Annotated in this window: 51 protein-coding genes and 1 pseudogene (1 of these 52 running past the window's edge); 19 read left to right on the forward strand and 33 right to left on the reverse strand. The window is 67.8% G+C overall.

Annotation, left to right across the window (positions count from 1 at the left end):
* Positions 1-213 precede the first annotated feature (213 nt).
* Genes NV1_RS20020 through NV1_RS20030 form a run of 3 tightly spaced genes read right to left on the reverse strand, consistent with a single transcriptional unit; the run spans position 214 to position 2011 of the window.
* The gene (locus NV1_RS20020) at positions 214-609 is read right to left on the reverse strand and encodes a cold-shock protein (RefSeq protein ID WP_067893501.1); all 396 of its coding nucleotides are present in this window, start codon (positions 607-609) and stop codon (positions 214-216) included.
* A 32-nt stretch (positions 610-641) separates the two neighbouring features.
* A complete protein-coding gene (locus tag NV1_RS20025) occupies positions 642-1757 on the reverse strand; it encodes an SPFH domain-containing protein (protein WP_067893503.1) in 1116 nt (371 codons plus the stop codon).
* 14 nt (positions 1758-1771) lie between these two features.
* The gene (locus NV1_RS20030) at positions 1772-2011 is read right to left on the reverse strand and encodes an NfeD C-terminal domain-containing protein (protein ID WP_067893505.1); all 240 of its coding nucleotides are present in this window, start codon (positions 2009-2011) and stop codon (positions 1772-1774) included.
* 159 nt (positions 2012-2170) lie between these two features.
* Between NV1_RS20030 and NV1_RS20035 the strand changes: the two genes are divergently transcribed.
* Positions 2171-3727, forward strand: a complete 1557-nt coding sequence (locus tag NV1_RS20035; RefSeq protein ID WP_084525549.1) for a DHA2 family efflux MFS transporter permease subunit — start codon at positions 2171-2173, stop codon at positions 3725-3727.
* A gap of 79 nt (positions 3728-3806) precedes the next feature.
* Positions 3807-4670: an SDR family NAD(P)-dependent oxidoreductase gene (locus NV1_RS20040; protein WP_084525550.1), complete on the forward strand. Its 864-nt coding sequence runs from the start codon at positions 3807-3809 to the stop codon at positions 4668-4670.
* Between the two features lie 203 nt (positions 4671-4873).
* Here NV1_RS20040 and NV1_RS20045 read toward each other — a convergent pair whose 3' ends face one another.
* Positions 4874-6283, reverse strand: coding sequence for an MFS transporter (locus NV1_RS20045; protein ID WP_245713810.1), 1410 nt, complete (start codon positions 6281-6283; stop codon positions 4874-4876).
* 186 nt (positions 6284-6469) lie between these two features.
* Between NV1_RS20045 and NV1_RS20050 the strand changes: the two genes are divergently transcribed.
* Positions 6470-7225: a TetR/AcrR family transcriptional regulator gene (locus NV1_RS20050; protein WP_067893839.1), complete on the forward strand. Its 756-nt coding sequence runs from the start codon at positions 6470-6472 to the stop codon at positions 7223-7225.
* 52 nt (positions 7226-7277) lie between these two features.
* Here NV1_RS20050 and NV1_RS20055 read toward each other — a convergent pair whose 3' ends face one another.
* Together NV1_RS20055 and NV1_RS20060 are read right to left on the reverse strand one after the other, a co-directional pair.
* A complete protein-coding gene (locus NV1_RS20055; RefSeq protein WP_067893508.1) occupies positions 7278-7904 on the reverse strand; it encodes a TetR/AcrR family transcriptional regulator in 627 nt (208 codons plus the stop codon).
* A gap of 23 nt (positions 7905-7927) precedes the next feature.
* On the reverse strand, positions 7928-9799 hold the full coding sequence (locus NV1_RS20060) for a Na+/H+ antiporter (protein ID WP_067893841.1): 1872 nt from the start codon (positions 9797-9799) through the stop codon (positions 7928-7930).
* Between the two features lie 234 nt (positions 9800-10033).
* Between NV1_RS20060 and NV1_RS43660 the strand changes: the two genes are divergently transcribed.
* On the forward strand, positions 10034-10183 hold the full coding sequence (locus NV1_RS43660) for a hypothetical protein (protein WP_157117167.1): 150 nt from the start codon (positions 10034-10036) through the stop codon (positions 10181-10183).
* 133 nt (positions 10184-10316) lie between these two features.
* Positions 10317-11765, forward strand: a complete 1449-nt coding sequence (locus tag NV1_RS20065) for an FtsW/RodA/SpoVE family cell cycle protein (RefSeq protein WP_373864635.1) — start codon at positions 10317-10319, stop codon at positions 11763-11765.
* A gap of 13 nt (positions 11766-11778) precedes the next feature.
* Here NV1_RS20065 and NV1_RS20070 read toward each other — a convergent pair whose 3' ends face one another.
* The 5 genes from NV1_RS20070 to NV1_RS20090 all read right to left on the reverse strand — a co-directional run bounded on the left by NV1_RS20070 (position 11779) and on the right by NV1_RS20090 (position 17986).
* Entirely contained in the window at positions 11779-13119 is a 1341-nt protein-coding gene (locus NV1_RS20070) for a pyridoxal-phosphate dependent enzyme (RefSeq protein ID WP_067893510.1), read from the reverse strand.
* Positions 13119-14675 (reverse strand): alanine racemase, encoded by a 1557-nt coding sequence (locus NV1_RS20075; protein ID WP_067893512.1) that lies wholly within the window; start codon positions 14673-14675, stop codon positions 13119-13121. The genes NV1_RS20070 and NV1_RS20075 overlap by 1 nt, the downstream gene beginning before the upstream one ends.
* Entirely contained in the window at positions 14672-15958 is a 1287-nt protein-coding gene (locus tag NV1_RS42245; RefSeq protein WP_245713812.1) for a heavy-metal-associated domain-containing protein, read from the reverse strand. Before NV1_RS42245 ends, NV1_RS20075 begins: the two co-directional genes overlap by 4 nt.
* A complete protein-coding gene (locus NV1_RS20085) occupies positions 15955-17166 on the reverse strand; it encodes an aminotransferase class V-fold PLP-dependent enzyme (RefSeq protein WP_245713813.1) in 1212 nt (403 codons plus the stop codon). Before NV1_RS20085 ends, NV1_RS42245 begins: the two co-directional genes overlap by 4 nt.
* Positions 17167-17443: 277 nt before the next feature.
* Positions 17444-17986, reverse strand: coding sequence for a DUF2599 domain-containing protein (locus tag NV1_RS20090; RefSeq protein WP_067893514.1), 543 nt, complete (start codon positions 17984-17986; stop codon positions 17444-17446).
* Between the two features lie 143 nt (positions 17987-18129).
* On the opposite strand from NV1_RS20090, the gene NV1_RS20095 reads away from it, so the two are divergent.
* Positions 18130-19215, forward strand: coding sequence for a TerD family protein (locus NV1_RS20095; RefSeq protein WP_169813360.1), 1086 nt, complete (start codon positions 18130-18132; stop codon positions 19213-19215).
* A 43-nt stretch (positions 19216-19258) separates the two neighbouring features.
* Here NV1_RS20095 and NV1_RS20100 read toward each other — a convergent pair whose 3' ends face one another.
* On the reverse strand, positions 19259-20980 hold the full coding sequence (locus NV1_RS20100; protein WP_067893515.1) for a GMC oxidoreductase: 1722 nt from the start codon (positions 20978-20980) through the stop codon (positions 19259-19261).
* 105 nt (positions 20981-21085) lie between these two features.
* Here NV1_RS20100 and lexA point away from each other — a divergent pair, with 105 nt between their 5' ends.
* The gene (gene lexA / locus NV1_RS20105; RefSeq protein WP_067893517.1) at positions 21086-21742 is read left to right on the forward strand and encodes a transcriptional repressor LexA; all 657 of its coding nucleotides are present in this window, start codon (positions 21086-21088) and stop codon (positions 21740-21742) included.
* Positions 21743-21851: 109 nt separating this feature from the next.
* Positions 21852-22913 (forward strand): alpha/beta hydrolase, encoded by a 1062-nt coding sequence (locus NV1_RS20110; protein WP_067893519.1) that lies wholly within the window; start codon positions 21852-21854, stop codon positions 22911-22913.
* 57 nt (positions 22914-22970) lie between these two features.
* On the opposite strand, the gene NV1_RS20115 is transcribed toward NV1_RS20110, so the two are convergent.
* Positions 22971-24281: a family 1 glycosylhydrolase gene (locus NV1_RS20115; RefSeq protein ID WP_067893521.1), complete on the reverse strand. Its 1311-nt coding sequence runs from the start codon at positions 24279-24281 to the stop codon at positions 22971-22973.
* Between the two features lie 263 nt (positions 24282-24544).
* Between NV1_RS20115 and NV1_RS20120 the strand changes: the two genes are divergently transcribed.
* A complete protein-coding gene (locus tag NV1_RS20120) occupies positions 24545-26059 on the forward strand; it encodes a carboxylesterase family protein (protein WP_084525552.1) in 1515 nt (504 codons plus the stop codon).
* Positions 26060-26099: 40 nt separating this feature from the next.
* Here NV1_RS20120 and NV1_RS20125 read toward each other — a convergent pair whose 3' ends face one another.
* Positions 26100-28127: an ArnT family glycosyltransferase gene (locus tag NV1_RS20125; RefSeq protein ID WP_067893524.1), complete on the reverse strand. Its 2028-nt coding sequence runs from the start codon at positions 28125-28127 to the stop codon at positions 26100-26102.
* Positions 28128-28266: 139 nt separating this feature from the next.
* Between NV1_RS20125 and NV1_RS20130 the strand changes: the two genes are divergently transcribed.
* Positions 28267-28623: a hypothetical protein gene (locus NV1_RS20130; RefSeq protein WP_067893526.1), complete on the forward strand. Its 357-nt coding sequence runs from the start codon at positions 28267-28269 to the stop codon at positions 28621-28623.
* 23 nt (positions 28624-28646) lie between these two features.
* Here the strand turns inward: NV1_RS20130 and ald are convergent, their stop codons facing one another.
* The 6 genes from ald to NV1_RS20160 all read right to left on the reverse strand — a co-directional run bounded on the left by ald (position 28647) and on the right by NV1_RS20160 (position 35790).
* Positions 28647-29756 carry an alanine dehydrogenase gene (gene ald, locus NV1_RS20135; protein ID WP_067893853.1) on the reverse strand — a complete coding sequence of 370 codons (1110 nt, stop codon included), beginning with the start codon at positions 29754-29756 and terminating at the stop codon, positions 28647-28649.
* A 224-nt stretch (positions 29757-29980) separates the two neighbouring features.
* Positions 29981-31537: an MFS transporter gene (locus NV1_RS20140; RefSeq protein WP_245713814.1), complete on the reverse strand. Its 1557-nt coding sequence runs from the start codon at positions 31535-31537 to the stop codon at positions 29981-29983.
* Positions 31538-31845: 308 nt separating this feature from the next.
* Positions 31846-33039, reverse strand: coding sequence for an NAD(P)/FAD-dependent oxidoreductase (locus tag NV1_RS20145; RefSeq protein WP_067893528.1), 1194 nt, complete (start codon positions 33037-33039; stop codon positions 31846-31848).
* A 78-nt stretch (positions 33040-33117) separates the two neighbouring features.
* Positions 33118-34062, reverse strand: a complete 945-nt coding sequence (gene sigJ, locus NV1_RS20150) for an RNA polymerase sigma factor SigJ (protein WP_067893530.1) — start codon at positions 34060-34062, stop codon at positions 33118-33120.
* A 78-nt stretch (positions 34063-34140) separates the two neighbouring features.
* Positions 34141-34953 (reverse strand): thioesterase family protein, encoded by an 813-nt coding sequence (locus NV1_RS20155; protein WP_067893532.1) that lies wholly within the window; start codon positions 34951-34953, stop codon positions 34141-34143.
* A 60-nt stretch (positions 34954-35013) separates the two neighbouring features.
* Positions 35014-35790 (reverse strand): winged helix-turn-helix domain-containing protein, encoded by a 777-nt coding sequence (locus NV1_RS20160; protein WP_067893534.1) that lies wholly within the window; start codon positions 35788-35790, stop codon positions 35014-35016.
* Between the two features lie 258 nt (positions 35791-36048).
* Here NV1_RS20160 and NV1_RS20165 point away from each other — a divergent pair, with 258 nt between their 5' ends.
* Positions 36049-36783, forward strand: coding sequence for a cutinase family protein (locus tag NV1_RS20165; protein ID WP_067893536.1), 735 nt, complete (start codon positions 36049-36051; stop codon positions 36781-36783).
* 10 nt (positions 36784-36793) lie between these two features.
* Here NV1_RS20165 and NV1_RS20170 read toward each other — a convergent pair whose 3' ends face one another.
* Positions 36794-37303, reverse strand: coding sequence for an Lrp/AsnC family transcriptional regulator (locus NV1_RS20170; protein ID WP_067893857.1), 510 nt, complete (start codon positions 37301-37303; stop codon positions 36794-36796).
* 136 nt (positions 37304-37439) lie between these two features.
* Between NV1_RS20170 and NV1_RS20175 the strand changes: the two genes are divergently transcribed.
* Entirely contained in the window at positions 37440-37895 is a 456-nt protein-coding gene (locus tag NV1_RS20175; protein ID WP_067893538.1) for a MarR family winged helix-turn-helix transcriptional regulator, read from the forward strand.
* Between the two features lie 662 nt (positions 37896-38557).
* Complete coding sequence (locus NV1_RS20180; protein ID WP_067893540.1) at positions 38558-39739, forward strand: damage-control phosphatase ARMT1 family protein; 1182 nt, start codon at positions 38558-38560, stop codon at positions 39737-39739.
* A gap of 217 nt (positions 39740-39956) precedes the next feature.
* On the opposite strand, the gene NV1_RS20185 is transcribed toward NV1_RS20180, so the two are convergent.
* From NV1_RS20185 to NV1_RS20205, 5 genes are all read right to left on the reverse strand, one after another.
* Positions 39957-40994 (reverse strand): LLM class flavin-dependent oxidoreductase, encoded by a 1038-nt coding sequence (locus NV1_RS20185; protein ID WP_067893543.1) that lies wholly within the window; start codon positions 40992-40994, stop codon positions 39957-39959.
* Entirely contained in the window at positions 40994-41503 is a 510-nt protein-coding gene (locus NV1_RS20190; protein ID WP_067893545.1) for an SRPBCC family protein, read from the reverse strand. The genes NV1_RS20185 and NV1_RS20190 overlap by 1 nt, the downstream gene beginning before the upstream one ends.
* 203 nt (positions 41504-41706) lie before the next feature.
* Positions 41707-44316: an MFS transporter gene (locus NV1_RS46855; RefSeq protein WP_157117169.1), complete on the reverse strand. Its 2610-nt coding sequence runs from the start codon at positions 44314-44316 to the stop codon at positions 41707-41709.
* Between the two features lie 57 nt (positions 44317-44373).
* Complete coding sequence (locus NV1_RS20200) at positions 44374-44835, reverse strand: MarR family winged helix-turn-helix transcriptional regulator (RefSeq protein WP_084525554.1); 462 nt, start codon at positions 44833-44835, stop codon at positions 44374-44376.
* A gap of 83 nt (positions 44836-44918) precedes the next feature.
* The gene (locus NV1_RS20205) at positions 44919-46697 is read right to left on the reverse strand and encodes a GAF domain-containing sensor histidine kinase (RefSeq protein WP_245713815.1); all 1779 of its coding nucleotides are present in this window, start codon (positions 46695-46697) and stop codon (positions 44919-44921) included.
* Positions 46698-46874: 177 nt separating this feature from the next.
* Here NV1_RS20205 and NV1_RS20210 point away from each other — a divergent pair, with 177 nt between their 5' ends.
* The gene (locus NV1_RS20210; RefSeq protein ID WP_084525555.1) at positions 46875-47390 is read left to right on the forward strand and encodes a pyridoxamine 5'-phosphate oxidase family protein; all 516 of its coding nucleotides are present in this window, start codon (positions 46875-46877) and stop codon (positions 47388-47390) included.
* 15 nt (positions 47391-47405) lie between these two features.
* Here the strand turns inward: NV1_RS20210 and NV1_RS20215 are convergent, their stop codons facing one another.
* The 5 genes from NV1_RS20215 to NV1_RS20225 all read right to left on the reverse strand — a co-directional run bounded on the left by NV1_RS20215 (position 47406) and on the right by NV1_RS20225 (position 50450).
* On the reverse strand, positions 47406-48047 hold the full coding sequence (locus NV1_RS20215) for a response regulator (RefSeq protein ID WP_067893547.1): 642 nt from the start codon (positions 48045-48047) through the stop codon (positions 47406-47408).
* Positions 48022-48330 carry a hypothetical protein gene (locus tag NV1_RS44590; RefSeq protein WP_169813361.1) on the reverse strand — a complete coding sequence of 103 codons (309 nt, stop codon included), beginning with the start codon at positions 48328-48330 and terminating at the stop codon, positions 48022-48024. The genes NV1_RS20215 and NV1_RS44590 overlap by 26 nt, the downstream gene beginning before the upstream one ends.
* A gap of 133 nt (positions 48331-48463) precedes the next feature.
* Positions 48464-48799 carry a hypothetical protein gene (locus NV1_RS20220; RefSeq protein ID WP_157117171.1) on the reverse strand — a complete coding sequence of 112 codons (336 nt, stop codon included), beginning with the start codon at positions 48797-48799 and terminating at the stop codon, positions 48464-48466.
* 647 nt (positions 48800-49446) lie between these two features.
* Positions 49447-49680 carry a zinc finger domain-containing protein gene (locus NV1_RS42250; protein WP_174557460.1) on the reverse strand — a complete coding sequence of 78 codons (234 nt, stop codon included), beginning with the start codon at positions 49678-49680 and terminating at the stop codon, positions 49447-49449.
* Positions 49681-49820: 140 nt separating this feature from the next.
* A complete protein-coding gene (locus NV1_RS20225) occupies positions 49821-50450 on the reverse strand; it encodes a TetR/AcrR family transcriptional regulator (protein WP_067893552.1) in 630 nt (209 codons plus the stop codon).
* 100 nt (positions 50451-50550) lie between these two features.
* On the opposite strand from NV1_RS20225, the gene NV1_RS20230 reads away from it, so the two are divergent.
* From NV1_RS20230 to NV1_RS20240, 3 genes are read left to right on the forward strand one after another with little or no spacing between them, the layout of a single operon-like run.
* Entirely contained in the window at positions 50551-50973 is a 423-nt protein-coding gene (locus NV1_RS20230; RefSeq protein WP_067893865.1) for a nuclear transport factor 2 family protein, read from the forward strand.
* Positions 50973-51812: an NmrA family NAD(P)-binding protein gene (locus NV1_RS20235; RefSeq protein ID WP_067893553.1), complete on the forward strand. Its 840-nt coding sequence runs from the start codon at positions 50973-50975 to the stop codon at positions 51810-51812. The genes NV1_RS20230 and NV1_RS20235 overlap by 1 nt, the downstream gene beginning before the upstream one ends.
* A complete protein-coding gene (locus tag NV1_RS20240) occupies positions 51809-53011 on the forward strand; it encodes an alpha/beta hydrolase family protein (RefSeq protein WP_067893555.1) in 1203 nt (400 codons plus the stop codon). The genes NV1_RS20235 and NV1_RS20240 overlap by 4 nt, the downstream gene beginning before the upstream one ends.
* Positions 53012-53020: 9 nt before the next feature.
* Here the strand turns inward: NV1_RS20240 and NV1_RS42255 are convergent.
* Positions 53021-53260 (reverse strand): annotated as a pseudogene (locus NV1_RS42255) (DUF4158 domain-containing protein); the annotation flags it as partial.
* Between the two features lie 345 nt (positions 53261-53605).
* Here NV1_RS42255 and NV1_RS20245 point away from each other — a divergent pair.
* On the forward strand, positions 53606-55105 hold the full coding sequence (locus NV1_RS20245; RefSeq protein ID WP_067893867.1) for a flavin-containing monooxygenase: 1500 nt from the start codon (positions 53606-53608) through the stop codon (positions 55103-55105).
* Between the two features lie 60 nt (positions 55106-55165).
* Here the strand turns inward: NV1_RS20245 and NV1_RS20250 are convergent, their stop codons facing one another.
* Positions 55166-56497: a family 1 glycosylhydrolase gene (locus NV1_RS20250; protein ID WP_067893557.1), complete on the reverse strand. Its 1332-nt coding sequence runs from the start codon at positions 56495-56497 to the stop codon at positions 55166-55168.
* A gap of 157 nt (positions 56498-56654) precedes the next feature.
* Here NV1_RS20250 and NV1_RS20255 point away from each other — a divergent pair, with 157 nt between their 5' ends.
* Positions 56655-57671: the beginning of a molybdopterin guanine dinucleotide-containing S/N-oxide reductase gene (locus NV1_RS20255; RefSeq protein WP_067893559.1), read on the forward strand. Its footprint extends 1260 nt past the window's final position; the window shows 1017 of its 2277 coding nt (coding positions 1-1017); it begins with the start codon at positions 56655-56657; its stop codon lies off the right edge, out of view.

Here is a 57671-nt window from a genome sequence, read left to right on the forward strand (position 1 = left end):
CGCTGTTCGGGCGTGTGTCGGGCACTCGTTCATCGCACCCGCCGCGCGTCCGAACAGCGAGACGGGCCACGAACCTGGTGTCGGCGTCGGTGCCTTGCCAGGGTCGCGAACCGGTGTCTCAACCTGGTAGACGATGCGGACGGGGAAAATTCATCGCCCGCATCGTTGTGAAGATCGTATGCCGTGGTACCGACAGAATCCGCCGGGCGCCGGTCAGCCTTCGAGCCACCCGTGCTGTTCGGCGAATGCCGCCAGTCGCTCGCGGATGGTGACGATCTCCCCGGCGGTCAGCGCCGGGCTCGAATCCAGCAGTAGTTCGGTGATCAGTCGTTTGTGTTCGGCGGCGGTGAGCACGCCTGCGCCACGTTCGCGGTTGCGATGGCGCGGAATGGGCGGCTGACCTGCGACAAGAGTCAGGTTGACCGCCTTCGGGCCCCGATCACCCTCGGTCACCTCGAATTCGAACACCCGGCCCTGGCGCAGTTCGTCTTCGTCGAGTCCGATGTCGTTCACGTGGACGAACACATCGGGACCGCCGTCTTCCGGCCGAATGAATCCGAACCCCCGTGAACTGTCGAAGGACACCAATTTCCCGATCGACACCTGCACCCGCTCCTCATTGCCGTCACTGTGCCGTCACTCTAACCGTCCCGGTGTTCGTTGTCGGTGGATTCACCGGTGGAGGAGAGGGCTTTCTGCAGGGAATTGAACACGGTCAGACCCTGCCCGACCATGCCGTTGACCAGTTCGCCGACTCCGTCGGGTCCGTTCAGCACGGTCAGGTTGGCGTTGGACAGGCCGAGCGAGGCCTGTTTGACGATCTCGGGCAGCTGTTCGATGAGCAGCTGGTCCAGGGCGATGCGGTTGTTCGAGGCCGCGGCCTCGGCCTGGATGCGGGTGCGGTCGGCCTCGGCCTGCGCCAGGACGCGCACTCGTTCGGCCTCGGCTTGGGCGGGTTTGACCACCTCGGTCTGCAACTGCTGCTCGCGCAGCTGGGCTTCCTTGCGGGCGCGTTCGGCCTGCGCGGTGAGCACCTCCTGCAGCGCGATGGCCTCGGCCAGCGGCCCGGCCTGGGACGCTTCGGCCTTGGCCTTGTCGATGTCGCGCTGGTACTCGGCCTGCAGGATCGCGGTCTGACGCTGGTATTCGGCCTGCTTGCGGCGCGAGGCCTGTTCGGCCTCGGCGGCGGCCTGGGATGCGGCGGCCTGCGCGATCTGCGCGTCGCGCTGGACCGCGGCGTTGTGCGGGGCGGCGAGGGCGCCGATATAGCCGAGGTTGCCGTCGTCGATGGACTGGATCTGGAACGAGTCGACCCACAGGCCGATATTGCTCATCTCCACCTTCGAAGCCACCAGCACCTCGTCGGCGAGCTTCTGCCGTTCGCGGATGATCTCCTCGACGGTCATCGAGCCGACGATCGACCGCAGATGTCCGGAGAAGATGCGGCCGGTCAGCACGGACATCTCGCGCTCCTGCTCGGACAGGAAACGCTGTGCGGCGTTGACGACCGATTGGGTGTCATTGGCGACCTTGAACGCGATCACGGCCCGCACATCGAGCTGAATGGCCTGTTTCGTGACGCAGCGTTCCTGGATTTCGGCCTCGTACATGGCCAGCGAGAGGTATCTGACCTTGCGGAAGAAGGGCATCACCCAGGCGCCGTGCCCGGTGATCACCCGGAACGGCGCGTTGTCTCTGGCCTTGCCGCCGCTGACCAGCATGGCTTCGTCCGGATCGGGCACATGGTAGCCCAGCACTGTTGTCTCCCTTGTTATCTCGATAATTCCCCGCCCGGCCCGACGTCGAGCGGGAACCAGGGAACGACATCGACGACGCGGCCGGGATGCACCTCGACGATCAGGACGGTCGCGAACTGATCGATGGGCTCGGTCGATCGTGCGATGTAACTCTCTGTCCCCCCTCGGATCGCTACCAGGACCTCCCCGAGCATGCCTTCGCCGCGGATCGGCGATGTGAGCGTACCGGTCAAACCCCGCACCGGGTCGGTCATCGCATCGAACTCCTTGCCGGGCAACGGTGAACCGGGTGATTTCCCAGCGTACCGCTGGAGTATCGCGGAGCAGAACCGAATATTCGAGCGGCGTGCGGGCGTCCCACTCGCGGAAAATTGCCGCTGGTAATCGGGGCGCGTCCGTGCAAGGCTGAAGCGGTGACCACTCCTCCGGATAGTCAGGCCGTGCAGCCGGATCCGACCTCCGACAAGCTCGACGCGAGCGTGTTGAAGGTGGCCGGCGTCGTGGTGCTCGGCGCGATCATGTCGATCCTCGACATCACCGTCGTCACCATCGCTCTGCCCACATTCCAGAACACCTTCCACACCAGCTACGCGATCGCCGCCTGGTCGATGACCGGCTACACGCTCGCACTGGCCACCGTTATTCCGCTGACCGGCTGGGCGGCGGACCGATTCGGTACCAAGCGCCTGTACATGATGGCGCTGACCTTCTTCGTCCTCGGTTCGCTGTTGTGCTCCACGGCGTGGAACATCGAGTCGCTCATAGCCTTTCGCGTGATCCAGGGACTCGGCGGCGGCATGCTGATGCCGCTGGGCATGACGATCATGACGCACGCCGCCGGTCCGCAGCGGATCGGCCGGGTGATGGCGGTACTCGGCGTGCCGATGCTGCTGGGGCCGATCCTCGGCCCGATCCTGGGCGGCTGGCTGATCGATGTGCACTGGTTCGGTATGGCCGGGTGGCACTGGATCTTCCTGATCAACGTTCCGATCGGCGCGCTGGCGCTGGTCCTGTCGTTCGTGGTGTTCGCACCCGACCGTCCCGAACCGTCCGAGACGTTCGACTTCGTGGGCATGCTGCTGGCCTCGCCGGGCCTGGCGTTGTTCCTGTTCGGGGTGTCCTCGATCCCGGAGAAGCACACCGTGCTGGCCGCGCGGGTGCTGATTCCCGCGGTGATCGGGCTGGTGCTGATGGTGGCGTTCGTGCTGCACGCGTTGCGTACCGATCATCCGCTGATCGATGTGCATCTTTTCCGGAACCGGTCGTTGACCTTCGCGGTGCTGACCATGGTGTTCTTCGCGGTCGCGTTCTTCGGGGCGGGTCTGCTGCTGCCCAGTTATCTGCAGCAGGTGCGCGGCTTGACGCCGCTGCACGCCGGACTGCTGATCGCGCCGCAGGGTTTGGGCGCGATGCTGACGATGCCGATCGCCGGACGGCTGGTGGACAAGATCGGTCCGGGGCGCATCGTGATGACGGGCCTGGTCGTGATCGCCATCGGCACCCTGTTCCTCACCCAACTGCATGCCGATACGCCCTATCCACTGCTGATGGGGGCGCTGTTCGTGATGGGGCTGGGGATGGGCTGCACCATGATGCCGGTGATGACAGCCGCCATCCAGACCTTGACCCACGCGCAGGTGGCCCGGGGGACGACGCTGATGAACATCGTGAACCAGACCGCGGGTTCGATCGGCACCGCGGTGATGTCGGTGGTGCTGACGAATCTGCTCAACAGCAAACCGCTGGCGCAGGCGGCGATCGCGTCGCACTTCAACCCGGCGATCGCGAAGCAGTTGCCGCCGGGTGCACTGGACACCGGATTCGATCAGGCCGCGGCAGCCTTCTCGCACACCTTCGTGGTGGCCGTGGTGCTGACCGCGATCACCCTGATTCCGGCGTTCTTCCTGCCGAAGGTCAAACCGCCCGTACCGCAGGATTCCGCCGATACCCCGATGATGATGGGGCACTGAGTATTTCGGATCCAGCGCCCGCGTCCCGAACTCTCGGGACTCGGGCGTTGCCGGGGCGCGGGACGGGGAAGGACGGTCGATGACGACGCAGGAGACGGCAGAGCCGGATCTGACCGGCCGCACGGTCGTGGTGACGGGCGCCAGTTCGGGGGTGGGTGCGGCCGCGGCGGCTGAGCTGGCACGTCGCGGTGCGACGGTCGCGGTGGTCGGCCGCTCGCCCGAGCGGACGGTCGAGGTGGCCGCACGGATCGGGGCGGAGCCGTTCATCGCCGATTTCGCCCGGTTGGACGATGTGCGGGAACTGGCCGGGCGGTTGCTCGACCGCTATCCGGTGATCGATGTGCTGGCCAACAACGCGGGCGGCGCATGGGCGAGGCGAACGATCACCGTCGACGGTAACGAGCAGACCTTCCAGGTCAATCATCTCGCCCCGTTCCTGCTCACCGGCCTGCTGTTCGATCGCCTGCGGCACTCGCGGGCACGCGTGATCAACACCGCGAGCACGATCTACCGGTGGGCGAAGCTGAACCCGGACACCGTGCACGCGCCGACCGGGCACCACAGCCAGCTCTGGGTGTATGCCACCTCCAAACTGGCGAATGTGGTCTTCACTCGTGAGCTCGCGCGCCGCTGCGCGGGCACCGGAGTGATCACCGCCGCATTCCATCCCGGCGTGGTCGCCACCCACGTCTACGACGACGCGCCGCTTGGGGTGGGCGGGGTGCTGCGGTTACCGCTGTTGCGGCCGTTGATCATTCGCCCGGAGCAGGGCGCGGAACCGCTGATCCATCTGGCCACGACCGGAGATGCGGTGAACGGCAAGTACTTTCACCGGCTCCGGCCGGAGGAGCCGCGCAACGCCCTGGCCCGGGACGCGGAGCTGGCGCAGCGGCTGTGGGCCGTATCGGAGCGGCTCGTGGGCGTCACGCTGCCGCCGGCCTGATGTGGCGGCGGCGAGGCCGCCGTTACCAGTGCGGATTTTGAATCGCCTGTGCCAGAGAGTGTTCCAATGCAGTCATGATGAGTTTCGAACCGCGCTCGAACAGTCGCCGGTGCCGCGGTTGCGGCCCGCGACGGCCCCGTGACCGGCGCCGCACGGGCACAGGATCGAAGTCCTTGTACCCGTGCGGTTTCGAATCCGCCGGGTCAGGCGACCGGGGTGGTCTCGGGTTCCTCGGCGGGTGTGGGCCGCCGCCCGCGCAACAGGACCAGGCCCAGGGCCGCGGCGGCGACGGAGAATCCGACGCTGATCCACGAGCCGGTGGACATGGCCGCGGTGAAGGCGGATTTCGCCGGACCGGCCAGCCCCGATCGGAATGCCGCGCCGATGGATTCGCGCGCGGCGGCCGGGGCGTCGGCGGGCATGTGCGCGGTGTACACCCCGGCCAGGACGCTGCCGATCACCGCGATACTGATCGCCTGTCCGACCTGCTGGAGTGTGTCGTTCATGGCCGAGCCGACACCGGCGTGCTCGACCGGGATCGCGCTCAGGATCGAGGAGTAGGCCGCCGGGCCCGCCAGCCCGCCGCCGATTCCCATGATCATCATGCTGGCCAGCACCCACAGGTAGCTGTCCGCATTGGCCAGTACGGCGAACGCGCCCGCCATCACCGCCAGTCCGGCGACGATGAGCGTCTTGTTGCTCAGCGTCTTGCCCAGGGTCGCGCCCAGGCCGTTGAACACGGCCGCGGCCAGGGCGTAGGGCAGCAGCGCCCAGCCTGCCCGCATCGGCCCATAACCCAGGACGAACTGCAGATACTGGGTCAGGATCAGCAGGACCGCGCCCATGCCGAAGACCATCAGCAGCAGGGTCAGGCAGGTACCGGTGAAATCCCGGTTCCGGAACACGCCCAGCGGCAGCATGGGATGTTCCGAGCGGTGCTCCCACAGCCCGAATCCGGCGGCGGCCAGCACCGCCAGCACGATCACCGGAATGTTCCACTCCCGCTGGATGATCACGTACACCGTCGAGGTCAGCGCCACGACCGAGAGCACGACCCCGACCGGGTCGACCGGCCGCTGCTCACCGCGGGTCTCGGGCATCAGGACCACCGCGGCCACGATCGCGATCACCGCCACCGGGATGTTCAGCAGGAACACCGAACCCCACCAGAAATGTTGCAGCAGTATGCCGCCCAGCGTCGGGCCGAGCACGATGCCGACCATCGACACCGTCGACCAGGCAGCCATGGCCTTGCGCCGCTCGTCCTCGGCGAAAGTGGTCATCAGGATGGACAGGGTCGAGGGCATCAGCAGTGATCCGCCGACCCCCATCGCCGCACGCGCCGCGATCACCTGCCACGGCGCGTCGGCGACGACCGCCAGCAGCGATGCCGCGCCGAATACGGCCAAGCCGGTGATCAGCATGCGGCGCCGGCCGAACCGATCGGACAGGCTGCCCGCGGTCAGCAGCAGTCCGGCGAATACCAGGATGTAGGCGTCGAGGATCCACTGAACATCCGCGGGCGAGGCGTTCAGATCCCGGATCAGCGACGGGATGGCGATATTGAGTACGGTGCCGTCGATCATCAGCACCAGCAGGGATAGGCACAGCACCACCAGAATCCACCAACGGCGCGGATCGCGGACTGTGTCTTCCGGCTCCGCTTCGCTCCGCCGTGTTCGCGGCCCCGAAGTCGCGTCGGCCGCGCACGTGTCTGTCGGTTCTGGTACAGCGTTCGATTCCACTCGCACAGCGTACGATGAAATAGAACAGTGTGCGAGTGAATTAAGGTGGATGCCGTGTCCAAGCCATTCACCTCGGTATGGGCGCGGGAACCGCGCCGCCCCAGAAGCTCCGGGCTCGGCCGGGAGCAGATCGTCGCGGCGGCGGTGGACATGCTCGATACCGAGGGGCTCGGGGCGCTGAGCATGCGCAAGCTCGGCGCCCGGCTGGGCGCGGGCGCGACCAGTCTGTACTGGTACGTCGCCAACAAGGACGAACTGCTGGAACTGGCCATGGATGAGGTCTGGGGAATGGTGGAGGTGCCCGATCCGGACCGGACGCCGTGGCGCGAGGTGGCTACCACCACGGCCTACGGGCTGCGCGTCACCTTGCTCGCCCACCCGTGGATGGCGAACCTGTTCGGCCGGATGCCGAGCGTCGGGCCGCACGCGTTCGCGCTGAGCGATCGGTTGCGTCGTGCGTTCGTGCGCGCCGGATTCACCGGAATCGACGTGTATCTGGCCAACGGCACCCTGATGGGTTTCGTTCTGGGGCAGGTCATTCCGGAGATCGGGGTGCGTCAGGCAACCGCGGGTGGCACGTACGACACCGACAGCATGGTGGCGGTGCTGGAGCGGACGGCCGCGGATTATCCGCAGATGCGCGCGGATTTCCGGGAGACGGTCCAGATCGATCCCGAGGCCGCGCGCGCCATGGCCTTCGACTTCGCCCTGCTGTGCGTCCTGGACGGCCTCGAGGCCCGGCTCGCCGCCGCCCGCACCCAGGGGACGCCCGAGCGCACCGCGCAGACCGTCGCCCGAGAGCGCGAATAACGCTGCGTCAGAGGGATTTCACCCCTCACCCGGCTCGGCCGGCACGTCGAGCTCAGTCGCGGTACATCGTCCGGTAGGCGGAGATGGTCTCGACGACGTGATCGACCAGTTGCTCCCGGGTCGCGCGCAATCTGCCGTTGAGCCACGCCGAGAACATTCCGGCATTGCCCGAGGCCATCGTGACCGCGGCCAGGCGCCGCCGCGCGGGATCGGCGATGTGGGTGAACAGATGATCCTGGATCAGCCGGGTGAAGGCCGGCATCACCGCGATGGTGGTCTGCCCGAGACCGGTCGAGGAGTACGGCTCCACCAGGAACAGCCGCGATTTGCGCGGATCCCGCAGGACGGTGTCGATGAGCGTCTCGGCCAGCGCGCGGATCCGCTCGGGATCGTCGGCGACGGCGAAAGCGGTCATGGGTTCGAGGAATTCGGTGGCCACCTGCCGATACAGCACATCGAGCAGCTCGTCCCGATCGGCGAAGCTCTCGTAGAAGTAGCGGTCGGTCAGACCCGCGCGGCGGCACACCGCGCGCATGGTGACCCCGGCCGCGCCGGCTTCTCCGATCAGATCCAGCGCGGCCTCGAACAATGCCGTCCGGCGGGCCTCGCGACGTTCGGTGAGGGTGGTCCCGCCCCAGATGCGGGGCTCGGGGCCGGGGGAGTCCTGACCTGAATGCACGAGAACAACCCTAACGGGAACGCTCAGCCGAGCAGCTCGTCGATATAGCACCAGCGCCACTTCTCGCCCGGCTCCACGCTGCGCATGACCGGATGCCCGGTGTCGGCGAAATGGCGGCTGGCGTGATTGCCCACCGAGGAGTCGCAGCATCCGACGTGCCCGCAGGACAGGCACATTCGCAGATGCACCCAGGTCAGCCCCTCGGCGATACATTCGGCGCAGACCTCGGGCAGGTTCGGCACCGGAATGTGCGGCGCCTCGCGAAGGTGTTCGCACGCACCGGTGGCCGGGCCGCGCAGCGGATCGGACGGCAGATCGTCGGCCTCGGCGACCCGGTCGATGGTGGACTCCTCGATATCGAGCACACCCATGACGCGGTCCAGGATCTCGTGATCGAGGGTGCCCGAATCACGTACGCGCAGTACGGCTTCGCGCTCGGCGGCCAGCATCGCCAGGCGCAGCCGGCGGTACTCCCCGCTGGGGGTGATCCGCACCGATTCCGCACGACCCAGCTGCTCCCACGCCGCGTACACCCGGCGCTCGACCCGATCCCGCAGTGCGGCAACGACTTCCGGGGGCGTCTCGGGGACGATGTGCTGTTCCAGCGCGGCCAGCCCCGCCGTGGTGGCCTGCTGCAGCAGATTGGCCTCCTGCAGAGCGTCCTCGGCGCGACTGGGCCCGCGCAGCCGCAGCAACCGCACCAGCAGCGGCAGCGAGACGCCCTGCAGCAGCAGGGTGCCGCCCACGACCACCAGCGCGAGGAGTTTGAGCGTGGCCAATTCCGGCGTGCTGGAAGGCAACAGCAATGCGCCGGCGAGGGTAACCACACCGCGCATCCCGGCCCAGGACACCACCGTCGGGCTGGTCCAGGGCGGTGCGGGCTTACCGCGCGGGCGGGATTCGACCCACCAGGCGAAGTACGTGGCCGGATAAACCCAGATCGGACGGGCCAGCACCACGGTCACCAGTACCGCGGCGCAGGTGAGCAACAGGGTGGTGTGGTCCAGGCCGCTGGACCAGGCGTCTTCGAGAATATGCCGGACCTGCAGGCCCATCAGCAGGAAGACCGCGTTCTCCAGGATGAACTGGATGGTGCGCCAATTGGTGCGTTCGGCGATGCGCGAGGCCGCGGTCTGCCACACCGGCGCGCCCTGCCCCAGGACCAGCCCGCACACCACGACCGCGATCACCCCGGACGCGTGTGCCGCCTCCGCGGGCAGATAGGCGGCGAACGGTGCGAGCAGCGACAGGCTGGTGTCCAGGACCGGATCGATGATGCGGCGGCGCAACAGCGCCAGCACCGCGGCCGCGACGATGCCGATGGCCGCGCCGCCGGCGGCGGACCACAGGAAATCGCCTCCGGCCTGCCACACGCTGAACGCACCGGCCATGGCGGCGACCGCGGTTCGCAGCGCCACCAACGCGGTGGCGTCGTTGAACAGCGCCTCGCCCTCGAGCAGGGTCACGATGCGTCGCGGCATGCCGACCCGGCGCGCGATGGCGGTGGCCGCCACCGAATCGGGCGGGGACACGATCGCCCCGACCGCCACCGCGGCGGCGAACGGGATGTGCAGCAGGGCGTGCACCACGCCCGCGACGGCGAAAGTGGTGAACAGCACCAGCCCCACGGACAGCAGCCCGATGGACAGCTTCTTGGGTTTGAACTCCACCAGGGAGGTGCTGATCGCCGCGGTGTACACCAGCGGCGGGAGCAGGCCGAGCAACACCATTTCGGGGTTGATGTCGATCTCGGGCACGAAGGGCAGATAGGACGCGCCGATACCGGCGACGGTGAGGATCAGCGGTTCGGCCATGCCGACTCGGCGGGCGAGTGCGGCCAGGCCCACGGTGACCGCGACCAGCGCCACCAGTCCGAATGCGATATGCACCCTCATATCCTGCCAGTCGGGCATCCGACCAGCGCGGTCGGCGCTCATGCGGGCCCGGATCGCCCCGGCAAGCTCATCGCGGCGCGATGGTGACGCGGATGCGGTGTCGGCGGCGATGCCCAGGCCGGGCTGATGCCGCAGGTGTGCCGATGGCGTACTTGGGCAATCCGCTCGGTGGCGGGTGTGTGCGACGGTGGTCGCCTGTACGGCCGGTCCGACCGCACCCGCATACTGGTTGACGTGAGCGAGGTTGCGAGCGAACCGGAAAGACGGCACTCTCGGCATACCGCCGCGCCCCGCGTCGGCGAGGCGCGGGTCGTGCGCGAATTCGCGAGCGCACGGTGGGTACCGGAACTTGCGGGGCCGAGGTACGACGGGGTGGAGTGGTGAGCGAGTCCGCCGGTGCGGTGTGGTCGTCGGGTGTTCGGTGTGCGCCGGGGCCGGATTCCGGTGGATTCGTGGATGCGCGATGGGTACGGTGCGCCGGGCGCACGTCGGATGTGAATGGTAGCGAGGTGGAGTGGTGAGTGCGTCGCGGGAGAACACCGGTTCGGGGCCGATCGTCACGGTGTCCGGGCCGATCAGCCGCGGCAATCCGCGTCGCGCGGAACTTGTGCTGTGTATCGCGGCCGTGGTGATCGTGGCGGTGGCGGCATTGGCGATGTCCGCGGCCACCGGCGGCGGCGGTGATTCGCTGCAATGGTCGCTGATCGTCTTCGTGATGCTGACCCTGCTGGCGCATCTGGCCGTGCGGATCTTCGCCGCCAAAGCGGATCCGGTGATCCTGCCGTGTGTGGTGCTGCTCAACGGGATCGGGCTGGTGCTGATCAACCGGCTGGACCGGGCCGAGGCGGCGACCGCGGCCTCGCAGGGCGAACCCGCGCCCTCGTCGGACTCCGCGCATCAGCTGATCTGGACCGCCGTGGGCATCGCGTTGTTCGCGGCGGTGCTCGCGGTCGTGCGCAATCACAGTCAGCCCGCCCGGTACGCGTACACCTGTGGTCTGGCCGGTGTGGTGGCCCTGCTGGTACCCGCGGTGCTGCCGTCGAAATTCAGTGAGGTCAACGGCGGTAAGAGCTGGATCATGTTCCACGGCTTCTCGATTCAGCCCGGTGAGTTCGCCAAGGTGCTGCTGCTGATCTTCGTGGCCGGTTTCCTGGTGGCCAACCGCGATCTGTTCAGTACCGCGGGCAAGAAAGTGCTGTGGTTCACCGTGCCGCGGCTGCGTGATCTGGGTCCGCTGTTGCTGGTGACGCTGCTGGCCGTGCTCGTGCTGGTGTACGAGAAGAACCTGGGTTTCTCGCTGCTGGTGTTCGGGACCGTGCTGGCGATGGTGTATATCGCGACGCGGCGGGCGTCCTGGCTGCTGATCGGGATCGCGATGTTCGCGGTCGGTGCGGTCATCGCCTACAACCTGTTCGCGCACGTGCGGGTGCGCGTGCAGGTGTGGGAGGACCCGTTCGCGACGTACTACACCAACGGATTCCAGATCGCGCAGGGCTTGTTCGGCCTGGGCACCGGCGGTCTGTGGGGCGCCGGACTGGGCGCGGGGCGGCCGCAGGAGGTGCCGTTCGCCAAGACCGACTTCATTATCGCCACCATCGGCGAGGAACTGGGCTTGTTCGGGCTGACCGCGGTGATCATCCTGTTCATGATCATCACGCTGCGCGGGTTCAGCGCGGCGCTGACGACTCGCGACTCGTTCGGCAAACTGCTCGGCGGCGGGCTGGCGTTCTCACTGGGCTGGCAGCTGTTCGTGGTGGTCGGCGGTGTCACCAAACTGATTCCGCTGACTGGTCTGACCACGCCGTTCATGTCCTACGGCGGATCCTCGCTGCTGGCCAACTACGTGATCATCGCGCTGCTGATCCGCATCTCGCACGATGCGCGCAGCGTCCCGGTGTCCGCGCCCCCACCGGCCGCGCCGATCGCGGACGCGATGACCGAACATATCGCCCGGCCGCAGAACTGACCCGTACGGCGGATCACGCGCGCGGCGAACCCTCGAGGGGCTTTCCGGCATCGCGCCAGGCGACGATGCCGCCGTCCAGGCTGCTCGCATCGTATCCGGCGCGCCGGGCGCGCGCCGCGAATCGCTGGGACACCTCCCCGACCGGGCAGACGAACACCAGCGGCCGGGTGCGGGAGAACGGGATCCCTTGGGCGAACATATCTTCCAGCTGATCGTCCCGGATATTGAGTGATCCCGGCACGTGCCCGATCCGGTAGGCCATCGCGCCGCGGGTGTCGACGACGATCGGCGCGGGCATGCCGCCGGGGCGGGCATCGAGGCGTTCGAGCTCGTCCGGGCTCAGTGCGGGCACCGCCGCGAGTTCGGCCGTGTCGGGCACCGCGGCCCGGGAATCATTGCGGCCGAACAGGTCCGGGCGACGCTTCTTGATGTACGACAGGTACGGCTCGATCCGGTCGCAGACGATCACGATCGCGACCACCGGTACGTCCGGTGCGGCGGCCGAATGATCCGCCGCGCGTAGATGTTCCAGCGCCGCGGCGTAGCTCGCACCGCTGGTGGGCCCGGCGAGGATGCCGTATCCGGTGGCCAGCTCCAGCATGCCCTCGATCGCGGTCGCGGCGGTGACGGCCATGATGCGGTCGTAGAAATCGGGCTGGAACAGCCCCACATCCCACATCTCGGTCTCCGAGCGGATGCCGGGGACGAAATCGGTGCGTTCGGAAACCACAGCGACAGTGCGCAGTTCGGGATTGTGTTTGCGCAGAAAGGTCGCCGCGCCCCGAGTGGAGCCGGTGGTGCCGAGTCCGCCGATCAGATAGTCGACGCCCGCGCCGCCGAGGTCTTCGTGGATCTCCTGTCCGGTGCCGTGATAGTGCGCCTCGATATTCTTCTCGTTGGTGTACTGCGACGGATGATGGTACGCGCCCGGATGTTTGGCCATCGTCGCCTCGATGACCGAGTACACGTCGTTGGGCGTGGTCGGGTCCGGGCATTCGGACAGGCCGGGCAGTTCCTCGATCCGCGTGCCGAACAACTGCAGCAGATCGCGCACCTCGCCGACCTTGATGCGATTGGTGATCGCGTGCAGATCCACCCCGCGCATCGCGCCCAGAATGCGCAGCGCCTTGGCGGTATTGCCGCTGGATGCCTCGATCAGAGTCTGGCCGCGGGCGGCGATCTCGTCGACTTCGTCGCGGATCATGCCCCAGGCCACGCGGTCCTTGACCGAGCCGAATGGGTTGCAGGACTCCAATTTCGCGTAGAGTTCGACGTTCTCCAGCCCGTGCACGGCGGGATCCAGCCGCAGCAGCGGGGTGTTGCCGATGAGTTCGGTGATGTGGTCGTAGCGCATCAGGCGATCCCGTCGGCGGGGATATCGAGGGCATCGAATGCCGAGTACCCGGCCCGATCGGTGGCCGCCGCGGGTTCGTAATCGGCATCGCGACAGATCCGGAACTCCTGCCCGTCATGGGTGACGGCGAGTTTGGGCGGCGGTTCGTGCATCGATGCCGAGGCCGCCGACAGATCCATGTGGTACGCGGCGGTATTCGGGAACACCACCAGATCCCCCGGCTGCGGGTGCACCGCGGGCCAGACCTTGTGATTGGTGATGAGATCACGCTCGAGACACAGCCTCCCGGCGAAATACACGCCCACCCGGCCCGGGCCGGCATCGCCGTGTTCCGGTGCGATCGCGCTGGAGATATCCGAATTGGCTGCGGTGCAATCGGTTCGGAAGGGTGCGCGGCGAGGGTTCCCGGGCAGTACCAGCGGATCCACCATGACCTCCTGATCGGCGGGAGTGACGGCGTCGCGCGAGAGGTCGAGATTGACCAGCAGGCTGCCGTCGGCGGCCCGCTTGACGAATTCGACGCGGGCGAGCGTGATTCCGGCGTGATCGACCAGCGCCTTGCCGGGTTCGAGCCAGATCTCGAGCATGTTCTCCGTGGCGATCTGCGCGAAGGTGTGGCCGCCGTGTCCCTCCAGCGGTGCGGCGAGCAGGTCGTCGAGCATGCGGGTGGCGGGCACGGTGTTGGCGTATTTGTGGAATACCGGCGTGCCGTGTACGCGGGCGCCGTCGATCTGATAGCCGAAAGTGTTGCCGCCCCAGGCCATCGGCTCACCGCGACCCAGCAGTGCCTCGCGCAGGGCAAGGACGTAGGCGTCGAACCGGTCCGCGTCCGCGGTGAACACCTGCCGGAATCCGCCGCCGATATCCAGTACGGACGGAGCCAGGTCGTAGGAACAGGCCAGTTCGACCAGCTCCAGACAGGCCTCGGTCGCGCGCAGACGTTCGGTGGACTCCCCGGAGTCGATGTGGAACGCCAAGCCCCGGAAGTCGAGCCTGGTGCGGTGCGCCGAGAGAGTTCGCAATGCCTCCGCGGCCTCGTCCAGCGCGATGCCGAATCGGCTCACCGCACTGTTGCGGAAGCCGGAGATACGCAGCAGCACAGGAACTGGCGAACGGTCGGCGGCGAGTTCGGCGAGCCGCCGCAGCTCCCACAGGTTGTCCACATTGACACTCACGCCGGCATCGACGAGCTCGCGCAGGAACCGCTCACCCTTGGGCCCGGTCGCCTCGATCCGATCCGCGGCGAATCCGGCGCCGATCGCCGCGGACAGTTCCCGGGGGGAAGCCACATCGACCGCGATACCCGCGTGCTCGGCGGTGCGCAGCAAAGCGCGTGAACGATTCACCTTGTGCGCGTAGCAGATTCGGTGGCGCGAACGGTGGGTGTCCAGCACCGATCGCAACCGGCTCAGATTCTCCGCGTACACCTGCGGGAAGAGCAGATGGACCGGGGAGCCGAAACGGGCCAGCGCGCCATGCGCCGCGCCGGGGGTGTTCAGGAACGCCCGCACCAGCGGATGGATCTTCGCCGGCAGCTCCGGGACCGATGCGCTCATCGCGCCGTCTCGGGGAGCGGGACCTGCCGCGGCAATGCCGCGGTGTGTGCGGGCGGGGCCTGGGTGGGGTTGTAGCCGCTGTCGCGCAGCGCCTCGAAGGCACGGTGGCGATTGCGCGGACTGCGGAACTCCGCGACCACCCGCTTGCTGATCAGATCGATGTCGTGCACCCGGATCTGCATGGACTCCAGCACCCCGGTGATGGTGCGCACACAATGTTTGCAGTTCATATCCGGGACGTGGAAAACCTGGTTCCCCGCGTCGAATTCACCGTCGCCGGGTGCGTCGCCCTCCGCGATCTGGGTAACGGTCAAGCGCGGCACGATCGCGGTGAACAGATCCACGAAGCGATCCACCACCATCGGCAGCACGCTGTAGTGCTCACCGTCGAGCCGATGCGGCGCCGCCGCGAGACAGGCCGGGCGCGTCCCAGGCGGCAGCAGTGCGTATTGGCGGGAGATGAGATCGAGTTCGTCGTGGTACTTCTCGATCGCCGCGGGCACCGACAATCCCTCGCTACCGGTGGCGCGGCGCATGACCGCGTGCGCGTCGGCGATGGTGGCGTCCTTCATCGCGCGCAGGGTGGTCACGGTGTCGGCGGTGTAGCGGACGGTGCCATCGGGCTGGGTCGCGAAGCTGACCGGAATCATCCCGCGCCGATAACTGGAGGCCTGCAACTCCCAGTACCAGCGGGTGGCGACTGCGCCGAAGATGCCCGAATCGCGCATACCGCAGGCGAATTCGATCGCTGTGCGATAGGGCGTGGCGTGCGCCAGCAGGGCGTGCTGGGCCAGTGCCCGGCCGGTCGCCTCGATGCCGACCCGGAACACATCGATCGGATCGTGATCGGTGGTGGTGCCTTCGAGGACGTCGCGATCGGATTCGGTCAGCGCCGAGATGCGTTCGGCGAGTGCGGAATCGGCGTCCAAGGCGTGCCATAGTGCGAGCACCGCCTCACGGGTGGCGATCGGGACGATCGGCCCGAGACCGCCGGTGCGAATGTGTCCGGTGTTGGGGATGCCGTCGCTGTCGATCCACGCGATCCGATGGGTGGCGCTGGTTACCTGGCCGGGGCGGCACGGTCGCATGAAGCTTTCCAGATACATCCGCTGGGACAGCGTCAGATGGCTACCGGATTCGGGGCGCATGACCGCGACGGTGTAGTCGATATGCGTCACGCGTGTGGGCGTGAGCCGGTCGAAGAGGCCCGGACGTGCCAGTGCGGCCAGAACGCGTGCGGCCGCACGTCGATCGTAGCGGGGGTATGGCGGGCTGACTGTCAAGGTCCGACCTCCCTGGCGATCTCGGCGAAACATCCGACGAATCGGTCGATCTCGTCGGCGCTGGTGTAAATGTGCGTGCTGACCCGGACCGAATCCGCATCGGACCGCCCGCGCGCGGGCGGCACACAGTGCGCGCCGGTGCGAACCAGGAATCCGGCCTCGGCCAGTACGAAGCCCAGATCCGCCGAACCGATCCCGGCCAGGGTGAAAGACACTGTGCCGTAACCATTTTCGCACGGCGCGTGGGCCGGGCCGGGGCTGAACTCGAGTCCGGGCTGCGGGCGCAGGCCATCGATGAGCCGGCGGGTCAGCACGCGGTTGTGTTCGGCGATGACGTCGAGGCCGATCTCGTCGAGTACGTCCAGCGCCGCGCCCAGGGCCAGGATGCCGGGGATGTTGTGGGTGCCGCCCTCGAGCCGTTCGGGCATCGCGGCATAGGTCAGACTCGATTCCGTCTGCGCCACACCCGAATTCCCGCCGGGAAGGAAGGGGACGAGTTGCTCGTGCACGCGCCGGGAGCAGTAGAGCACCCCGGTGCCGGGCGCGCCGAACATCTTGTGCGCGGACAGGACCGCGAAATCCGCGCGCAGCTCGGTGACGTCGAGCGGCAGATGCCCGCCGCTCTGGCTGCAGTCGAAGCAGAGCAGAATGTGCGGATCGAGCCGATCTCGCAACTCCTCGAGGGTGCTCAGCGCACCGAACACATGATGCAGATGGCTCACGGTGATCAACCGGGTGCGGTGGGAGAGCTTGGCGGCGATGTCGACGGTGTCGGCCTCACCGAGGTCGGTGACCCGGTAGGGGATCAGCCTGATCCGGCGGCCGAAACGGGCCAGGGTGTCGCGCAGGTGCAGCCAGGGATACACGTTCGAGGCGTGATCGCGTGGGCTGTAGAGGATCTCGTCGCCGTCGTCGAGATTCGCCAGGCCCCAGCTCAGCGCCACGGCATTGAGGCCCGCGGTCGCGCCGGGGGTGAAGACGATCTCCTCGGGCGTGGCGCCCAGCCGCGCCGCGGCCCGTTCCCGCACGTGTTCGATGGCGCGGGTGAGCGTCGTGGCCCACGGATAGGTGCCGCGACCGGCGTTGGCGGTGCGCTCGCGCAGGTATCCCTCGACCGACGCGATCACCGGTGCGGGTTTCTGCGTGGTCGAGGCGCTGTCCAGATATACCTCCGACGCCGCGCCGATCGCCGGGAAGAGTCGGCGCACGGTGTCGGGCGAGATCGGTTCCGGCGGCGGCGGTGTCGGCCCGCACGTGGACGAGCTCGGTGCGGGAACCCGGACGGCCGGGTCGGGAGCGGGAACAGGCCCGGATACAGCTGACCGCAAACGCGACGCTCCCTTCGGCTCGTACGCTCCGACTCATCCAACGATACGCACATTCGGCGAGTTGTTCGAAGCGTGTCGCCGACAACGACTTTCGCGGGGGCGTGCCGGGCGCGGCGAGAATCTCGGAAGATCGCCGCGCCGGAATCCGGTTAACCGGTCACTTCCCCGCGGGGTCGGGCCCGCCGGGATTGCACAGCGACTGCACGGTGGCGTCGTAGCCGACCGCGGGCCGCCACGGCTCCAGATTCCAGCTCGGCTTGTCCGGCGAGACCAGTCGTGCCCATTGCCAATGGCATTCGAATTGGTCGTACATGCCCGGAGTGTCGGCGTCGGGTGCGTCCTTGCGCACCTCGGCCCAGGCGCGGCCCAGCGCGGCCGGGAACCAGTCGTCCCGGCCCGCCGCGGTCGGGTAGACGTGCAGGCGGCGGCCGTCGGAATCGTCGGTCCACTGCGTGTGGTCGATGAGCGGGGTGTTCGGATACGGGTCGGTGGTCGGAACGCCTGCCGACGCGGTGGAACTCGCCGAGGAAGAGGCGGCCGGCGCGGGCGTCGTGGTGCGGGCCGACACGGTGGCGTGCAGCGCGGCGGACGAGATGGTGCCGACCGCGACCGGATCGGATTCGTCGGCCGCGCCGCATCCGCCGGTCAGCAGCGCCGCCAGCAGCATCGCTGCGAGCGGTGGTGCGATGCCGTACCTCATCCGATGGCCCCCTTCGATGGTTTCCTGTCGCGCCCGCCACGGTACCGCGCGGGTCGCGCGGGCGGTCCGGCGCTCCCGCGGCGGGCCGACCCGGCATGGTCGTCCTGCCCGACATGACGACGCCCTCGACGTACCATGGACCGGTGGCCGCACAGCTGACCAAGGGACAGATCGATCGTCTGACCGTCGGGGACCTCACCGTATCCGTGCAACACGAGGCGTCGATCGATGTGTCGGCGCTGCTGTTGAATTCGGCCGGACAGGTCCGTAATCAGCGCGATCTGATCTTCTACAACCAGACCACCGGGCCGGGCGTGCATCTGGCGTCCGGGCAGCAGTCCGGCCTGTCGATCGAATTGCCCTCGTTGCCAAGGGATGTCGATCACGTCCGGGTGATCCTGAACCTGACCGACCAGCAGGCCCACTTCGGCGATTTCGCGCCGCCGGTGGTGCGCATCGAGGGCCCGAACGCAAATCCGTTGTACGAGTACGTCATCGACGATCTGGGTCGCGAGGGCGTGGTCATCGCACTGGATCTGGACCGGGTGGGCCGAGGCTGGCAGGTGAACGTGCTCGGATACGGCTACGACGCCGGATTCGAGGCGTTGGTGACTCAACACGGTGTGCGCGTGGGCGCACCGGGTGAGGACGAAGTGACCTATCGCGGTCCCGCGGAACTGAATCCGGGGCAGGAGATCCCCCTGAACCATGTGCGCACGGGCGAGCTGAGCATGGTGAAGATGGCGTTGGGCTGGGACCCGGTGCGCGGGCCCCGCCTGCGCAAGGTCGAGGTCGATCTGGATGCCTCCGCGCTGGTGTTCGCGGGTCACCAGGTGATCGACGCCGCGCTGTTCAGCCAGTTGACCTCGCGGAACGGGGCGGTCCGGCACTCGGGTGACAACGTCGACGGCAGCGGAGCCGGTGACGACGAGACCATCACCGTGGATCTGGCACGGCTGCCCTCGCAGGTGACGGCGGTGGTGTTCGTGGTGACCTCCTACAAGGGTCACACCTTCGAACGGGTCCGCCACGCGTTCTGGCGCCTGGATGACGGTGTCGCGGGGATGCAGCTGGCGCGCGGCGATCTGAACGCGGGCGGTTCGCACACCGCGATGATCGTCGCGAAAGTCTACCGGGACGGCGGGCCCTGGCGGGTGGCCTCGATCGGCGCGCCGATCGAGGCGACACACCCGCTCGATGCGGTCGAGCACATCGTCCGGTATCTGTAGGCCGTATCGCGTCCGGGCGCCCGGCGGGCCGGAAGCGCGGTGATCAGGCGCTGTCGCGCCCGGTGATCTGGACGATCGGCAGAACCAGCGCCGCGGGGGCGGAGGCGGGTACCACCGGATTGTGCGGTGCGACAGGGGAGATGCGCCGATACCCCTCGCCCTGCTCGGGCCGGGTGTCCTGTTCGCCCTTGTTCGGCCACAGGGCCGCGGCCCGCTCGGCCTGCGCGGTGATCGTCAGTGACGGGTTCACCCCGAGGTTGGCCGAAACCGCGGCGCCGTCGACCACGCTCAGCGTCGGATACCCGTACACCCGGTGGTACGGGTCGATCACGCCGTGCTCGGCGTTCGACCCGATCGGCGCGCCACCCAGGAAATGCGCGGTGAGCGGAATGTTGAACACCTCACCCCAGCTGCCGCCGGCGATACCGCCGATGGTGTCGGCGACCTTGCGGGTCACCTCGTTGCCGACCGGGATCCAAGTCGGATTCGGTTGGCCGTGGCCCTGTTTGGAACTCATCGTGCGTCGGCCGAACAGTCCGCGTTTGGTATAGGTGGTGATCGAGTTGTCCAGGTTCTGCATGACGAGCGAGATGATGGTGCGCTCACTCCAGTTCCGGACGGTGAGCATCGAGATCAGCCGCAACGGATGCTTCAGCACCTCGAGTACGAAGCGCAACCAGCGCGGGATGCGGCCCCCGCCGTCGACCATGAGCGTCTGCAGCAGGCCCATCGCATTGGATCCCCTACCGTACCGGACCGGCTCGACGTGCGTATCGGCGGTCGGGTGGATCGAGGAGGTGATGGCCACGCCCCGGGTGAAATCGCGATCCGGGTCCACCGTCCGGGTGGCCGCGCCGACGATCGATTCGGAATTGGTCCGGGTCAGCTGGCCCAGCCGAGGGGACAGTGCGGGCAGAATTCCCTTGTCCCGCATGGCGAACAACAGTTGCTGGGTGCCGCGGGTACCGGCGGCGAGCACCACGTGCGAGGCGGTCATTGTGGCCGGCGATTTGCGGACCCAGGCCCCCGTCCGTTCGGTGCCGACCTCCCAGGAACCGTCGGGCAGCGGTCGCACGGCGGTCACCGTGGTCAACGGAAACACCTGGGCCCCAGCCTGTTCGGCGAGGTATAGGTAGTTCTTGACCAGGGTGTTCTTCGCCCCGTGGCGGCAGCCGGTCATACATTCGCCGCATTCCAGACAACCGGTGCGTTCGGGGCCCGCACCGCCGAAATACGGGTCCGGAACGGTCTTTCCGGCCTCGCCGAAGAAGACGCCCACGGGTGTCTGCACGAAGGTGTCGCCGAACCCCATCTCGTCGGCGACCTGTTTGAACACCTCGTCCGCGGGGGTCATATGCGGGTTCTGGACCACGCCGAGCATTTTGCGGGCCTGCTCGTAATAGGGGGTCAGCTCGGCCCGCCAGTCGGTGATGTCGCGCCACTGCGGATCGGTGAAGAAGGGTGTCGGCGGAACGTACAGGGTATTGGCGTAGTTGAGCGAGCCGCCGCCGACGCCCGCGCCCCCGAGGATCAGCACGTCGCGCAACAGGTGGATGCGCTGGATGCCGAGACATCCGAATTTGGGCGCCCAGATGAACTTGCGCAGATCCCAGCTGGTCGCGGGCAGTTCCGTATCGGCGAAGCGCCGTCCGGCCTCCAGGACCCCGACCCGGTAACCCTTCTCGATCAGCCGTAACGCCGTGACACTCCCGCCGAATCCGGAACCGACGATCAGTACGTCGAAATCGGTGTTCCGCTGGGTCATGGTCTTGCTCCTCGCATGCTGTCGCCGCTGACCCGGGTAACGCTACTACTCGGTAGGTTAGGTCGGCACGGGAGTCCGGCACACGGTGCCGCTTAGGATTCCCGGGTGACCGGATACGACGACGCCTTCGAGCACCTCGACACCTCGATTCTGCCGCCCCGCCAGCAGCGGATCCTGGCGGCGATCCGGGATTCGGTGCTGCGGCACGGGTATCCGCCCAGTACCCGTGAGATCGGGCAGGCGGTGGGGCTGCGTTCCGCCTCGACCGTGTCGCGGCATCTGAAAGCGTTGGAGGACAAGGGTTTCCTGCGGCGCGGCGAATCGGTGTCACGGCCGATCGACGTGCGGCTGTTCCTGCGTTCCGCCGCGTCGCCCGAGCGCGACGAGCAGGCCGTCGAGGTGCCCGTGGTCGGCGATATCGCGGCCGGCACGCCGATCCTGGCGCAGGAGCACGCCGAGGACACCCTCACGCTGTCCCGGCAGCTGGTGGGCCGCGGCACGGTGTTCGGCCTGCGGGTGCGGGGTGATTCGATGATCGATGCCGCGATCTGCGACGGCGATATCGTCGTCGTGCGCCGCCAGCCCGAGGCCCAGACGGGGGAGATCGTCGCCGCGATGATCGACGGCGAGGCCACGGTGAAGGTGTTCCGGCGGCGCAACGGCCACGTCTACCTGGAACCGCGCAATCCGGCCTATTCGGTCATCGACGGCGATACGGCCGTGGTTCTGGGCAAGGTCGTCTCGGTGATGCGGCGTATGTGATGCCACACAATCTGAAACAAGTCTGGTTCGCCATACGATAGCCGGTCGACTACAGTTCCGGGCGTCATGTCGTCCGGGGCATCGCTTTGAGTTCGTAACGGAGGTGCGCATGAGGCGCGGAATTCGGATCGCAACGGCTGCCGCGGCAGCCCTTTTCGCGGGGCTGTCGACCGTGGTCGCGGCAGGCCCCGCCGCCGCGTCCGGCGATCCGGTGATCGCGTCGAAGAATCCGCTGGCCGAGCGTGTCTCCCCGGACGGTTCCAAACTCACCGGATTCGGTGTCGTGGACGCCACCCATCTGAAGCTGAGCGTGTTCTCCACGGCGATGAACAAGCCCATCACCGTGGAGGTGCAGCGCCCCGCCGACGCGTCCGTGGCGCGGCCGACGCTGTACCTGCTCAACGGCGCGGGTGGCGGCGAGGACAGCGCCAGCTGGGATGCGAAGGCGCCGGAGGCGCTGCAGTTCCTGGCCGGCAAGAACGTCAATGTCGTTGAGCCGATCGGCGGCGCGTGGAGCTATTACACCGACTGGCGGGCGGCGGACCCGACGCTCGGGGTGAACAAGTGGAAGACCTTCCTGACCCAGGAGCTGCCCCCGATCGTCGACGGCGCGCTGGGCACCACCGGCGTGAACGCGATCGCCGGCCTGTCCACCTCGGGCACATCGGTGCTGGAGCTGGCGATCGCCAAGCCCGGCCTGTACAAGTCCGTGGCCGCGTACAGCGGCTGCGCGCAGATCAGTGACCCCATCGGCTATCGGTTCGTGAATTTGGCCACCGAGGTCTGGGGCGGCGGCAACACCCTGAACATGTACGGTCCGGAGAACGATCCGATGTGGGCGGCCAACGACCCGTACGTGCACGCCGATCAGCTGCGCGGGTTGAACCTGTTCATCTCCAGCGGTTCCGGGCTGCCGGGTAAGTACGACGCACTCGACGGCCAATACGCGCTGCCGGGTGCGTACGGCCTGGCCGATCAGCTGATCATCGGCGGCGTCATCGAGGCGGCGGTCAACGGATGTAGCCACAACCTGCAGGCCAAGCTGAACAAGCTGGGCATTCCGGCGACCTACGACTTCACCGCGACCGGCACTCACTCGTGGGGCTACTGGCACGACGATCTGCTCCGGTCGTGGCCGGTGCTGGCCAAGGGCCTGGGTCTGCCCGCCTGAGCACCCTCTTCGAACGCCCCGTCGCAGCCGCGGCGGGGCGTTTCGTTCGCGCGGCGGCTAGAGCGCGACCGGCACGCTGCAACTGTCCGGCGGGTCCACCCTCGAGCAGGCCAGGGGTGCGCGGGTCGGTCGATAGGTCGCGGGTACGCCACCGGCGCGGGTGATCGCCCGATACGCCTCGACCGCGTCGGTGGGTTTGCGGGTCAGGCTCGGATCGGTGGTGACATCGACGGTGTAGAGGCCGAAACGCGGTGTGTAACTGCCCCATTCGTAGTTGTCGGTCAGACTCCAGTAGTTGTAGCCGAGCAGGTTCATTCCGTCGGCCTTGGCCCGCTGCAGCCAGTAGACCGTATCGCGCAGATGATCCGCGCGGGTGTAGCCGTCGGGTCGGGGTTTGCCGTTCTCGGTCGGCATCCCGTTCTCCACGACGTACAGCGGTTTGCCCGGAAAAAGCTTGGCGTAGTGGCGAAGCGCGTAGTAGATGCCCTCGGTTTGCAGGGGTAGCTGCCACATGCCGGGCGCACCGGCCGAACTGCCCGCGGCCGTGGTCCCGGGATCGGGACCGAAATAGTAGTCGACGCCGAGAAAGTCGAGCTTGTCGGCGACCTTGTCGACGAAGGGCTGATTCACCGAGGTCTCCGCGCCGGGGACGAAGCCGAGATTGCTGGTCACCCTCGCGGCGGGCCGGACGTGGTGGATGTAGTCGTAGATCTCGTTGTGGGCCAGGGCGAGGCGATCACGCATCGTGGTCGCCTCGCTCTGCGGCAGTGCGCCGATGCGAAGTTCGGTGCCGATATAGGCGGCCGGTTCGTTGATCGTCACCCACAGCGGATCGCGGGAGGCGTAGCGGTCCACTACTTTCCGGGCGTTGGTCAGCCAGTCCCGCACCATGTCCGGATGCCGCCAGCCGCCGCGTGCGGCCGCCCAGCCCGGATATACCCAGTGATCGAGTGTGAGCATCGGCCGCATCCCCGCGCGCACGATGGTATCGACGATACCGTCGTAGGCGATCAGCGCCGCATCGTCCCAGCTGCCCGGACCGGGTTGCACCCGCGCCCACTCGATGCTGATGCGATAGACCGTGACGCCCAGTTGCGCGGCATGGGAGACGTCGTCGGCGTAGTAGTCCCAGAACCGTACCGCCTGCAGACAGGGATCGGCCTTTCCCGAGCCGATGTAGCGGGTCCAATTGCTGTCCGCCGCATGGCCCTCGGTCTGGAAACCGGAGGAGGACACACCCCAGAGGAATCCGTCTCCGAGTGGCGGCACCCCGGCGGGCGGCGCGGCCGAGACCGGGCCGGGTGCGAGCAGGGCCGCCGCGGCGGCCGCACTCACGGTGAGGATCTGCCGACGACTCGTCTGCGCCATCGGGCAAGCGTAGCTGTGAGATAACTGAAATCCGTGGCGGTCGTACGCGTGTCGCCACGCCGGGTAGTTGCCGAAGATGCTCGGTGACCCGGATCCGGCGCACGGCGGCAGCGCTGCCGACGCCGAGGCCGATTCACGTCCGGGTGGCTGCTCGGGCACGGCCGCGGCGGGGCAGCCGCGTGCCGGGGGCCGGTTGTGGTGCGTTTGGTTTGTGCGGATCGCACGGATGCCGAGTTCGGAGCGCTCTGGCAGGATCGATGGACATGAGCGGGCACGATTCGGTGGGGGAGCGCGGTGCGGTCGCCGGGGCGGCGACCCGCGGCGCACACGGGGTGAGTACCGTCGTCGAAACCACCGCCGGGCGGGTGTACGGTGTCGCGGAATCGGTGGGGGCGTACGCGTTTCGCGGAATACCGTATGCCGACTCACCGATCGGGGAGCTGCGGTTCGCGCCGCCGCGACCGCATCCGGGATGGGCGGGTGTTCGCGATGCGGCCGGGCCCGGGCCGGCGGTGCCGCAGTGGTCGTCGCGGCTGGAATCGGTCATGGGCGCGCGAATCCCGAGATGGGACGAGGACGGCTGTCTGACGGTCGACGTGTGGGTGCCACAGGGCGAGTCGCGGACCCCGCGCGCGGTGTTGTTGTGGTTCCACGGCGGCGGATTCACCAGCGGCAGCGGCGGCTGGGACTGGTACGACGGCGGCCGCCTGGCCGCCCTCGGCGATATCGTCGTGGTCACCGCGAATTATCGCCTCGGGGCGCTGGGATATCTGCGGCTACCGGGCGTGGACAATCTCGGGTCCCAGGATCAGGCCGCGGCCCTGCGGTGGGTGGGCGAGAACATCGCCGCCTTCGGCGGCGATCCGGAGCTGATCACGGTCGGTGGCCAGTCCGCCGGTGCGTTCTCGGCGATGGCGTTGGCGACCGACCCGGACACCGGCCCCTCGGTGCGCCGGGTGATCGGCCAGTCCGGGCCGTGGGGGATGAGCCCCCAGGATCCGGACGACGCGGCCGCGATCACCGGGAAATATCTTGCGCTGCTGGGTATCGCGGACGATGGCGCCGATCCGCTGCCTCGGCTGCGGTCCCTCCCGGTGTTGGACCTCGTGCAGGCGTACGCCCGGCTGATGCTGGACACCGCGGTTCCGGGCCGGATCGCACCACCGCTGTATCCGGTGCTGGGCGGTGCGATCCAGTCGGCGGGTTGGCGGGATCTGGTCCCGGCGGGCGCACTGCGTGGCAAGGATGTGCTGCTCGGCGCGACCGGCAACGAACTCGGCTCGTTCTTCGCGCTCAACCCGATGATCCGGATGATCTCCGACGAGGCGGCGGTGCGGCTCATCGGCGATATCGCGGGGGATTCGGGCGAGGCTCGCTACCGGACGTACCTGGCCGAGCATCCCGATGCCGGCCCCGCCCAGGCGCTGACCTTCGTCGCGGGCGAGGTGATGTTCGGCGACGATCTGAGCGTTTTCGGTGAAGTCCTTGCAGCGCAGGGCAACCCGGCCCATATCTACCGATTCCTGCACGAACCCTCGCCGGACCTGTTCGGTCTGGGCGCGGCGCACTGCGCGGATCTGCCATATCTGTTCGGCACGTTCGACAGTTATCCGAACGCACCGATGCTCGGCACGGTCGGCGCGCGGGACCGCGCCCTGTCCGTGCAGTTCGGCGGCGCGCTGGCCGCATTCGTGGCGACCGGCTCACCCAACGGGCCGGGCCTCGAATCGTGGAAACCGTGGCTGCCGGGTCCGGAGCCCGATGTGCGGAAGTTCTGACCCGCCGGCGCCGCCCGCATGACGAGCGGCGCCGCGGCACTCAGTGCGGGGCAGCGGACAGGTCGAACAGGACCAGTCCGTCCATGCGCTGCGGCGTGTAATGCGCCGACACCCAGTTGAAGATATCGGCATTGCCCACCGGATGCCACAGTGCGCCATCCGGATCCTCTTGCGTGGCAGACTGATTCGGCTGACGTGTGGCCGCCGGGTGGGCCGGCTTCTTGCGCCACGAATCCGGGAGTTTCACCTCGGGCGCGATGTAGTACGTGACCTGGCGGGTGTGAACCAGGTCCTGGAATTGCGCGAGGGTCGGCACCGGATCCTCGGAGGTGAATCCGCCGATCGCGATGACCGAGGTGCGGCTGGCCAGCTCCAGACCGGCGGCGGGGCCGGAGCGTTCGGTGGCGGCCGACCACTTGGTGGTTGTGTGCTTCAACATCTCGACCAGCTGCGGCGGGTAACCGTCCCCGCCCATGAACATGCCGAGCGCGTGCCGCATCCGCGCGAAGGCCGGGGGCAACTCGTCCTTGTGCGCCGGGCCGACCGAAGGACCGCCGCCGGTGTGCGCCTGCGGCAGGGTGGCCGCGGCGTACGCGGTCGAACCGCCCAGCGCGGCAATCATTCCGGCGGTGACCAGAACGGCCGTGGCGCGCCGGTGGGTTCGGCGGGACAGTGCGGGAACCATGGTCAGCGCCAGTCCGGCGGCCGCGAGGATCGTCACCGCCAGGATGGTCCAGCGCAGCCACGGCTGCCACTCCGAATTGCGTTGCAGCAGTATGAATCCCCATACGCCACCAGCGAGAATCAGTGCGGCCGAGCCCAATCTGCCCAGCGCGGTCCCGCGCCGCCGCCACATTTCCAGGACACCGAGCGCGACGGTTCCCGCGATGGCCGGTGCGATGGCCAGGGTGTAGTAGGCATGCATACCGCCCTGCATCCCCGCGAACGCCGCGCCATCGATCAGCAGCCACAGTCCGAAGGTGAGCGTCGCGCCGCGCACCAGATCGGTGCGCGGGGCCCGGCCGCGAGAGATGAGCACCAGAACGAAGGCCAGGATCGCGGCGGGCAGCAGCCAGGAGATCTCGAAGCCGATCTCGCCGGTGAACAGCCGCTCGACACCGTTGCCGCCGCCGAACGGGCCGCCGCCGTGCAAATGCGGGAACTCGTATCCGGCGGGCATCTCCATCATCTTGCGGCCCATGTGGTTCTGGCCCAGATACCGAGCGAAACCGTTGTAGCCCAGCACCAGATCCATGAAGGTGTTGTTCGTCGACCCGGCCAGATACGGGCGCGAGCCGGCGGGCCACAGGATCGTCAGCAGCACATACCAGCCCGAGGAGACGATCAGCGCGACCGCGGCGGCGAGCAGATGCCCGATCCGCCGCCCGAACCCGATCGGTGCGACCACCAGATAGGCCAGTCCGAGCGCGGGCAGCACCATCAGGCCTTCGAGCATCTTGGCCAGGAATGCGAATCCGAGCGCGACACCGGCAAGCATCAGCCAGCGCACGCTCGCCCAGCGCAGTGACCGGATCGTGCAATACGCCGCGGCCGTCATCAGCAGCACCATCACCGCATCGGGATTGTTGAACCGGAACATCATCGCCACCACCGGCGTCACGGCGAGTAGCGCACCCGCGAGCAGTCCCGCGCCGCGACTGTCGGTGGCGCGGGTGATCGCGCCGTACATCAGCGCGACCGCCGCGACGGCCATCAGCGCCTCGGGGATCAGCATGCTCGCGCTGTCGAAACCGAACAGCTGCCCCGACAGGCCCATCACCCACTGCGAGACGGGCGGTTTGTCGACGGTGATGAAGTTGCCCGGATCCAGCGAGCCGAACAGCAGCGCCTTCCAGTTGTGCGAACCGGCCCAGACCGAGGCGGCGTAGAAGTTGTTGCCCATGCCGTTGACGGTGATGTTCCACAGATAGGCCGCGGCGGTGCCGAGCAGCAGCACCGCTAGCGCGATCCGCTCCCAGCGCCGGGCCGGCCCGAGGGCCGGATTCTGCTCGGCGAGCGGCGGAGAGGTCGATTCGGACACGGCTGTATCGGCAGTGGTCGCTGTCACCGCGCAAGTCTGTCCCGGAGATCGGTGAGAAGTCTGGCGTGTAGCTGTGAGGAGTCTGTGAAATCCGAGGGAATTCGGCCTACTCGGCCTATATTGGCCCCGAAGACAACCCGTTCGATCGATCGTCGAAGGAGATCCGTTGCGCCGCATTCTGTTCACCGCGTCCGCGCTGGCCGTACTCGCACTGACCCCGGCCCTGGCTGCCGCACAGGGGCCGGGGCAGGTGGCGGTCCGCGTGCAGGCGTCGACCCTGGGCACGAACTTCCCGGTGACGGGGTTGTCGACATCGCTCACCCCGTGCTCGGGCGGTTCGGCGGTGGCGGCCGCGACGACCGGCGCGAAAGGGACCGGGACGGCGTCGGTCCCGCTGGGGTGCTACCGCGTCAAGGTCACCGCGGTCCCGTCCGGATGCTCCCTCGACGGCAATCCGACCGTCCAGGTCGTCGCTCTTCCGGGAATGTCCCCGCAGGCCGCCTTCCACGTCCGCTGCGCCTGATCGCCGGACCGTCCGCGGGTGCGTCAGGCAAGCGCCTTCGTGCGGGCGGTGTATCCGTGAGCGGCCGCCACCGATTCGGACAGCAGATCCCCGCCGTGGGTGCTGAGCCCGCCGGCCAGGCCCGGGTCGGCGGCGACGGCTTCGCGCCAGCCGCGATCGGCGAGTGAGATCACATACGGCAGTGTGGCGTTGGTGAGTGCGACGGTCGAGGTGTACGGCACCGCGCCGGGCATATTCGCCACGCAGTAGAACACCGCGTCGTGGACGCGGTAGGTGGGGGCGTCGTGTGTGGTGGGGCGTGAATCGGCGAAGCAGCCGCCCTGATCGATGGCGATATCCACCAGGACCGCGCCGGGCTTCATCTGTGCGACGAGTTCGGTGGGGACCAGGGTCGGCGCCTTCGCGCCCGGAACGAGCACCGCGCCGATGACCAGGTCGGCCTCGCGCACCGCATGTTCGACTTCGTGGGCATTGGAGACGATGGTGCGCACCCGGCCGCGGTAGTGCGCGTCGAGTTCGCGCAGCGGGGCGATGTTCACGTCCAGCACGGTGACCTCGGCCCGCATCCCGACGGCGATCTCGGTGGCATTGCGTCCGGCGACGCCCGCGCCGATGACGGTGACCTTCGCGGGCGGGGTGCCGGGGACCCCGCCCATGAGCACGCCGCGTCCGCCGCCGCTGCGCATCAGGTGGTAGGCGCCGGCCTGGGGTGCGAGACGCCCCGCGACCTCGCTCATCGGCGCCAGCAGCGGCAGCGAACCGTCCCGGCCGGTGACGGTTTCGTAGGCGATGGCGGTGGTCCCGGCGGCGAGCAGCGCGTCGGTGCATTCCGCCGACGCGGCCAGATGCAGATAGGTGAACAGCACCTGATCCGCGCGCAGGCGCGAATACTCTTGGGCCACGGGTTCTTTGACCTTCAGGATCAGTTCCCCGGTCGCCCAGACCGCATCGGCGGATTCCAGCACGTGCGCACCGGCGAGGGTGTACGCGTCGTCCTCGAATGCCGATCCGATCCCGGCGCCGGTCTCCACATACACCTCGTGCCCATGGCCGACCAGTTCGCGGACCCCCGCCGGGGTGCACGCGACCCGGTACTCGTGGTTCTTCACCTCGCGGGGGATTCCGATCTTCATCTGCACTCCTCGTTCTCGGCGGGTTGGGACGCTGAGCCGCGTCATCCTGTCGATAGTGAGTATCGAAGAATCTGCACAATACTGGCTATATCACCGAAGTTAATTCTGCATTTACTGGGTAAATTATCCGAACCATCAGCAAATGGTGGTTGCAGGCCCTGTCCGTCGAAGCTTCTTCGGTGGTCCGCCCGGGTAGCGGAACGCCGCGGCCGCGGCACGCGCGGTCAGGCGTCGCGCTTGCGATTCAGTGCCCCGTCGACGGCGGTGTACGCGGCCGCGACCAAGATCAGGATCGCCGAGACGAGCAGGGCTATGTCGAGGCCGTGGTGGAAGGCGGTCTTACCGGTGTTGATCGCCTCGGACACCTTGGACAGGTATTTGAGGTAGGGGGTGATGTCGACGCCGTGGGGGATGCGACCGCGCTCGACGGCGTCGATGGCGTTGGGTTGCAGTTCCGCGGGCAGGCCTTCGGCATTCATCCGGTCCCGCAGGTCGCCGGTGAGATAGGCGTTCACCACGGATCCGAGGACCGCGACGCCGACCGCCGAACCGACCTGGCGCATCGTATTGGTCACCGCGGCGGCCATACCCGAATGCTCCGCCGGAACACCGGACAGTACGGCCGAGGTCAACGGCACCACCGCGATGCCGAAGCCGAGTCCGGCCACCGCCATCGCCGAGGCCAGCGGCAGATCGTGCGGCGGCGCGGTCTCCAGGACCTGCCGTGTCAAAAGGATCCCGGCCGCGCCGGCCACGCAGCCGGCGATCATCGGGACGCGGGAGCCGTATCGCGCCACCCACACGCCCGTGGCGAGCGATCCGATGATGATCGCGATCGCCATCGGCGCGAATACCGTGGCCGTGCGCGAACCCGAATAGGATTGCATCACTTGCAGATACAGAGCGGTGAAGAAGAAGATCGAGAACACGCCGAAGTAGACGGCGAAGGCGACCACGAGCGCCCCGCGCACCGCGGGCAGACGCAGATAGCGGAAGTAGAGCATCGGTGCGCGCGCCCGCATCTCCACGACGACGAATCCGGCCAAAGCGACTGCGCTCAGTACGAACAGCGCGATCACCGAGGGAGCGGTGTAACCGCGGTCCTCGCCGGAGGTGGCGGCGTAGATCACCGAACCGAGGAACAAGGCGCCGAGCACGATTCCGGCCCAGTCGATCGGTCCGGGATCCGGGTCGGCACTCTCTGGAACCGACCACAGCGCCGCCGCCAGCGCCACCACGCCGATGATCAGGTTGAACCAGAAGATCGAGCGCCACCCGTACGCGTGCACCAGCACACCGCCCAGTACCGGTCCGGCCGCCAGTGCCAGCCCGGATACCGCGGCCCACACGCCCACCGCGCGGGCGCGCTTGCGCTCGTCCGGATAGATGTGCCGCAGCACCGACAGGGTCCCCGGTTCCGAGGCCGCGGCGCCCAGGCCCATGACCGCGCGTGCGGCGATCAGCACCGGCACACTCGCCGCCAGCGCGGCCAGGACCGATCCCGCGCAGAAGATCACCAGTCCGGCGATCATGACCCGCTTGCGTCCCCACCGGTCGCCGAGTGAGCCGCCGGCCAGCATGAGACCGGCGAAGACCAGTGTGTAGGCGTTGACCACCCACTGCAGCAACATCACATCGGTGCTGAGTTCGTGCCGGATATCGCCCAGGGCGACGCTCACGACGGTGGTATCGAGAAAGGTGACGAACAAGACGGCAGTCACCGCTGCCAGTGCAATCCCCGGCCGCTCGGCGGTATCCAGGGCATTGTCGATGCGCTCCACCGGCACAGGCTAACGGTCCGGGCCCGCGGATGTGGATCGAGTTTCCAGCCGCATCCGATTGGACGGCAGTTGTTGCCGCAGAGCCCATCCGCCGTTGTGCCGAGGTATTCGTCGGCGGGATTCGACCGTCGGCTCCGTGGCCTGAGATGTGCGCCGGGCGATGTGCGCGATGCACGCTGCGGCCGGATCGCCGAGGGATCCGCCGGTGTGGATGTGGCCGGGTGCGCCGCCTGCCGCCGTGCGCATGCGGCCGTGTCCAGCACCGCGCCGTCCTGTGAACCGTGACTTCCGGTCCACCGGGAATCGTATTACACAGTGGCGGCGAGGATTTCGGGTTCGGGCGCGTTGAGGTGACGATGCCGTCCGATCGGCGCCGCTGCCGCCGGATGCGCGGTGATCGAGGCCGCGCCCTTGCAGATCAGCTCCTTGTAGCGGGCGGCCCGGCGTCCGGTGAGCACGAGATTCATCGCGCGGTCGTCGGGGGTGACGAACTGTAGCACGGCATCGTGGCGCCCGAGGCTGATGCATTGCGCGACATAGAAGATCGGCACACGCGGAACCCGCCGATCGGTCAGCCGCGCGGCGATCGAGTCGGCCGCCTGCCAGGCCATCGGTATGCCCGAGGCGCAGGACATCCGCAACGGGTCGGCGCCCGGCCCGTCGGCGAGTGCGGCATCGCCGATGGCGTACACGTCGGGGTGCGAGATCGAGCGCATCGTCCGGTCGACCATGATCCGTCCGGACGCATCGACGGTCATCGTCGTCGCGGCGGCGAGGGGATGGACCGCGAATCCGGCGGTCCACACGGTGACTGCCGCGGGAACGACCCGGTCGTCGATGGTGGTGGCGGTGGACGCATCGATCCCGGCGATCTCGGTGTGCGTCCGCACAGTGATGCCGAGGCGATCGAAGGCCGTGTTCAGATGCCGGCGGGCCTTGTCGCTGAGCCGATCGCCGACGCCGGTGCGCGCGGCGATGGTGACCGCGAGATCCGGCCGGGTCTCGGCGATCTCGGTGGCCGCCTCGATGCCGGTGAGCCCGCCGCCGACGACCAGCACTGCCGCACCGGAGTCGAGTTCCGCCAGGCGATCGCGCAGCCGCAGAGCGGTATCCGGGTCGGTGACGGTGTGCGCGTACTCGGCGACGCCCGGGACATCGCTGCCGGTGACCGTGCTGCCGAGCGCGTAAACCAATGTGTCGTAACCGATCTCGAAATCCACACCGTGCTCGTCGCGGGCTCGCACGAGCTTGCGGTCGGCATCCACCGAACTCACCCGGGCGATGCGCAGGACGACGCCGGTGTCCGCGAAGATTCCGGCCAGCGGGCGGCGGGTGAGCTGCTGTCCGGCGGCGAGCTGATGCATGCGGACTCGTTCGACGAAATCGGGATCGGCGTTGACGACGGTGATCTCGACGTCGGCGGGATGCAGACGGCGGGCCAGGCGGCCGGCCGCATTGGCTCCGGCATATCCGGCTCCGAGGACGACGATGCGATGTTTCATCTCTGACTCCTGTCTCGGGGTTCGCCTCTTGAACCGGACAGCGGGTCGTTTACTGACAGATATCGGCTGTGATGACGGTCACCATATGTCCAGCAGTGGCTCGCCTCGGTCGACCGTGGCCCAGGCCCGGGCGATGCGACCGAGCTTGTCGGGGTTGGCGTGAATGCAGACGGCGGCGATGCCGTCCGATGTGGAATCCAGCACAATGACCCCCACGAGCTGGTCGCCGACCTGCGCCAGAATCGCCGGATCTCCGTTGACGACCCCGGCGTACAGGGTCGCGGTCCCGCCCACCCAGCCGCGCTTGTGCTCGCTGGGGCGGAACAGTCCGCGCAGGTATCGGGCCACCGCGAGCGCACCGCCGATGGGTGTGCGACGAGCCGGGAGGGCTCCGCCGCCGTCCGCGATACCGGTCACGTCGGCGGTGAGCATGCCGATGAGCGGTTCGATCTCACCGCCCGCGGTGGCGGCGAGGAATTCCGCGGCGATCCGGTGGGCCGTGGCCCGATCGACCTCCGTGCGCGTGTGTCCCGCGCCGAGATGCTGTTTCGCGCGCCGGTAGATCTGCTGGCAGTTCGGCTCGGTGAGGTTCACGATCTCCGCGATCTCCGCGTGCGAGTAGCCGAACGCCTCGCGCAGCACATACACCGCGCGCTCATGCGGTGAGAGGCGCTCCATGAGCATGAGCACGGCCATGGATATCGACTCGCGTTGTTCGACGGTGTCGGCCGGGCCGAGCATCCGATCGCCGCTGAGGACCGGTTCGGGCAGCCACTGTCCCGCATACGTCTCGCGCCGGGCGCGCGCCGAGGTGAGGTGGTTGAGACACAGATTGGTCAGCACCCTGGTCAGCCAGGCCTCGGGGGAGTGGACCCGGTCCCGATCGGCGGCCTGCCAGCGCAGGAAGGTGTCCTGCACCGCGTCCTCGGCATCACTCGCCGAGCCCAGCAACCGGTAGGCGATGGCCTCCAGGCGGGCGCGGGATTCCTCGAACAGGTCGACCTCGTGCGGACCGAGCAACATGACTCGATTGTCGCGCCCGGCCGCGACGTTCGTCTCCGGGGCCCCGATGGCAATCCGGTCTGGTTGTCGGAGAACGGTTTACGAGCCGCTGGATGGCTGCGGGCGAACGGTCAGGGTCTGCTGTGCCTGCCCGACCGGGCCGCGGACGTCGTGCAGAACCGTACTCGTCAGCCCCTGCCCGGCCGCGCCGAAGACGACCGTAGTGTCCAGGCCGGTCCACGAACCTTCGGGCTGCCGATAGAAGTGGATGGTGAGATCGAGGTTCGGGAACATCCACTTCGTCGGCTCCTGCCGCACGGCGATGCCGTTGGCGGTGTCCACGAGTGCGACGAAAGCAGCGAGCGGCCCGGCCGATTCACCCGCCACCAACGGCAGGGAGGTGCCGACCCACGCGGTGGTGCGGCCCGGTCGTGGCGGCGTCACGGGCCGAGTGTCCAACGAGGAGATGTAGCCGCCCGGCCACACCGAGGTGAGCGGCCACGGGGTCAACGATTCGGGCGCTGGGAGCCGATCGGGTTCACCGCCCGCGACCGCGGCGGTGTCCTGGGACTGCATGTACCAGGCGCGGGCGGTCACGGCGTCACGACCGCCGACGGTGACCGTCGCCTGGACCAGTTCGATGGTGCGCCCGGGCCGGATGGTCCGCACGGCGATCTCGAACTCCTCGACCGCGATCCGGCCCAGAACGTCGAAACCGATGCGGCTCATCGCCAGCGGCGGACGTTGCTCACTCGTCCGGAATCGCTCGATCTCGTGCACGATCAGACCGCCCAGCGGGCTGAAGTGCTGTTCATCGTCGGCCCAGGCCCCACCGGCATGCGGGGTGGGCACGAAGCGGTGGTCGCCGACGCGCACGAAATAGCTGTCCTGGGGTCCGGTCGTCTCGCTCACCCGTCCCAACCTATGATCCCGGGTGTGGCCGCCGCGCACCACCCGTGACGCGCGGCCGGATCAGGCCGCGCCGCTGACGCTTTCGGGTGGACCGGTGACCAGTTCGGCGAATCGGTCGACCACCCGCTCGTGGAACGTGCGGAACAGGTTCTCGAACTGTTCGATCTGCGCGGGGGAGGGCGATCCCCCGTCCCACACCGTCGCCAACGCCCGCCAGACCATGACGTGCAGCTCCGGCCCGACCGCGTAGTACGCCGCGACCGCCTCGGGCACCTCGGCGATCATCTCGCCGATGCTGTTGAGCACCGCGCGTTGCATCGTGTGTCCCAGCGCGCCGAGCAGCCGGCGCACCAGCGCGACCTCGGCGGCGAGCATTCGCACCGGATCCGGAACCGCTTCGCACGCAAGCGTTTCCAGGGCATCTATATCGTGCTCGAGCGTCCGGCGATCGATCCGCTGCCGGGTCGCGGTGAAGGACAGCAGCGCATCGGACAGGATCTGCCGTTCCATCGCCACGATGTCGCCGAACATCGCGATCGCCAGGTCGGGGGTGGGCAGGTCGGCGGTGGGCATGGAGAGCCGGAACAGCCTGCGATAAACCTCGACCCCGCCCTCCTCGCGCACATCGCGGATGGTGAACCCTTTGCCGCGACGCGCGCGCACGAATCCGTACGATTCGAGCCGGGTCAGAATCAGTTGTGCCGTAGCGCGATTCATGCCGAACTCCGCCGCGACCCCGCGCACCGACGGCATCAGGTCACCGGGGGCGTACCGGCCCGCGGCCACCCGGCGCGCCAACTCGTCTGCGACATCGGCGACTACCGTCCGCGCTCCCATCGGCGCCTCAGCCCTTCCGCGACATTCCCCGCCACAACCATTCGTCCTGCGTCCGGGACAGTCTAAGTCGTCCGGGGCCCCGCCGCCGGACGGAGGTTTCCGGGGTCGGTCGGCCCGGCGGCCGGATCCGGCCGCCGCGGCGAGTTCGCTGGTCGGGGCGGTCGGAGCCGGGATTCCGGTTCGCTGGACATATTTGACAGGTCCCGCCCGGAGCTCGCCGAGTCTCGGCTACGATTCGCCTGGAATGGCCGCAAGGGCATGCTCGCGCGGGTCACCAACGGCCTGCCCGGCCAGGTGAGCACCGACTACGTCGACTATCCGGCGACCGCGCTGCCCTGGGAGGACGAGGTCTACGGCCGGTCCAAGCAGCAGGCCGTCGATACCGCTCGCGGCATGCTCGGGTCAATGGCAAGGCGTTGTGCCGCAACGCGACTCGCGTTACTGGGTTACAGTCAGGGCGCGGACGCGGCGGGTGACCTGGCCGCCGAGATCGGCACCGGGGCAGGTGTGGTGCCGCCGAGCCGGGTGGATGCGGTCGGTCTTGTCGCCGATCCGCGCCGCTCGCCGACCGATATCCTGATCGGCCCGCCGGTGCCGGGTGCGGGCGCGGAAGGGCCGCGATTCGGCGGATTCGGCCTGCTCACACCCAAGGTGCGGACATTCTGCGCGGTGGGGGATCTGTTTTGCTCCACGCCGACGGACGATTTCGCCACCCGAATCGCGGGCTTCTTCGCCCACATCTCCGCGCCCGATCCGGCGCGGATGGGCAGTTATCAGCGGGACGCGCAATCGATCCTCGGCGATGTGATGGCCGCGGGCGGCTTCCCGAGGTTGCAGAGCCAGTTCACCACGGCGGCCAACGACGAACGCGTACTGGAGTTGCAACATTTCCTGAGTTCCTCGGTGCACCAACGCTATCCGTCCTACGTGGTGGACAACTCGGGGGACACCGCGACCGGCTGGCTGCACAGGTGGTTGTCGGGTATGGCGTAGCGGCAGGGCGTCAGCCCCGGGGAGCGCGCGCCCGGGGGCGGACGTGCTCGAAGATCAGGATCGTCTCGGTGCTCGCCACCGCCGGGCGGGCACTGAGATGTTCCAGGACGAACCGGCGCAGCCCCTCGGTGTCGGCGGTGGCGACGTGCACGAGATAGTCGTCGGCCCCGGCGATGAAATACACGTTGAGCACCTCGTCCAGCGCGGCGAGTTGCTCGCCGAATTCGGCCAGGTGCGGTCGCGCCCCGGCCTGCACCCGCACGGCGATCCTGGCTTGCAGGCTGCGGCCCAGGGCCACCGGATCGATATCGGCGTGGAAACCGCGGATGACGCCCCGTTCGACCAGGGAGCGCACCCGACCCAGGCAGGTCGAGGGGGCGATCCCGGCCGCGGCCGCCAGCGCGTGGTTGGTGATCCGGCCGTCGCGGGACAGTTCGTCGAGCAGGATGTGGTCGACGTCGTCGAGTGCGGCAGGCGTGGAGGTACGACGTGGAGCGGGTGCCTGATCGGTCGTGCGCATATCATCGACTTTATAGAAGATCATTCGACATATCCGCCGTCGTTGGTAGATTCTTCGGGTTCAGGGAGCTGCGCGGATGCCGTAAACTACGCAGGCCAAACTGGACAGTTTGAGCTGATCAGCTTAACGTAGAAGTATGGACCGGACCCCTGGAGACGTCTCCGAATCCTCCGCGCGCGCCTCGCGCGAGCTGCGGACCGTGGTCGGCCGCCTCCGGCGTCGTTTGCACGAGCTCGCCGACAACCGTGAACTCACGCCGACGCAGACCGCGGTGCTGAGCCGGTTGGGCAAACAGGGTGACGCATCGGCCAGTGAGCTGGCCGCGGCCGAACGGGTGCGCCCGCAGTCGATGGCCGCCACCCTGGCCGCACTCGACGAGCGGGGTCTGATCCAACGCCGCCCCGATCCGAGGGACGGCCGCAAACAGCTGGTGTCGCTGAGTCCCGCCGGCCGCGCAATCTTCGACGATCGATCCCGGAGCGGGCAGGAGTGGCTGGCCAGGCAGCTGGAGGACAACTTCAGCGAATCCGAGCGGATGACCGTCCTCGAGGCGATGGCTCTGCTGGAACGGCTGACCCAACTCGATCCGTGACGAGGTGGAGCCGTTGACCGCTTCGTGCGGGTGATCCTGGGCTTCGGCACCTGCGCGGGCTATCCATCGGCCACGTATCTGTTCGCAGCGAGTCCGACCGCGGCGGCGAGGACAGCCCAGATCTCGGCGCGCTCATCGCATCAGTGCGAACGTTGCGTTCTTCCCCGCGACCCCCGATACCGCCGGACTGCACGATCTGGCTCTGTTCATCCTGGCCATATCGGGTGTGTTGCTCGTGGTCACGGTGCTGGATCGGTCGATCGCCCGGGTCGGCAAGACGGGAACCGGCGAAACGGCACAAAATAGCTGAATGCTCGCTAAGCTCGCGGATGTCTCGGTGAACGAGACTGCTCGACAGGGGCGGGCCGCGATTGCCCCCGCGGCCCGCTTTTGCGGCAGTCACCGGCTTGCGGGGAATCGCAGCGGTCCAGGCGGGCCTCAATTCTGCCTATTCCCGGTAACTTTCGGCGATGATCGGAGCATCTCGCGCGGTCTGGGCGCGGTCCGGCGATTTTCTCGCGGTTATCGAGCCGGGCATCGCGGGCCGGGAAACTCAGCGTGAAGTGCATCGGCAAATCGAGTGTGCTGGTCGGTAGCCGTCGATTCATCTCCGGAGCAGGGCCGCCTCCGAACCGCCCACGCCGATACGACAGGATCGAGGGATGACCGTCGCGCCTCCGATTCTCGCCGGAGTTCCGGGCACGTTCGCGCACAGCGTGTTCCACGAACGACATCCCGTCCTGATCGATCAGGTCATCGCGGGTCACCCGTACGATCCGGCCCAGCGTGCGGCCCTGCGTCGCCTGCTGGACGAGAGTCGTGACGGGGTGATCGAAGGACTCGATACCACCGCGCCCGATCTGCCGCACTGGCTGGCCTGGGGCCGCGAACTGTGGGGGCGGCCGTGGCGGGACGCGTCGTTCCTGTGGGCGGAGAGCTATTTCTACCGCCGTCTGCTCGAGGCGGTCGGCTATTTCGGTCCCGGAGCCTGGGCCGGGGTGGATCCTTTCGCACCGAAGAAGTACGCCGAACTGGACACTCCCGAGGTCGTCGCCGAACTCGCGGCCCTTGCGGATATCTCGGCCGCATCCGAGGACACCGCGCGCGACGCACTGCTCCGCTCGGCGTTGTGGGGCAATCAGGCCGATCTCGGATTCCGGCTCACCGCGGGCCCTGGCGCCCGCACCGGCCTGCTGGCCGATGAGAGCGCGCAGCTGTGGTCGGCGCTGGACAGCTCGGACGAGGCGACGGTCTGCCTGATCGCGGACAACGCCGGTCGCGAACTCCTGCCGGATCTGGTCCTCGCCGATCACCTGCTCGCCACCGGTCGAGCGGCCCGGATCGTGCTCTACCTCAAACCGCAGCCGTACTACGTCTCCGACGCCACCCGGCACGATCTGCTGGCCGTCCTGCGGTTGCTGCGCACGGCCGCCGAACCGCCGGCGCAGCGGATCGGGCAACGCCTGTGGCAGGCGATCAGCGCGGACCGCCTCATCCCGCGCACACACGAATTCTTCTGTGCCCCACTGACATACCACGACCTACCGGCGGACCTCACCGCCGAGCTGTCCGAGGCGAGGATGACGATCCTCAAGGGCGACCTGAACTACCGTCGCCTGGTCGGCGACCGCTACTGGCCGCCGACCACCCCGTTCGCGGAGCTGGCGGACTACTTCCCGTCCCCGGTGATCGCCCTGCGCACCCTGAAATGCGATGTCGTCACGGGCCTGCCCGACGGCCGGGCCGCCGAACTCGACGCCACCGACCCGTCCTGGCGCACCAGCGGCGACTACGCGGTCATCCAGTGTGCCCGTCCCGCCGGTGACACGACCACGCACCGCTGAGCCGATCGCCTGCTCGCCCGTGCCCGGCGCGGGTGCGCTGCCCGGCCGATCCGGGCGGTGCTCGGAGTGCCGCGGTCCCGTGCGATCCGCGCTCGCGCTCGGCCGATCCGGGCGCCGGCCCGCGTGCCTTGCGGATGCTCGCGCGACTTACTGTGCCGCCGAGTCGCTTCGATGCGAGACACACCGGTGCGAACGCTGAGCGGCGTGCGGGTGCCGCTCAGCCGACCTCGGCGACCAGCTCGAGCGCTCGGCCCAGTGTGGTGAGCTTATCGGGCAGGGTGTCTCCGGCGGGGTAGAGGCGCACGGTGTCCACGCCCGCGTCGCGCCAGACGCGGAGTCGTTCGCGCACCATGTCCTCGGTGCCGATGAGTGTGGTGGCCAGGACCATCCGGTCGGTCACAAGTTCGGCGGCACCTTGGCGGTCCCCGGCCTGCCAGCGCTCCCGGATCCGGCCGGTGACCTGCGACCAGCCCTGTCGCCCGTAGGCGGCGTTGTAGAAATTGGTGCCCGCACCGCCCATACCGCCGATGCTGAACGCGAGTTCGAGCTTGCGGCTGTCGATATGGGCGCGCAGTCGATCGGCGTCGTCGAACAGCGCGACCTCCGCGCCCTGGCAGATATCCAGATCGTCCCGGGTGCGTCCGGCCGTGGCGAGCCCGGCGTCGAGCGGGTCGAAATACGCGTGCGCCCCCTCGGGGACGAAGCTGGTGCCGAGCCAGCCGTCGGCGAGCTCGCCGGTCAGTTCGAGCATTCTGGGGGAGAGGGTGGCCAGGTAGATCGGGATGTCCGGATTCGCCGCCTTGGACAGGCGTATCGGGCGGGCCTCACCGGGCAGCGGGATCCGGAAATGCTTGCCGGAGAAGGAGACCTTCTCGCCCGCGAACACCTGTCGCAGGATCTGCACCGTCTCGCGCATCCGGGTCAGCGGGTGATCGAACCGCACCCCGTGCAGCCCCTCGATCACCTGCGGACCCGATGCGCCCAGCCCGAGCAGGAACCGGCCCCCGGACAGATCGGCCAGCGTGAGCGCGGCCTGCCCGATGGCCACCGGAGTGCGCGTGCCGAGCTGAATGATGCCCGAGCCCAGCAGAATTCGATCAGTCCGGGCCGCCAGATAACCGAGCACGGACGGTGCGTCCGACCCCCACGCCTCGGCCACCCAGCACACGTCCAGGCCGAGTTTCTCCGCTTCGAGGACGAAATCGATTGTCTCGCGGGCATTGTCGGAGACCTCGACGGTCGTGGCCGTTCGCATCACGGGGTTTCCGCGCGAGACTTGATGGCCGCGACCGTGGCGGTCATCGCCGATTCGAATTCCCGCATCCGGACGAAGACGATCTTCTCCTCCTTGTCCGGCATCCGATCGATGGCCAGGGACAGGCCCGAGCGGGCCGGACCCAACCGCATCCACTCCCGCAACGCGGTGCCGCCCGCGCGCGGTTCGAGGGTGAAACGCCATGTGGCGGTAGGATTCTCCGGATCGTTCACCGCCCAGGCGAAGGTGTTCGGCGCCTCGCATTCCACGACGTACGAGGTGGTCTGCCACTCGCCGAGCGCCGGATGGCTGTTACTGCCCAGGAACGCGTTGCCGACCACAGGTCCGGTCGCCTCGCCCAGCCAGCTCGCGGCCTGGAGTTCATCGCTGAACTGCGGCATGAGCGTGACATCCGAGACGATCTCCCAGACCCGCTGCGGCGGTGCGTCGACCCAGGTCTCGACCTCGGCGGTCGGGCCGTCGGCGTATCTCGCGCCCGTCCACTCCATGCGCACACCTCCAATCAATTAGCTGAGCTGCATAGTTCCGTAGCTGAACTATCTATGTCAAGGATGATGGGCCGCGCCGGAGCACGCGGTACGAGGTAGCGCCGCACGCCCGGGCAGACCTGGCGGTAACGCCATCGATGCCGACATGCAGCGGATGCGATTGCGCACCGCGGGAACGGAATCGGGGTTGCGGGCGGCTGCCGTCACCGGGACGGAGCGTCGAAATGCAGGTCGAGCTCAGGGGCACCCGCGCCGTTCACTGTCACCACGGCCGATACCGGCGGATGCCCGCTGGCACACAGTGTGTAGTCGCCCGGGATGAGATCCGCGAGCGTATAGCCACCCGATTCGTCGGAGACGGCCGTGGCGACCACGGTTCCGTCGGCCGCCAGCAATGTGATGCGGGCGTCGGGAATGGGCGTATCGCCGCAGTCGCGTCGCACCGTGCCGGAGATCGCCGCCGCACGGCCGAGGGTCAGGTCGCAGTGCACCGCGTCCTCGGCGCCGACCGCGACCGATGCGGCCGCGGGCCGATGTCCGGGAGCGTGCGCGGTGAGCGTGAACGTCCCGGGAAACAGCCCCGAAACCAGGTAGTTGCCGTCCGCATCGGTCGCGGACGTCCCGACGACCTCCCCGCGAACATCGACGACCACGATGGTGGCCCCCGACACCGCGGATTCTCCCGCTGCGAGCACGCGACCGGACAGACTCGGGCCGCCGGACAGTGCGACGTCGCGAACGATCGGTTGCGTGCCCACGGACAGCGCCGTCGCGTGCGGCCTGCGGGTATCGGCCGCGGTGATCAGCACGTACCGCCCAGGCGGCGGCAGCGGCAGCCCGTATCCGCCGTCGGCGCGCGAACGGCCGCGGCCGTGTTGATGACCGCGATGGTCGATCAGCGTCAGCGTCGCGGCGGCCACCGCACGGCCACTCGCATCGGTGACCCGTCCGGCGATGCCGGTCGTGGTCCCGTTGCCGGTCGCGGAGTATTCGGTGACGTCGTCGTATTCGGCCGCGTCGAGAGGCGCGGACGTCGCCGTTCGGTTATCCGTTACGGCCATGACGTTTTCGTGGGATTCGGGGTATTCCTCGGCTGCGGCGACCGGCCCGCGGCTACGCACGAGCGAGGCGACCGCCGCCACCACCGACATCACGATCGCCATGGAGAACACCACGACCAGTCCGTCGTGGAACGGCTGCGAGACCAGATGCGGGAAGAACTGACGTCCGGTCAACGTGGCGGCGTTGGCCGCTGGCAGGTGGCTGAGAATGTCCGGACCCAGCAGATGCTCGATCGGGTTGTAGCCCAGGAATGCCGCGAACAGCACCCCCACCGGCGGCAGGGTGGAGATCGAGCGGGCCGCGGCGGCGGGCACCCCCTGGTCGGTGAGTCCGGTGAACAGCGTGTGCGGCATGGATCCGGCGAGTCCGGCGATCATCAGCGAGAAGAACACCCCCATCGAGAGCACCATGCCCGCGTTCTGGAACGTCGCCCGCATACCCGAGGCAGCGCCACGGGCCGCGGCCGGAACGCTGGACATGATGATCGCGGTGTTCGGCGCGGCGAACAGCCCGCTGCCCAGACCGTTGACGAAGACCAGCAGCGCGAACGCCCAGTAAGCGAAATCCGTTGGCAGCGCCAGCATCCCACCGAAGGCCAGCGCCATCACCACGAATCCCGAGGCCGCGAACTGCCGTGCGCCGAACCGGTCCGACAGATGTCCGGCGATCGGGCCCGCGACGAGGAAACCGCAGGTCAGCGGGAGCAGATAGATTCCGGCCCACAGCGGTGTGTCCGCGTAGTCGTACCCGTGCAGCGGCAGCCAGATGCCTTGCAGCCAGATGATCAACATGAACTGCAGCCCGCCGCGCGCGATCGCGCCCAGCAGAGTGGCCGCGTTACCACCGGCGAATTCGGCATTGCGGAACAGCCGCAACGGGAACATCGGCTCGGCGACCTTGACCTCCACGACGCAGAACACCACCAGCATCACCGCGCCGCCGACGAGTCCGGCCAGCACCCACGGGTTCGTCCAGCCCATGGTGTGCCCGCCATAGGGCTGAATGCCGTAGGTGATGCCGGCCAGCAGTGCGGTGAGCCCGATCGCGAAGGTCAGATTGCCCCACCAGTCCATCCGGCCGGGCGTGCGCACACCCGTCTCGTGCAGCGAGCGATACGCCCACACCGTGCCGACGAGGCCGATCGGCACGTTCACCCAGAACACCGACCGCCAATCCCACGCCACCAGCGCACCGCCCAGGATCAGCCCGACGAACGATCCCGCGATCCCGGCGACCATGTTGACGCCCAACGCCATTCCGCGCTGACGTGCCGGAAACGCGTCGGTGAGGATCGCCGCGGAATTGGCCATCAGCATCGCGCCGCCGACCGCCTGCACCAGCCGCCAGCCGATCAGCCACAGCGCCCCGCCCGCACCGTGCAGCGGATCCAGCGACAACAGGACCGAGGTGAGCGTGAAGATGCCGAATCCGGCGTTGTAGATCCGCACCCGCCCCCACATGTCGCCGAGCCGTCCCAGCGCGACGACCAGCACGGCGGTGACGAGCATGTACCCCATCAGCACCCACAGCAGGTAACTGACATTGCCGGGCTGTAGCGGATCGAGTCGGATGCCGTTGAAGATGCCCGGTAGCGAGATCAGCACGATCGAGGCGTTGACGGTCGCGATCAGCATGCCGAGGGTTGTATTGGTCAGCGCCACCCACTTGTAGCGGGGATGGTCGACACCGATCCAGGTGCTGCGGTCCGCGGGCCCCTCGCCCGCGGCTCGGGTCAGTTCTTCGATTGCCATCGGTCTGTTCCGTCCGTCGAACTCCGGCAGGGGTCTTCCCGAAAACCGCTGCCGCACTTACTTGTCGAACACGTCTGCGGGCCGCACCGCGCGGCGCACGATGGGCAGGGCGGTCCGCATCGCCGCATCCAGTTCGCCGCGTTCCCGCTCCGAGAGCGCGGCCAGGCGTTCGGCGAGCCAGTCCCGGCGTTCGCGCCGGCGCTCGGCGAGTATCCGGCGCCCGGCCTCGGTGACCTCGATGAGGCATCCGCGTTTGTCCTGCGGATCGGGCCGGCGCTCGACGAGCCCGCCTGCCTCGAGTTTGTGCACCAGCTGGGTCATCGATGGCTGGGCGACGCCCTCCGCGGCGGCCAGCGCGGTGAGCCGCTGCGGGCCCTCCCGGTCCAGCCGGCCGAGGGTGGAGACCGTCGTCAGGCTCACCTGCTGTCGGTTCGGCAACTGCCGCACCAGCATCGCGGACACCTCGATCAGGGTCGAGGCCATCTCGCCGAGATCCTCGTCGGGGTGTGATGTGCCCATATGTCGTGTGTATCACATACCTATATAGGCTACCTATGTTTATTTGGGACGAAGATTCCAGCCGGAACGGGTGATGCCGCCCGTCAGTGCAGCGGAGCGGACCAGGACAGCCGGGAACCGGTGCCTGTCGCGGTGGCCGAGCCCACGGAGAATCGGCCGCCGGATCGCTCGGCGCGGCGGCGCAGATCCGTCAGACCTCCGCAGGACGCACCGCCCGGATCCGGCACACCGTCGTCGGTGACCACAACCGTGAGATCGTCCGCGACGCCGATCGCGATCTCCACGCTCGTGGTGCCCGAATGCCGCAGCGCCTCGGCCACCGCCTCGCGCACAACGGTCTCGGCGTGTTCGGCGAGTTCGGAGTCGATCACCGACAGCGGCCCGTCCACCCGCAGCGCGGACCGCACCTCACGGTGCGCGCACTGCTGCCGGATCGCCCACTCGATGCGTTCGCGCAGCTGTGCACCGCGACGGTCACCGCCGTGCAGTTCGAAGATGGAAGTGCGGATCTCCTGCACCACGTCCTGCAGATCGTTGACCACCCCGGTGAGCCGGTCACGCACCTGCATCGATTTCGCGTGCCGAATAGTGCCCTGCAGGGTCAGGCCGATGGCGAACAACTGCTGGATGACGTGATCATGCAGATCCTGCGCGATTCGATCGCGGTCGGTGAGGATGCCGATCACCTGCATGCGCCGCTGCGCCCGTGCCAGCTGCATCGCCATCACCGTTTGATCGGTGAATCCGGTGACCAGATCGGCGATTTCGGTGGAATATCCTCCGGATCCGGCGGCGCGCGACAACACCAGCACCCCGATCCGGGCATCGGGTGTGTGCAGGGGTGCGATGAGGACTGGACCGGTGTCGGGAACGAGGTCGGCCAGGTCGCAGGATGTGGTGTCGTCGAATGTCGCGGTCCGGCGTTCGCGCAGCGCCGCGCCGACCGCCGTGTCGTCGGTGCGCAGCGCGTGTGCGGGGCCGAATCGCGCTGCGGGACCGGACCATTCGGTGATCTCCAGCTCTCCGGACGTGGCGTCCGGGTTGTCCGGATCCGGCGTCAGCGCCAGACATCCCCAGTCGGAGCCGGTGAGGTGCAGGGCCCGGTCGGTGAGGTGCGCCAGGACCTCTGTCGTGGGCGCACCCGCCAGGAATTCGGTGGTGATATCCCGCGTCGCGGCGGTCCAGTCCTCGCGGGCGCGGACCGATTCGTAGAGGCGGGCGTTATCGATCGCGATCCCTGCGGCGGCGGCCAGTGCCTCGACGATCACCTCGTCGTCTTCGGTGAATTGCTGCCCGCCGGACTTCTCGCTCAGATACAGACCGCCCAGCACATCGTCCCGGATCCGAACCGGCACCCCGACAAAGGTTCGCGTCGCCGGGTGATCGGTCGGGAAGCCGGCCGCGGCGACATCGGTCGGCCGCACTGTGCGCGGGGGATCGCACATCAGACCGAGCACCTCGCGTCCCTGGGACAGGACACCGATCCGGTCGCGCCCGGCGGCATCGATCCCCTGATGGACGAAATTGTCCAGCTGCCCCTTGGGCCCGTACACGCCGAGCGCGCCGTAACCGGCTTCCACCAGGCTGACGGCGGTGCGCACGATGGTGTGCAGGGTCTCGTCCAGGTCGAGCCCGGAGGTGATCGCGAGAATCGCCTCGACCAGCTCGTTCATCCGGTCGCGGACATCGATGACTTCGTCCATCCGGTCCCTGGCCTCGGCGAGCAGCTCTCGTAATCGTAGCTGGGACAAGGCATCACGCACCGAATACCGTTCGGCCTCGGATCGGTGCTCGGACCGTGTCTGCACCTCGAATGAGGGCGGCATCGAGGATCGCGCTGCCCTGTCCGGCAGATCGGCCATATCGGCAATCCTGACGGTCGGCGGGATCACGCTCGGACTCGAAAATCGTACGCCCGGCTCTGCGCATTCGATTGCGCAGGTTCCAGGTCACCGACTGCTGGGGACCTTGTTCTCTGTCGGACACCCCGGCTGTGGTGGTCGGATGGAGCACGATGCCGTGGCGGGGCGGCAATCGATATGGAAGGAGACAGTCGCGACGTGTGGATCGAGCCGAATCCGGCCAGCGCCGATCCGGAGCCGTCGAGCGGAACCTGTGCGGAGCCGTCGAGCGGAACCTGTGCGGGGCCGGGCGATGTGGTCGATCTCGATCGCGCCGAAGCGATGCGCTTGCTGGCGCACACGCCGTGTGGGCGCGTGGTCTTCACGCGCGACGCCCTTCCCGCGATTCGCCCGGTGCGGCACATCGTGCGGGACGATCGGATCATCGTACTGGTCCGGCTGAGCCGCGGGTCCGCCGAGAAAATCGGCCCGCGGGACCGGATCGTGGTCGCCTACGAGGCGGATGTGCTCGACCCGGACACCCAGACGGGATGGGCGGTGGTCGTGACCGGTCTGGCGCAGCGAATCACCGATCCGGACGTGATCGCGCGGTACGAGCCGATGTTGCGGTCCTGGCTGGATCGTGATGGCGACGGCATCGTCGCCATCGAACCGACGATCGTCAGCGGCATCGCGCTGCGAGCCCCGCAGTAAGCGAACCGGTAACGGTCAGAACGAATTGTGCTGCTCGGTGCGGAGTTTGGACGCGTACACCGCGGCCTGCGTGCGCCGTTCGAACCCCAACTTGGCCAGCAGCCGCGAGACGTAGTTCTTGATGGTCTTCTCCGCCAGGAACATGCGCTCGGCGATCTGCCGGTTGGTCAGACCTTCACCGAGCAGGTTCAGCAGCACGCGTTCCTGATCGGTCAGTGCGGTGAGCGGGCCGTCGCTGCCCTCGCGTAGACGCGTCATCAACGCCGCGGCGGCGCGGTTGTCCAGCAGGGATTTGCCCGAACCGACCTCCTTAATCGCGTGAGCCAACTCCATCCCGCGGATGTCCTTGACGACATAACCGCTGGCCCCGGCCAGGATCGCGTCCATCATGGCCTGTTCGTCGGTGTAAGAGGTGAGGATCAGGCAGCGCAGGCCCTCGATGCGGGAGAGCAGATCGCGGCACAGTTCGATGCCGTTACCGTCGGGCAGGCGGACATCCAGGACTGCCACGTCGGGCCGTAGCGAGGGGATGCGCGCCATCGCCTGCGCCACGTCGCCCGCCTCGCCGACGACAGTCAGCTCGGGGTCGTCCCCGAGCAGGTCGACCAGGCCGCGACGCACGATCTCGTGGTCATCGACGAGGAACACCTTGATCATCGGCGATATCCGTTCTATGTGCGCTGCCCGTGTGGCTACGATAATCCGTTCGCCAGGCCCGCACAGCCCATCTGACCAAGCCGATCGCGATGGCCAGGTGCAGAGCCAGTGCCCAGTAAACCAGGATAGCGCCGTAGTCCGTCGCCCAACCGGGGAACCATGGCACGCATGCGGCCGCAAGCGCGAACATGACCACCGCGGCGGCGAGCGCCAGCCAGGCAGGTGGGTGGCCCTCGGCATCGGGGGCGCTGGCAGGTGGGTGGGCAAAGGGGATGCTGTTCAACCGCGGTCCTGAATGTCGTCGATGGGTGAAAAGGCAGGTCGCACGGACCAGCCTCGTGCGTTTCACCGGCTTCGGGCAGGGCCGGGCGGCTCCCGGCCGGGTGACGAAGGTCCCCGGAAGGCCGATAGTCGGCTCATTCGCTCCCGGCGGTCGGACGCGGTTCGCAGCGGCGGGCAAGTTCGAGCATGCGGGTGCGGTATTCACCCGGCGTCATACGCCCGGCGAGACGCGCGGCCAGCAGCATGTTCTCGGCCGTCAGCGCGGGCCAGACCTGTCTGGGCGATGCCCATTCGATGCTGAGCCGCAGATCGACCACCGCGGCCGGCTGTTCCTGTGGCGCCGGGGGAGTGGGCCGAGCCGGTCGTCGGCGTAGACGCACACGATGTATCCGCCCGGTGATGCGCAATGCGACAACACACCAGGCGACCAGCACGGCCATCGCACACCCGGCGAAGATAACGATGTCCACCCGCATCACCTCGTTCCTCAAGGTTACTGCGAAAAGATGTGCCCGCGAACGGTTTCCGACAGGTGATCGGGAACAGCGACCAACCTGTTGCCGAGGGGGCGTCGCGCGGTTCCGTATCCGAAGGGCGGGATGCCCACTCGCTCGGCAGGCGACCGTCCTGCGACACCTCCGATCGAACGTTCGGCTGACATAAACGTTCGTACTCAGATATTCGAATGTAAGTATCTGGAAACCATCACCCAGGCTCGCCGCAGCGGGGACTGGCAGGCATCGTCCGAAGTGCATGGACAACAGTTTCGACCGCTATAGGAGTCAGGGGAGAGCAGCTGAGGCACCGCCGGGCGGGCAGGGCATCTGGAATCGGAGGCGATCGGTGCACAAGCTGGGCCAACTCTCTGAAATAATATCAATTGGAGTATTGAAATATGCGCATCTACACATGTAGATCAGATCCACTCAACATCGGCAAAACTTCGAACACTCAGGATTCAAGAACGCATAGAGCAGGGAATCCGGTAGTAATCAACGGATATGGCGTGAGTCCCTGGTCAGGCTGGGTGCCGGGTTGAGTCCAGCTCGCTACCGGTCTTCTGGCTGCCCGAGCACCTGGGTCTGGATGCGGTTGCGCCGGTCGATTTCTTCCGGTGTCATCGGGTCGCCAGGGCGGCGGATGCGAGCGGGTTTGGGCCGTGACAGCGGTTGGCGGGGGTTGGCACGTCGAGTTCTTCTCGGAGTGCGGGCACCAGTACGAAGCGCGGGGTGTGGCACTTCACGGCGGTCTTGCCGCTGCGGGTGCGGCAGGCGCTGCCGGCGGGTGCGTCGCAGTTGGGGCAGCCGTGTTGTTCTACCGCTGCGGCGGCCTGCTCGGGGGTCAGCTCCATGGAGGAGGTCTCTCAGAAGTGTCTCGCACAAGGGGCGGGTTTCGAGAGGAGTTTTGCGAATGGTGGTCTGCGGGTTTCGTTGTTGATCCGGGCCTGTCGCAGAACTCTCGCATCCGATCGTTTGTGAGAACCCCGGCCCGTTAGAAGTCGCCGGATTCTTGATCAGGGCTCGGCGATCCTCCCGGCACAGGGGGAGAGACCAGGACTCTGGTGGCAAAGTTCGCCAGCTGCGTCCGGATTTTTTCGCGCGGCATGCGCTCTTGTCCGGCCAGTTGTTCGACGAGGTCGGCTCGGATCATGGCGAGCAGGGCGTGGGCGATGAAGTCGCGGTCAGGCAGGCCGGGGATCTGTTCCAGGACGGCTTGGAGCAGATCGTGCCACCGCACGTAATGCTCGGCCTGGTATGGGCTGCTGCTCCCGCTTTCCTCCAGCGCCAGAGCGAGGCGGCGGTTGTCGAGTTTGAAGCACAGGACGGCGTCGAGCAGGGCGGGTACGCGCTCGTGTGGTGGGGTGGCGGGCCCCAAGGGTGGCGGGCCGGCTTCGACGGCCTGTCTGATCGGTTCGAGTCGTGCCTCGTACAGCGCACGGAGCAGCCCGGCACGGTCGCCGAAGGCCCGGAAGAGTGTGGCCTTCCCGACGCCGGCCGCTGCTGCGACGTCGGCCATGGTGACGTCGTCGGGGCTCTGGCTGCGCGCAAAGAGGGCGTCGGCGGCCGCGAGGACAGCCTCCCGGTTACGGGCAGCATCCTTGCGTGGCTTGCGCTCGGTCATGCGGTTCCTCCAGTTGCAAAAACGGACCCAGGGTCCGTATTGTTAAAGCGGACCCCGGGTCCGGATTATATGAGATGTGTACGAGATGGAGGAACCCCCCATGTCCACACCAACCTCTCCGGCGGATCTCTTCCGCCACAGCCTGAGGCTGCTACTGGACAAGAACATCGCCGCCTGGGTGGGCCTCTGGGACGAGGACGGCATCATGGAGTTCCCCTTCGCCCCTCCGGGCTGGCCCGAGCGGCTGGAGGGCAAGGAGGCCATCGCCGCCTACATGCGCCACTACCCCGATCACATCGACCTGCACGACTTCCCTGACCTGCGAATCCACCAGACCACTGATCCGGGGACCCTCGTGGTCGAGATGCGCGGCATCGGCCGTCTAGTGGAGACCGACGCTCCCTTCGACATGACCTACATCGCCGTCGTCACGGTTCAACACGGGCGCATCGCCTCCTACCGTGACTACTGGAACCCCCTCGCCGTCCTCGAACCCGGCACCGACTTCACCGGGAGTCGCTGATGACCACCACCGGCACCACTCTGGTCATCGGCGCCACCGGCACCACCGGCAGCCGCACCACAGCACAGCTGACGGCCGCCGGTCACCGTGTCAAAGCGGCCAGCCGTCGAGCCACTCCGTTCCCCGGAGCCGAGCCGGTCCTCTTCGACTGGTACGACCCAGCCACCCACACTGGCGCCCTCGACGGCATCGACCGCGTCTACCTCATACCGCCTGTGGGCGAGTCCGACCCGACGGCGGTCATGCTGGCCTTCCTCCAGCGGGCCCGCACCGGGGGCGTGCGTCGCGCGGTGCTGCTGAGCTCCTCGGCCATACCCGAGGGCGGCCCTGCAGTGGGAACAGTGCATCAGGCCCTGCCCGATCTGTTCGAACAGTGGGCGGTGCTGAGGCCCTCGTGGTTCATGCAGAACTTCACCGGCACACACGCACACGCGCACAGCATCCGTGAAGACGGCACCATCTGGACCGCGACCGACACCGGCCGAGTCGGCTTCATCGACGCCGAGGACATCGCCGCCGTCGCCGTCCACGCCCTGACCGACCGGACAGCCCCCAACACCGACCTCGTCCTCACCGGGCCTGAGGCCCTCAGCTACGACGATGTCGCCGCGATCGTCACCGAGGTCACCGGTCGGCCTGTGGCCCACCGCCGTCTGTCCTACGAGCAGTTGCGCGATCGCCTCACGGCGCTGGTTCCGCTGGAGTTCGCCGCCATGCTGGCCGGCATGGACCGTGCCATCGCCGAAGGAGCGGAAGACCGCGTCACCGACACCGTCCAGCGCCTCACCGGTCGGCCCCCGCGCGGCTTCCGCGCCCTTCTCGAGAATGAGATGCCATGAAGCAGTTGATGTTCCCGGACGACCAGCAGTTCTGGTTCGAGACCCTGCGCAATCTCGGCTTGGCCGTCTACGGCGGCTCCGATGTCGGTGAAGTCATCGCCACAGCCGCCCGCGTAACCACTGGCGACTATGACAGCTGGCACGACGCCTGGCTGTCCACCGCCGAGCGCCTGGAGGCCGAGGCCCGCTCGAGCCACCCCGTCAGCGCACGCGACGGACTCCTGCGCGCCTCCACCTACTACCGGGCGGCCGAGTTCTTCCTGCACGGCGACCCCAGTGATCCCCGCATCGACCACGCCTACGAGCGCAGCGTCGCTTGTTTCCGTGATGCCGTCGCCCACATCCCCGGCGTCACCCCCGTGCAGATCCCGTACGAGGACACCGTGTTGCACGGCTACTTCTATCGGACGCCGGGCGAGGGTCCGAAGCCGACACTGGTCATGCACAACGGATTCGACGGCGCCGCCGAGGAACTGCACTTCTTCGGCGCTGCTGGCGGCCAGGAACGCGGGTACCACGTGCTGACCTTCGATGGCCCCGGGCAGCCTGCGGCCATCCACCGCAACGGGCTGACCTTCCGGCCGGACTGGGAGAACGTGATCGGTCCCGTCCTGGACTTCCTCGCCCAGGACCCGAGCATCGATCCAGCCCGCATCGCGCTGCTCGGCGTCAGTCTCGGCGGCTACCTCGCGCCCCGCGCGGCGGCCTATGAGCCGCGCCTGGCCGCCGTCGCCGCTGTCGACGGTGTCTTCGACGCCGTCTCCGCTCTGACCGCGCACCTCCCGCTGCCGCACCAGGAGGTGGTCCAGCGCGCTGCGGCCGACCACGACGAGGAATTGGACCGGATGATCGCCGAGGCCCGTGAGCAGAGTCCGACGCTGCGTTGGGCCTGCGACCACGGCCGCTACGTCACGGGGACCTCGACCGACCGGAAGTTCCTGGCCGAGTACGCCCGCTACAACCTGGGCGATGGAAGCGCGGAAAAGATCACCTGCCCCGTGCTGGTATGCGAGGCGACCGCCGACCTGTTCTACTCCGCCACCGACGAGCCCGACCCGCACAAGCTCTACCGGCACCTCACCGCGCCGAAAAAGCTATTGAGCTTCACCGCAGAGGAAGGCGGCGACGCCCACTGCCACCCGGGCGCACTTCGCCTTGCGGTAGCGCGCATCTTCGACTGGCTCGACGACACGATCTGACCAGTTCGGCCGGGCCACCGCCACCGGCGGTGCCGTCGACACCTTGTCCGGCACGAACCCCAACCACGGCAGCGTGCACAGCGCAACAGCCACACCAAGCCGATCCGCCGGACCCCGGCCCCGGCCCGGCGCAATGAACGCCAAGTCCGATCCGGTCAGCGTGAAGAACCGGTACAACTCCTCGCGGCTGATGTCCGGGAACTCCCGCAGACGCGCCAATTCCTCGTCCGCGAACACCCGCGTCGCCACAAACCCCGACCTCCACCACGCCGACCAGCCATATCGGCGCCAAGCCGAGCACTACCAGCCCAAACGCGCATCCCGAGCGCGAAACCAGCCCGCTATCAACGGATTACGCATATTCGTTGTTTTTTCGGCGATTACTACCGGAACCCCGAGCAGAGTGCGAGGCGATTCCGGGGCGGCGCGGGGTGAAGGTTCGGGGGGAGGCGACTGATCGGAAGGTGGTTCCGACATGGGTGTGGAACAGGGAAGCGCGCGCCGACCATCTAGACGTAACTGTTGATAACAGGTAATCTTCGAATGAGCCCGGTCACGGTCGTCCGGGTGGGATCGCACGGAACGGATACCTCAATGACGCGGCATGTCGACGTACTGATCATCGGCGCGGGTCTTTCGGGAATCGGGATGGCCTGCCATCTCACCCGGGAGGAGACCGGGCGCAGTTACGCCATTCTGGAGCGGCGGACGGCCATCGGCGGGACCTGGGATCTGTTTCGGTATCCGGGGATCCGATCGGATTCGGACATGTACACGTTCGGCTACGGCTTCCGGCCGTGGAACGGGACCAAGGTACTGGCCGATGGGCCGCATATCCGGCAGTACGTGGCCGATACCGCCGCGGAGTACGGGGTGACCGAGCACATTCGGTTCGGTCGTCGTATGACCGAGGCGAGCTGGTCGAGCGAGGCGGGGATCTGGACGGTCACCGCGGTCGACGAGCAGTCCGGCGAGACCGAGATCTATACGAGCGAATTCCTGGTCGGCTGCACGGGGTATTACGACTACGACAAGGGCTACCGGCCGCATTTTCCGGGGGAGGAGACGTTCCGCGGGCCGATCGTGCACCCGCAGCACTGGCCGGAAGATCTGGACTACCGGGGTAAGCGAGTCGTGGTGATCGGTAGCGGCGCGACCGCGATCACCCTGATTCCCGCGATGAGCCAGGATGCGGCGCACGTGACGATGCTGCAGCGTTCGCCGACGTACATCACCGCACTTCCGGCGGAGGACCCGGTGGCGGCGGGGTTCAAAGCGGCGAAGGTGCCCGAGGGGATCGCCTATCGGATCGGCCGGGCGCGCAATATCGCGTTGCAGCGCGCGAGTTTTCAGCTTTCCCGCACGAATCCGACGTTGTCGCGGAAATTGCTGTTGAGCGCGGTGCGGTTGCAGGTCGGTTCCGGCATCGATATGCGGCATTTCAGTCCGACGTACAACCCGTGGGATCAGCGGCTGTGCGTGGTGCCCAACGGTGATCTGTTCAAGGTGCTGCGCGAGGGTCGCGCCTCGATCGTCACCGATCGGATCGAGACCTTCACCGAGACCGGGATTCGGCTCGAGTCGGGGGAGGAACTCGAGGCGGATATCGTCATCAGCGCGACCGGCTTGACGGTGCAGATACTCGGCGGCGCACAACTTGTGATCGACGGTGAGCCGGTGCGGACGCGGGATCTGGTGGCGTACAAGGGCGCATTGCTGGGTGGGGTGCCCAATGCGATGATCGTGCTGGGCTATACGAACGCGTCCTGGACGTTGAAGGCCGATCTGGCCGCCGAATACTTCTGCCGCTTGCTGAATCATATGCGGTCCCATGGTTATTCGACGGTCGTTGCGGTTCCGCGCGAGGGCGATCGCTCCGACGATTCGATGATGGGCGGCGCGCTGACTTCCGGGTATATCCAGCGCGGAGATGCGGTGATGCCGCGGCAGGGTACCAACGGTCCATGGCAGGTGATCAACAACTATTTCCGGGATCGTAAGCTGCTGCGCAAGGGCGCGATCGAGGACGGCGTGCTGGAGTTCGGCCACCGTGCGGCCGTGACGCGTGCGGCCGCGGAGTCACGGTCGGCCTGACCTCGATCGCGCGATCCGGCCTTGCCGGTTCCACCCCTCGAAGTGGGACCGGCGAATGCCTCAGTGCGGCAGTGTGACCGGGTCGTGGCAACTGGTGGGTACGTCGCCGAGGGCGCATCCGGCCGGGGCGCGGGTGGGCCGGTATCCGGAGGGAACGCCGCCGGCGCGGGTGATCGCCGAATAGGCGGGAACGGCGTCGGTGGGCTGCCGGGTCAGTGCCGGGTCGGTGCGCACATCGACGGTGTAGAGGCCGAAACGTGGTGCGTAGCTTCCCCATTCGTAATTGTCGGTGATGCTCCAGTAGTTGTAGCCGATCAGCGGCATGCCGTCGGCCTTGGCGCGTTGCAGCCAGTAGACGGTGTCACGCAGATTGTCCGCGCGGGTGTAGTGGTCCGCGCGGGGTTGTCCGTTGAAGGTGGGCATGCCGTTCTCGACGATGTAGAGGGGTTTGCCGGGGAATCGGCGCGCATAGTATTCCAGCGCGTAGTAGATGCCTTCGGGTTGTAACGGCTGGTTCCAGAGTTTCTGGAAGTCGGCGGGGGACGTGGTGAGTGCCGACTGTGGGCTGTAGCCGTAGTAGTAGTCGATGCCGATGTAGTCGAGTTTGCCGACGATGGCGTCGAGCATAGGGCCGTTGACGACGGGTTCGGCGGTGCCCAGGATATAGGCGATGTTGCTGGTGACCCGTGCGCCGGGCTGACGCTGGTGGATGTGGTCGTAGATGCTGTTGTGCGCCCGGGCGAGCTGCTGTTGCATCAGCGGCACGCGATCCGCGGGCAGGCCGCCGTTGCGGACCTCGTTGACGATGTAGAAGGCGGGTTCGTTGAAGGTGATCCAGAGTGGATTGCGGGATGCGTAGCGGTCCACCACTTTTCGTGCGTTGGCGAGCCACCGGGCGGTCATGTCCGGGTCGGCCCAGCCGCCGCGGTCGGCGGCCCAGCCCGGGTACACCCAGTGGTCGAGGGTGAGCATGGGGCGCATGCCGTGGGCGGCGATAGTGTCCAGGACGCGGTCGTAGAAGGCGAATCCCGCCTCGTGCCGGCCGTCGGGGCGGGGCTGGATGCGGGACCATTCGATGCTGACGCGGTACACGTTCACACCGAGTCGCGCGGCCAGGGCGATGTCGGCGGGGTAGCGGGTGTAGAAGTCGACGGCGTTGCGGTAGGGGTCGTATACGGTGTTCTTCGCGACGTAGCGGGTCCAGTTGCTGTCCGGGGCATGGCCTTCGCATTGGAATCCGGCGCTGGCGACCCCCCAGAGGAAGTCGGGGCCCAGGGGCGGGACCTTCGCCGGGGGTGCGGGGCGCGCCGCCGCGGTGGCCGTCGGTCCGGCCAGGGCGGCTGTGCCCGCGGCGAGGGCGGCCAGGGCGTGGCGTCGGGTGAGCGGGCGCATCGGACTCCTCCACGTCGAGTGGTGCGAATGGTCGAACGCCAGCCGGGACGTTCGGGGTGTTTTGGCCGGACGCTTTCGAGCGCTGGTCATTGTTCGCCGAACATGGGCGCATGTCCAGTTATGGGAGGCTGTCGGTGGCGCGGGCTACCGTGGGTCCATGACCACACATCTGACCCACTGGGGAGCCTTCGAGGCGGTCAGTGATGGCGAGCGGCTGACGCGGGTGCGGCCCTGGCGCGGCGATCCCGAGCCGATGCCGCTGATCGAGAATGTCGCTTCGGCACAACATCATCCGACGCGGATCTCGCAACCGCACGTGCGTCGGGGCTGGCTCGAGCGGGGGCCGGGCGCGCCGGGCCGTGGCGTGGATTCGTATGTGCCGGTGTCGTGGGAGCGGGCGACGGATCTGCTGGCGGACGAATTGCGGCGTGTGTACGGCGAATTCGGGCCCGAGGCGGTCTACGGCGGGTCGTACGGGTGGGCGAGCGCCGGGCGATTCCATCACGCGCAGAGTCAGGTGCACCGATTCCTGAACTGCCTCGGTGGATTCGTGCGGCATGTGAACAGCTACAGCATGGGCACCGCGACGGTGTTGCTGCCGCATGTGCTGAGCAACCTGTATTGGTTGTTGCAACACGGTACTTCGAAGACGGTGTTGGCCGAGCACACGGAGTTGGTCGTCGCGTTCGGCGGGTTGTCGCCGAAGAATGCCGCGGTGACGCCCGGGGGTGTGTCGCGTCATTCCGGCCGCGGTTGGATCGCCGCGGCGCGGGCTCGGGGCTGCCGGTTCGTCTCGATAAGCCCGCTGCGCGACGACATTCCCGCCGAGGCGCGGGCGGAGTGGATCGCGCCGCGACCGGGCACCGACGCGGCGCTGATGCTGGCGCTGGCACAGGTGTTGGATGCCGAGGGTTCGGCCGATACCGATTTCCTGAATCGGTACACGGTCGGATTCGATCGGTTCGCCCGGTATCTGCGGGGCGCCGACGACGGTGTGGTGAAGGATCCGGAGTGGGCGTCGGCCATCACCGGGGTGTCTGCGGGCCGGATTCGTGGGCTCGCGCGGGAGATGGTGGCCGCGCGCACATTCGTCACGGTGAGCTGGTCGTTGCAGCGGGCCGAGCACGGTGAGCAGCCGGTGTGGCTGGGGGTGGTGCTCGCGGCGATGCTCGGG

The organism is Nocardia vaccinii NBRC 15922, assembly GCF_001613305.1.
Classification (GTDB): domain Bacteria; phylum Actinomycetota; class Actinomycetes; order Mycobacteriales; family Mycobacteriaceae; genus Nocardia; species Nocardia vaccinii.

Coding starts and splice junctions, on each gene's coding strand:
- NV1_RS20230 (WP_067893865.1), top strand. CDS start 50,551: ATGTCCACACCAACCTCTCCGGCGGATCTCTTCCGCCACAGCCTGAGG.
- NV1_RS20235 (WP_067893553.1), top strand. CDS start 50,973: ATGACCACCACCGGCACCACTCTGGTCATCGGCGCCACCGGCACCACC.
- NV1_RS20205 (WP_245713815.1), bottom strand. CDS start 46,697: ATGGCCGATCTGCCGGACAGGGCAGCGCGATCCTCGATGCCGCCCTCA.
- NV1_RS20120 (WP_084525552.1), top strand. CDS start 24,545: ATGAGCGGGCACGATTCGGTGGGGGAGCGCGGTGCGGTCGCCGGGGCG.
- NV1_RS20160 (WP_067893534.1), bottom strand. CDS start 35,790: ATGGGAGCGCGGACGGTAGTCGCCGATGTCGCAGACGAGTTGGCGCGC.
- NV1_RS20070 (WP_067893510.1), bottom strand. CDS start 13,119: ATGCGCTACGACCACATCACCGAACTCATCGGCAACACCCCGCTGCTG.
- NV1_RS20210 (WP_084525555.1), top strand. CDS start 46,875: ATGGAAGGAGACAGTCGCGACGTGTGGATCGAGCCGAATCCGGCCAGC.
- NV1_RS20245 (WP_067893867.1), top strand. CDS start 53,606: ATGACGCGGCATGTCGACGTACTGATCATCGGCGCGGGTCTTTCGGGA.
- NV1_RS20170 (WP_067893857.1), bottom strand. CDS start 37,303: ATGCGCACGACCGATCAGGCACCCGCTCCACGTCGTACCTCCACGCCT.
- NV1_RS20225 (WP_067893552.1), bottom strand. CDS start 50,450: ATGACCGAGCGCAAGCCACGCAAGGATGCTGCCCGTAACCGGGAGGCT.
- NV1_RS20180 (WP_067893540.1), top strand. CDS start 38,558: ATGACCGTCGCGCCTCCGATTCTCGCCGGAGTTCCGGGCACGTTCGCG.
- NV1_RS20115 (WP_067893521.1), bottom strand. CDS start 24,281: ATGGCGCAGACGAGTCGTCGGCAGATCCTCACCGTGAGTGCGGCCGCC.
- NV1_RS20100 (WP_067893515.1), bottom strand. CDS start 20,980: ATGACCCAGCGGAACACCGATTTCGACGTACTGATCGTCGGTTCCGGA.
- NV1_RS46855 (WP_157117169.1), bottom strand. CDS start 44,316: ATGGCAATCGAAGAACTGACCCGAGCCGCGGGCGAGGGGCCCGCGGAC.
- NV1_RS20090 (WP_067893514.1), bottom strand. CDS start 17,986: ATGAGGTACGGCATCGCACCACCGCTCGCAGCGATGCTGCTGGCGGCG.
- NV1_RS20215 (WP_067893547.1), bottom strand. CDS start 48,047: ATGATCAAGGTGTTCCTCGTCGATGACCACGAGATCGTGCGTCGCGGC.
- NV1_RS20240 (WP_067893555.1), top strand. CDS start 51,809: ATGAAGCAGTTGATGTTCCCGGACGACCAGCAGTTCTGGTTCGAGACC.
- NV1_RS42250 (WP_174557460.1), bottom strand. CDS start 49,680: ATGGAGCTGACCCCCGAGCAGGCCGCCGCAGCGGTAGAACAACACGGC.
- NV1_RS20175 (WP_067893538.1), top strand. CDS start 37,440: ATGGACCGGACCCCTGGAGACGTCTCCGAATCCTCCGCGCGCGCCTCG.
- NV1_RS20165 (WP_067893536.1), top strand. CDS start 36,049: ATGCTCGCGCGGGTCACCAACGGCCTGCCCGGCCAGGTGAGCACCGAC.
- sigJ (WP_067893530.1), bottom strand. CDS start 34,062: ATGTTGCTCGGTCCGCACGAGGTCGACCTGTTCGAGGAATCCCGCGCC.
- NV1_RS20250 (WP_067893557.1), bottom strand. CDS start 56,497: ATGCGCCCGCTCACCCGACGCCACGCCCTGGCCGCCCTCGCCGCGGGC.
- NV1_RS20145 (WP_067893528.1), bottom strand. CDS start 33,039: ATGAAACATCGCATCGTCGTCCTCGGAGCCGGATATGCCGGAGCCAAT.
- NV1_RS20185 (WP_067893543.1), bottom strand. CDS start 40,994: ATGCGAACGGCCACGACCGTCGAGGTCTCCGACAATGCCCGCGAGACA.
- NV1_RS20030 (WP_067893505.1), bottom strand. CDS start 2,011: ATGACCGACCCGGTGCGGGGTTTGACCGGTACGCTCACATCGCCGATC.
- NV1_RS20190 (WP_067893545.1), bottom strand. CDS start 41,503: ATGGAGTGGACGGGCGCGAGATACGCCGACGGCCCGACCGCCGAGGTC.
- NV1_RS20060 (WP_067893841.1), bottom strand. CDS start 9,799: ATGAGGGTGCATATCGCATTCGGACTGGTGGCGCTGGTCGCGGTCACC.
- ald (WP_067893853.1), bottom strand. CDS start 29,756: ATGAAGATCGGAATCCCCCGCGAGGTGAAGAACCACGAGTACCGGGTC.
- NV1_RS20200 (WP_084525554.1), bottom strand. CDS start 44,835: ATGGGCACATCACACCCCGACGAGGATCTCGGCGAGATGGCCTCGACC.
- NV1_RS20110 (WP_067893519.1), top strand. CDS start 21,852: ATGAGGCGCGGAATTCGGATCGCAACGGCTGCCGCGGCAGCCCTTTTC.
- NV1_RS20075 (WP_067893512.1), bottom strand. CDS start 14,675: ATGAGCGCATCGGTCCCGGAGCTGCCGGCGAAGATCCATCCGCTGGTG.
- NV1_RS20040 (WP_084525550.1), top strand. CDS start 3,807: ATGACGACGCAGGAGACGGCAGAGCCGGATCTGACCGGCCGCACGGTC.